At 69.7% G+C, this 41,734-nt stretch carries 43 protein-coding genes (1 of these 43 running past the window's edge); 25 read left to right on the top strand and 18 right to left on the bottom strand.

All coding sequences use genetic code 11. The annotated features are described in order from the left end of the window. From AC1RN0_RS15260 to AC1RN0_RS15210, 11 genes are all read left to right on the top strand, one after another. Positions 1 to 868 (top strand): flagellar hook-length control protein FliK (locus tag AC1RN0_RS15260; RefSeq protein WP_492788308.1); only part of this gene is annotated, 868 nt, incomplete at its 5' end. 9 nt (positions 869 to 877) lie between these two features. After that, positions 878 to 1,555 (top strand): flagellar hook assembly protein FlgD, encoded by a 678-nt coding sequence (locus AC1RN0_RS15255; RefSeq protein ID WP_492788307.1) that lies wholly within the window; start codon positions 878 to 880, stop codon positions 1,553 to 1,555. A gap of 32 nt (positions 1,556 to 1,587) precedes the next feature. Next, entirely contained in the window at positions 1,588 to 2,994 is a 1,407-nt protein-coding gene (locus AC1RN0_RS15250; RefSeq protein WP_492788306.1) for a flagellar hook-basal body complex protein, read from the top strand. A gap of 165 nt (positions 2,995 to 3,159) precedes the next feature. Next, a complete protein-coding gene (gene sciP, locus AC1RN0_RS15245) occupies positions 3,160 to 3,441 on the top strand; it encodes a CtrA inhibitor SciP (RefSeq protein ID WP_492788305.1) in 282 nt (93 codons plus the stop codon). 193 nt (positions 3,442 to 3,634) lie between these two features. After that, on the top strand, positions 3,635 to 5,296 hold the full coding sequence (fliF, locus tag AC1RN0_RS15240; protein WP_492788304.1) for a flagellar basal-body MS-ring/collar protein FliF: 1,662 nt from the start codon (positions 3,635 to 3,637) through the stop codon (positions 5,294 to 5,296). Continuing rightward, a complete protein-coding gene (fliG, locus tag AC1RN0_RS15235) occupies positions 5,293 to 6,324 on the top strand; it encodes a flagellar motor switch protein FliG (RefSeq protein ID WP_492788303.1) in 1,032 nt (343 codons plus the stop codon). The genes fliF and fliG overlap by 4 nt, the downstream gene beginning before the upstream one ends. Beyond that, positions 6,324 to 6,983, top strand: a complete 660-nt coding sequence (locus AC1RN0_RS15230) for a FliH/SctL family protein (RefSeq protein ID WP_492788302.1) — start codon at positions 6,324 to 6,326, stop codon at positions 6,981 to 6,983. Before fliG ends, AC1RN0_RS15230 begins: the two co-directional genes overlap by 1 nt. Then, positions 6,976 to 7,317, top strand: a complete 342-nt coding sequence (gene fliN / locus AC1RN0_RS15225) for a flagellar motor switch protein FliN (protein ID WP_492788301.1) — start codon at positions 6,976 to 6,978, stop codon at positions 7,315 to 7,317. The genes AC1RN0_RS15230 and fliN overlap by 8 nt, the downstream gene beginning before the upstream one ends. Positions 7,318 to 7,346: 29 nt before the next feature. Beyond that, positions 7,347 to 8,717 carry a sigma-54-dependent transcriptional regulator FlbD gene (gene flbD / locus AC1RN0_RS15220; protein ID WP_492788300.1) on the top strand — a complete coding sequence of 457 codons (1,371 nt, stop codon included), beginning with the start codon at positions 7,347 to 7,349 and terminating at the stop codon, positions 8,715 to 8,717. Positions 8,718 to 8,743: 26 nt separating this feature from the next. Further along, on the top strand, positions 8,744 to 10,837 hold the full coding sequence (flhA, locus tag AC1RN0_RS15215) for a flagellar biosynthesis protein FlhA (protein WP_492788299.1): 2,094 nt from the start codon (positions 8,744 to 8,746) through the stop codon (positions 10,835 to 10,837). Positions 10,838 to 10,987: 150 nt separating this feature from the next. Continuing rightward, complete coding sequence (locus AC1RN0_RS15210) at positions 10,988 to 11,326, top strand: hypothetical protein (protein WP_492788298.1); 339 nt, start codon at positions 10,988 to 10,990, stop codon at positions 11,324 to 11,326. 39 nt (positions 11,327 to 11,365) lie between these two features. Here AC1RN0_RS15210 and AC1RN0_RS15205 read toward each other — a convergent pair whose 3' ends face one another. Then, entirely contained in the window at positions 11,366 to 12,181 is an 816-nt protein-coding gene (locus AC1RN0_RS15205) for a crotonase/enoyl-CoA hydratase family protein (protein ID WP_492788297.1), read from the bottom strand. A gap of 142 nt (positions 12,182 to 12,323) precedes the next feature. Here AC1RN0_RS15205 and AC1RN0_RS15200 point away from each other — a divergent pair, with 142 nt between their 5' ends. Further along, entirely contained in the window at positions 12,324 to 12,773 is a 450-nt protein-coding gene (locus AC1RN0_RS15200) for a hypothetical protein (RefSeq protein WP_492788296.1), read from the top strand. A 125-nt stretch (positions 12,774 to 12,898) separates the two neighbouring features. Beyond that, positions 12,899 to 13,288 carry a DUF4282 domain-containing protein gene (locus AC1RN0_RS15195; RefSeq protein WP_492788295.1) on the top strand — a complete coding sequence of 130 codons (390 nt, stop codon included), beginning with the start codon at positions 12,899 to 12,901 and terminating at the stop codon, positions 13,286 to 13,288. Here the strand turns inward: AC1RN0_RS15195 and AC1RN0_RS15190 are convergent. The 7 genes from AC1RN0_RS15190 to AC1RN0_RS15160 form a co-directional block, all read right to left on the bottom strand. Beyond that, complete coding sequence (locus tag AC1RN0_RS15190; protein WP_492788315.1) at positions 13,263 to 14,204, bottom strand: endo-1,4-beta-xylanase; 942 nt, start codon at positions 14,202 to 14,204, stop codon at positions 13,263 to 13,265. The two genes, AC1RN0_RS15195 and AC1RN0_RS15190, sit on opposite strands and share 26 nt — an antisense overlap. 215 nt (positions 14,205 to 14,419) lie before the next feature. After that, positions 14,420 to 14,830 (bottom strand): flagellar export protein FliJ, encoded by a 411-nt coding sequence (locus tag AC1RN0_RS15185; RefSeq protein WP_492788294.1) that lies wholly within the window; start codon positions 14,828 to 14,830, stop codon positions 14,420 to 14,422. After that, on the bottom strand, positions 14,830 to 16,161 hold the full coding sequence (fliI, locus tag AC1RN0_RS15180; protein ID WP_492788293.1) for a flagellar protein export ATPase FliI: 1,332 nt from the start codon (positions 16,159 to 16,161) through the stop codon (positions 14,830 to 14,832). The genes AC1RN0_RS15185 and fliI overlap by 1 nt, the downstream gene beginning before the upstream one ends. Before the next feature lie 80 nt (positions 16,162 to 16,241). Next, the gene (locus AC1RN0_RS15175; RefSeq protein WP_492788292.1) at positions 16,242 to 16,643 is read right to left on the bottom strand and encodes a hypothetical protein; all 402 of its coding nucleotides are present in this window, start codon (positions 16,641 to 16,643) and stop codon (positions 16,242 to 16,244) included. A gap of 46 nt (positions 16,644 to 16,689) precedes the next feature. Further along, positions 16,690 to 16,872: a hypothetical protein gene (locus tag AC1RN0_RS15170; protein WP_492788291.1), complete on the bottom strand. Its 183-nt coding sequence runs from the start codon at positions 16,870 to 16,872 to the stop codon at positions 16,690 to 16,692. Between the two features lie 11 nt (positions 16,873 to 16,883). Continuing rightward, positions 16,884 to 17,213: an ArsR/SmtB family transcription factor gene (locus AC1RN0_RS15165; protein ID WP_492788290.1), complete on the bottom strand. Its 330-nt coding sequence runs from the start codon at positions 17,211 to 17,213 to the stop codon at positions 16,884 to 16,886. Positions 17,214 to 17,285: 72 nt separating this feature from the next. Next, on the bottom strand, positions 17,286 to 17,669 hold the full coding sequence (locus AC1RN0_RS15160; protein WP_492788289.1) for a GFA family protein: 384 nt from the start codon (positions 17,667 to 17,669) through the stop codon (positions 17,286 to 17,288). A gap of 125 nt (positions 17,670 to 17,794) precedes the next feature. Between AC1RN0_RS15160 and AC1RN0_RS15155 the strand changes: the two genes are divergently transcribed. After that, a complete protein-coding gene (locus AC1RN0_RS15155) occupies positions 17,795 to 18,829 on the top strand; it encodes a MerR family transcriptional regulator (protein ID WP_492788288.1) in 1,035 nt (344 codons plus the stop codon). Between the two features lie 3 nt (positions 18,830 to 18,832). Here AC1RN0_RS15155 and AC1RN0_RS15150 read toward each other — a convergent pair whose 3' ends face one another. Together AC1RN0_RS15150 and AC1RN0_RS15145 are read right to left on the bottom strand one after the other, a co-directional pair. Then, positions 18,833 to 19,324 carry a winged helix-turn-helix transcriptional regulator gene (locus AC1RN0_RS15150; RefSeq protein ID WP_492788287.1) on the bottom strand — a complete coding sequence of 164 codons (492 nt, stop codon included), beginning with the start codon at positions 19,322 to 19,324 and terminating at the stop codon, positions 18,833 to 18,835. Positions 19,325 to 19,487: 163 nt separating this feature from the next. After that, positions 19,488 to 20,660 (bottom strand): hypothetical protein, encoded by a 1,173-nt coding sequence (locus AC1RN0_RS15145; protein WP_492788286.1) that lies wholly within the window; start codon positions 20,658 to 20,660, stop codon positions 19,488 to 19,490. 125 nt (positions 20,661 to 20,785) lie between these two features. Here AC1RN0_RS15145 and AC1RN0_RS15140 point away from each other — a divergent pair, with 125 nt between their 5' ends. Then, positions 20,786 to 21,973 carry an acetyl-CoA C-acyltransferase gene (locus AC1RN0_RS15140; protein WP_492788314.1) on the top strand — a complete coding sequence of 396 codons (1,188 nt, stop codon included), beginning with the start codon at positions 20,786 to 20,788 and terminating at the stop codon, positions 21,971 to 21,973. Positions 21,974 to 22,129: 156 nt separating this feature from the next. Here AC1RN0_RS15140 and AC1RN0_RS15135 read toward each other — a convergent pair whose 3' ends face one another. Beyond that, positions 22,130 to 22,678 (bottom strand): DUF3617 domain-containing protein, encoded by a 549-nt coding sequence (locus tag AC1RN0_RS15135; protein WP_492788285.1) that lies wholly within the window; start codon positions 22,676 to 22,678, stop codon positions 22,130 to 22,132. Positions 22,679 to 22,754: 76 nt separating this feature from the next. Here AC1RN0_RS15135 and AC1RN0_RS15130 point away from each other — a divergent pair, with 76 nt between their 5' ends. The 7 genes from AC1RN0_RS15130 to AC1RN0_RS15100 all read left to right on the top strand — a co-directional run bounded on the left by AC1RN0_RS15130 (position 22,755) and on the right by AC1RN0_RS15100 (position 29,340). Then, on the top strand, positions 22,755 to 23,027 hold the full coding sequence (locus tag AC1RN0_RS15130) for a GNAT family N-acetyltransferase (RefSeq protein WP_492788284.1): 273 nt from the start codon (positions 22,755 to 22,757) through the stop codon (positions 23,025 to 23,027). Between the two features lie 55 nt (positions 23,028 to 23,082). After that, complete coding sequence (locus AC1RN0_RS15125) at positions 23,083 to 23,565, top strand: hypothetical protein (protein ID WP_492788283.1); 483 nt, start codon at positions 23,083 to 23,085, stop codon at positions 23,563 to 23,565. Between the two features lie 93 nt (positions 23,566 to 23,658). Beyond that, complete coding sequence (locus AC1RN0_RS15120; protein ID WP_492788282.1) at positions 23,659 to 24,936, top strand: aminotransferase class III-fold pyridoxal phosphate-dependent enzyme; 1,278 nt, start codon at positions 23,659 to 23,661, stop codon at positions 24,934 to 24,936. Positions 24,937 to 24,955: 19 nt separating this feature from the next. After that, complete coding sequence (locus AC1RN0_RS15115) at positions 24,956 to 26,383, top strand: amidase (protein WP_492788281.1); 1,428 nt, start codon at positions 24,956 to 24,958, stop codon at positions 26,381 to 26,383. 158 nt (positions 26,384 to 26,541) lie between these two features. Beyond that, a complete protein-coding gene (locus AC1RN0_RS15110) occupies positions 26,542 to 27,504 on the top strand; it encodes a quinone oxidoreductase family protein (protein ID WP_492788280.1) in 963 nt (320 codons plus the stop codon). Between the two features lie 199 nt (positions 27,505 to 27,703). Then, the gene (locus AC1RN0_RS15105; RefSeq protein WP_492788279.1) at positions 27,704 to 28,705 is read left to right on the top strand and encodes an LLM class flavin-dependent oxidoreductase; all 1,002 of its coding nucleotides are present in this window, start codon (positions 27,704 to 27,706) and stop codon (positions 28,703 to 28,705) included. A 197-nt stretch (positions 28,706 to 28,902) separates the two neighbouring features. After that, positions 28,903 to 29,340 (top strand): hypothetical protein, encoded by a 438-nt coding sequence (locus tag AC1RN0_RS15100; protein ID WP_492788278.1) that lies wholly within the window; start codon positions 28,903 to 28,905, stop codon positions 29,338 to 29,340. Positions 29,341 to 29,427: 87 nt separating this feature from the next. Here AC1RN0_RS15100 and AC1RN0_RS15095 read toward each other — a convergent pair whose 3' ends face one another. Beyond that, entirely contained in the window at positions 29,428 to 30,801 is a 1,374-nt protein-coding gene (locus AC1RN0_RS15095) for an MATE family efflux transporter (protein WP_492788313.1), read from the bottom strand. Positions 30,802 to 31,174: 373 nt separating this feature from the next. On the opposite strand from AC1RN0_RS15095, the gene AC1RN0_RS15090 reads away from it, so the two are divergent. Beyond that, positions 31,175 to 31,597, top strand: coding sequence for an OsmC family protein (locus AC1RN0_RS15090; RefSeq protein ID WP_492788277.1), 423 nt, complete (start codon positions 31,175 to 31,177; stop codon positions 31,595 to 31,597). Positions 31,598 to 31,687: 90 nt separating this feature from the next. Here the strand turns inward: AC1RN0_RS15090 and AC1RN0_RS15085 are convergent, their stop codons facing one another. From AC1RN0_RS15085 to AC1RN0_RS15065, 5 genes are all read right to left on the bottom strand, one after another. Continuing rightward, positions 31,688 to 32,941: a cytochrome P450 gene (locus AC1RN0_RS15085; RefSeq protein ID WP_492788276.1), complete on the bottom strand. Its 1,254-nt coding sequence runs from the start codon at positions 32,939 to 32,941 to the stop codon at positions 31,688 to 31,690. A 91-nt stretch (positions 32,942 to 33,032) separates the two neighbouring features. Continuing rightward, on the bottom strand, positions 33,033 to 34,079 hold the full coding sequence (locus tag AC1RN0_RS15080) for a L,D-transpeptidase family protein (RefSeq protein ID WP_492788275.1): 1,047 nt from the start codon (positions 34,077 to 34,079) through the stop codon (positions 33,033 to 33,035). Between the two features lie 23 nt (positions 34,080 to 34,102). After that, a complete protein-coding gene (locus AC1RN0_RS15075) occupies positions 34,103 to 35,056 on the bottom strand; it encodes a D-alanyl-D-alanine carboxypeptidase family protein (RefSeq protein WP_492788274.1) in 954 nt (317 codons plus the stop codon). A 228-nt stretch (positions 35,057 to 35,284) separates the two neighbouring features. Continuing rightward, entirely contained in the window at positions 35,285 to 36,844 is a 1,560-nt protein-coding gene (locus tag AC1RN0_RS15070) for a class I adenylate-forming enzyme family protein (protein WP_492788273.1), read from the bottom strand. A 110-nt stretch (positions 36,845 to 36,954) separates the two neighbouring features. After that, positions 36,955 to 39,021 (bottom strand): 3-hydroxyacyl-CoA dehydrogenase NAD-binding domain-containing protein, encoded by a 2,067-nt coding sequence (locus AC1RN0_RS15065; RefSeq protein ID WP_492788272.1) that lies wholly within the window; start codon positions 39,019 to 39,021, stop codon positions 36,955 to 36,957. A 98-nt stretch (positions 39,022 to 39,119) separates the two neighbouring features. Between AC1RN0_RS15065 and AC1RN0_RS15060 the strand changes: the two genes are divergently transcribed. Beyond that, the gene (locus AC1RN0_RS15060) at positions 39,120 to 40,307 is read left to right on the top strand and encodes an acyl-CoA dehydrogenase family protein (RefSeq protein ID WP_492788271.1); all 1,188 of its coding nucleotides are present in this window, start codon (positions 39,120 to 39,122) and stop codon (positions 40,305 to 40,307) included. Between the two features lie 274 nt (positions 40,308 to 40,581). On the opposite strand, the gene AC1RN0_RS15055 is transcribed toward AC1RN0_RS15060, so the two are convergent. Next, positions 40,582 to 41,226: a hypothetical protein gene (locus AC1RN0_RS15055; RefSeq protein ID WP_492788270.1), complete on the bottom strand. Its 645-nt coding sequence runs from the start codon at positions 41,224 to 41,226 to the stop codon at positions 40,582 to 40,584. A 135-nt stretch (positions 41,227 to 41,361) separates the two neighbouring features. On the opposite strand from AC1RN0_RS15055, the gene AC1RN0_RS15050 reads away from it, so the two are divergent. Then, positions 41,362 to 41,734, top strand: the start of a protein-coding gene (locus AC1RN0_RS15050) for an NADP-dependent oxidoreductase (RefSeq protein ID WP_492788269.1). 653 nt of this gene lie beyond the right edge of the window; only the first 373 of its 1,026 coding nucleotides appear in the window; its start codon is at positions 41,362 to 41,364; its stop codon lies off the right edge, out of view.

Raw genomic sequence — 41,734 nt, 5'->3', positions numbered from 1 at the left:
GGCCCGGGCCGCCGCGCCGCCCGCGCCCCCGGTCGCGTCCGCTTCCGAATCCGCCGCCGTCGTGGCCGCCGCCGCCGAGCCGGTCGACGTCCCCGCCCAGGCCGAGGCGCCCCGTCCGGCTCCGACCCTCGGCGACATCCGCCGCGCCGCCGTCGCCCGCGGTGATCGCCGCGCGGCGCCGCCCGTCGGCGCCTCGGCGCTCGCCCTGGCCGGCGGGACGCCGGTCGAGCAGGCGGCGCTGGCCGCCCTCGACACGACGACGACCGCTGACGCCGGGGATGCGACGCCGCCCGCCGAGCCCGAGGTCGTGGCCGCCGACGCCGCCGAGACGGCCGACGCGCAGCAACCGAACCTGCCCGGCGAGGCCCGCGCCGCCCAGGCCCAGACTTCCGTCGCCGGGATCAGCGTCGCCGCTCCGCGCGGCTCGCCGGAGACGGTGGCGAAGCTGGCCGCCGACATCATCCGCAAGCTGGACGGCCAGAGCACCCGTTTCGACCTCGAGCTGAACCCGCACGGGCTGGGCAAGGTCGACGTCGCCATCGAGATCGACCGGGCCGGCAGGCTGACCGCCGCCATGACCTTCGACACCGCCCAGTCGGCCGCCGACCTGCGCGGCCGCTCGGCCGAGCTGCGCCAGGCGCTCGAACAGGCCGGCTTCAGCGTGTCCGACGGCGGCCTGACCTTCGACACCGCGAGCCAGAATTCCGGCTTCGGCGGCCGTGACACGGCGCAGCAGCAACAGCAGGACCGCGCCTGGAACGGCCGGGCCTTCCAGCGCGCCCAGAGCGGCGCCGACGCGGCGGACCTCGCCGGCGTCTCCCCCAATCCCGCGAGCTGGACCCGGTCCGGCGTCGATATCCGGATCTAGGCCCAGACCATGACCAGCACCATCGACCCCACAGCCACCTCCGCCGGAGCGTCCGTCTCCGACAAGCTCAACAGCTCGCGCAGCCGGCTGGCCGACAGCGAACAGACCTTCCTGTCGCTGTTGACCACGCAGCTGAAGAACCAGGATCCGCTGTCGCCGCTCGATTCCAACCAGTTCACCGCGCAGATCGTGCAGATGACCGGGGTCGAGCAGCAGCTGATGACCAACGACCTGCTCAAGATGCTGGTCGGCATGAGCGACGGCGGCCTGTCCGGCTCGGTCAACCTGATCGGCAAGACGGTCACGGCGGCCACGGACCAGGCGACCATCACCGACGGCAAGGCCAGCTGGAACTACGACCTCGATCGCAACGCCTCGAGCGTGAAGTACGAGGTCGTCAACGCCCAGGGCACGACGGTCTGGAGCCGGACCGACGCCAGCGTCGCCGGCGGCGCCCACACGCTTGACTGGGACGGCGTCACCACCGCCGGCCAGCATCTGCCGGACGGCGGCCCCTACACCCTCAAGATCACCGCCACCGGCTCGGGCGGCGAAGCCATCAACGCCTCCAGCCACATCACCGGCGTCGCCACCGCGGTCCAGACCGTCAACGGCGAGACGGTCGTGTCCGTCGGCAAACTCAAGATCCCCGTGTCTTCGATCACCGGCGTGGCCTCCACCACGTGATCCAGGTCCGTCATCAGGAAGGATAACCTCCCATGAGTATCAACAGCGCCATGCTCGCCGGCGTGACCGGCCTGGTCTCGAACTCGTCCGCCCTCGCGGCGATTTCGGACAACATCGCGAACGTGAACACGGTCGGCTACAAGCGCAGCCAGGCCAACTTCCAGACGCTGGTGACCAACCGCGGCGCGAGCGCCTCGTACGCCGCGGGCGGCGTCACGGCCCAGACCCGCCGGTTCATCACCACCCAGGGGCTGCCCACCCAGACGACGTCGAGCACCGACCTGTCGATCTCGGGCCAGGGCTTCTTCACGGTGACCGAGAAGGCCGAGGGGCTGCAGGCGTCCGACGTCCGTTCGTTCACCCGCGCCGGCTCCTTCCAGCTCGACAGCCTGGGCTACCTGAAGAACGACGCCGGCCTGTATCTGCAGGGCTGGCTGGTCGACGATCTCGGCGCCATCACCCCCGACCCGTCGGACATCACCCGGCTGAAGTCGATCAACGTCTCCTCGGTCGGCGGCGCCGCCGAACAGACGACCCGCGCCACGGTCAACGCCAACCTGAAGTCCAGCCAGGCGCTGTCGGCCGACGTCGGCGTGTACAACGCCGCGACCAACTCGATGGCCATGTACGATCCGGACGCCGGCACGGGCGTGCGGCCTGACTTCTCGATCCAGGTGCCCGTCTCGGACTCCAAGGGCGGCAAGCGGACGGTCCAGGTCGACTTCCTCAAGAGCGCCAACCCCAACGAGTGGTACGCCGAGATCCGCGCGGTCCCGGCCAGCGACGTCGTGACCGGCGCCGGCCTGACCAACGGCCAGCTGGCCACCGGCAAGGTGGTGTTCACGCCGGACGGCCGCCTCGACACCGCCGCCACCACCCTGTTCCCCGACCCGAGCAACCCGGTCCTGTCGTTCGCCGCCTCGGCCGACGCGGCGCCAGCGGCCGGTGAGTTCAAGTGGGCGACGGGCCTCGGCGTCGGCGCCCAGGACATCCGCCTGGATCTCGGCGGCGCGGCCGGCGGCCTGACCCAGTTCGACAGCGAGTCGCTCGTGCAGTCGGTCGCCACCAACGGCACCGCCTTCGGCAACCTGACCAACATCGAGATCGACGAGCGCGGCTTTGTCACCGCCATCTTCGACAACGGCATCTCGCGCCAGATCGCCCAGGTCGCCATCGCCACCTTCCCGAACGCCGACGGCCTGACGCCGGTCAGTGGAAACGCTTACCGGGTCAGCCAGGAGAGCGGCACCTACAACTTCAAGACCCCGGGCGCGGGCGGCGCGGGCTTCATCTCGCCCTCGACGCTCGAAGCCTCGACGGTCGACCTCTCCAGTGAGTTCACCGGGCTGATCACCACGCAACGGGCCTACTCGGCGTCGTCGAAGATCATCACGACGGCGGATCAGATGTTGGAAGAGCTTCTGAACATCAAGAGATAATCTTGAAGTTTAGCTTGCTTTAATTTGGGTGTTTCAAGATGAAACACGGATGTTAACTTGGGGGCGATAGTGGTTACCTGCATTTTTACTATCGCGATTCATCCACCGTTATCGCCAGTGGCGTACGGTTCTCCTCAACAGTGATGGTGAGAGAGGCCTAGAGCCATGCTTCAACAACAGCGTGTTAATAACAGGGGCGAGAAGTACGTGATCGGTCCCACGGGTGCGCCGTTGACGCTGTCCGACCTGCCGCCCGCCAATACCGAGCGCTGGGTCATCCGGCGCAAGGCGGAGGTGGTCGCGGCGGTGCGCGGAGGTCTGCTCAGCCTTGATGAAGCCTGTGATCGCTACAGGCTCACCAACGAAGAGTTCCTGACCTGGCAGAAATCGATCGACCGGCACGGCCTCGCGGGGCTCCGGACGACCCGACTGCAACAGTATCGCTGAGCCGCTCCGCCCCCCAGCTTTCGGCTCGCGACAGGCGGCCGCGTTCCGAAAGGGGCGCGGCCGTCGCCCGTTTGGGGCGCGTGGGTCGGAACTTAAGGACCCGTTTACCACGCACCCGGTAATTCCTGCCTAGCGGCCCGGTCCTGTCGGCGCCGTTGGTCCAATGCGTAGGGGCGTCCGGGTGGAACAGTTCATGAGCGCCTTGCGCGGGTTCGGCTTCGGCCGGCTCGCGGCGCTGGCCGGGATCGGGGTCGGCATCGCCGCCGCCCTCGTGGCCCTGACGATGAACATCGGGACCGAGCCCAAGGCGCTGCTCTATTCGAACCTCGACCTCAAGGAGGCCTCGGCCGTCGTCCAGGCCCTGCAGGCCGCCAACATCAAGTACGAGGCCGAGGGTGACGGCTCGACCATCATGGTGCCCCGCGACCAGGTCGCCTCGGCCCGCCTGATGATCGCCAGCAAGGGCCTCGTGAGCTCGGGCTCCATCGGCTACGAGATCTTCGACCAGAGCTCGGCCCTCGGTCAGACCGACTTCGTCCAGCAGCTCAATCGCCAGCGGGCCCTCGAGGGCGAGCTGGCCCGCACCATCCGCGGTCTCGACGGCGTCACCTCCGTGCGGGTGCACCTCAACCTGCCCCGCCGCCAGCTGTTCGAGGAAGAGGCCGAGCCGCCCTCGGCCTCGGTGATGATCGGCATTGCCGGCCGCACCCCCGGCGACGAGCAGGTCCAGGCGGTCCAGAACCTGGTCGCCGGCGCCGTGCCGGGCCTGAAGGCCGAGCAGGTCTCGGTCATCGACCAGCACAACAAGGTCCTTTCCGTCGCCGGCGGCTCGTCGGTGGCCGGCAAGATGGCCGACGATCGCAAGTCCGAGGTCGAGCGCCGCATGGCCGCCCGCATCAAGGAGCTGGTCGAGGGCGTCGTCGGCCCGGGCCGCGCCCGCGTCGAGGTCACCGCCGACATCGACATGGCCCGGGTGACCGAACAGAAGGAAACCTTCGACCCCGACGGCCAGGTCGTCCGCTCCGAACAGACCGGCGAGGAGAACGCCACCGAGAACCAGCCCGACGGGGCCAACACGGTCTCGGCCACGGGCAACATTCCCGGCGCCGGCACGGGCGCGGGCTCCACCACCAATTCCTCGCGCACCGGCCGCACGGACTCCACGACCAACTACGAGATCAGCAAGACCGTCACGACCGAGGTCCGCGAGCCGGGCACGGTGAAGAAGATTTCGGTGGCCGTCGCGGTCGACGGAAACACCGCCGTCGGCAAGGACGGCAAGCTCGGCGCCTATACCCCGCGCACCGAGGCGGAGATGCAGCGGCTCGACGAACTGGTGAAGGCGGCGGTCGGCTTCGACGCCGAACGCGGCGACCAGGTGCGCGTGACCAACGTCAAGTTCGCCCGCGAGGCCATGGACGAGGGCGGCGCGACGGCCAAGGCCGGCTTGCTCAGCGGGTTCGACAAGAACGACGTCATGCGGGCCATCGAACTGGGCGTGCTGGCCATCCTCGGCATCCTGCTGATGCTGTTCGGCGTCCGCCCCCTGCTCAAGAGCCTGACCGGCGGCGGCGGCGCGGGCGGCACGCTGCCGGCCCTGTCGGGCGCGGCCGGCGGACAGTTCGCCACACGCCTGGTCTCGACCCCCGACGGCGGCACGATGCAGATCGCCGTCGACGCCAAGACCGGCGAGCCGCTGGCCCTGCCGGGCCCGGACATGGACCAGCGCATCGACATCGCGCGCATCGAGGGGCAGGTCCGCGCTTCCTCGGTCAAGCGCGTGGCGGACTTCGTCGACACCCATCCCGACGAGTCCGTCTCGATCCTTCGCTCCTGGCTGCATGAAACCGCATGAGTGTGAAAGGCAAATCCAAGGCGGTCACCGAGACGGCGCGCCTGAACGGCCCTGAAAAGGCGGCCATCGTCCTGCTGTCGCTGGGCGAGGACCACACCGCCATCTGGGAAGCGCTCGACGAGGAGGAGATCAAGGAGATCTCCCAGGCCATGGCCACCCTCGGCACGGTCTCGGCTTCGGTGGTCGAGGAGCTGCTGGTCGAGTTCGTCTCCGGCATGTCGTCCAGCGGCGCGATCATGGGCAGCTTCGAACAGACCCAGCGTCTGCTCGGCGCCTTCATGGCCCCGGAGAAGGTCGACTCCCTGATGGAGGAGATCCGCGGCCCGGCCGGTCGCACCATGTGGGACAAGCTGGGCAACGTGAACGAGGCGGTGCTCGCCAACTATCTGAAGAACGAATACCCGCAGACCGTCGCGGTCGTGCTGTCCAAGATCAAGGCCGAGCACGCTGCCCGGGTGCTGGGCGCCCTGCCGGAGGACTTCGCCCTGGAGTGCGTCCAGCGCATGCTGCGCATGGAGCCGGTGCAGCGCGAGATCCTCGACAAGATCGAGCAGACCCTGCGGACCGAATTCATGTCGAACCTGGCGCGCACCTCCAAGCGCGACAGCCACGAGATGATGGCCGACATCTTCAACAACTTTGATCGTCAGACCGAGGCGCGTTTCATCGCCGCCCTGGAGGAGCGCAACCGCGAGAGCGCCGAGCGCATCCGGGCCCTGATGTTCGTCTTCGAGGACCTCAACAAGCTCGACCCAGGCGGCGTGCAGACGCTGCTGCGCGCGGTCGAGAAGGACCAGCTCGGCCTGGCGCTCAAGGGCGCCTCGGACGCCCTGCGCGAGATGTTCTTCTCCAACATGTCCGAACGCGCCAGCAAGATCATGCGCGAGGACATGGAGAGCATGGGCCCGGTCCGCCTGCGCGACGTCGACCAGGCGCAGATGGCGATGGTCCAGGCCGCCAAGGACCTCGCCGCCAAGGGCGAGATCATGCTGGCCGGCGCCGGCGGCGATGATGAGCTGATCTACTGATGACCCATCCCGCTCACAAACCCTTCGCCTTCGACACCGTGTTCGACGATCTCGGCGCGGTGGCCTACCGGCCGCCGGTGCAGAAGCGCTCGTGGACCCCCGACGAGGTCGAGCAGATCCGCGCGGCCGCCTTCGCCGAGGGCGAACGGTCCGCCGTGGCCCGCGCCGAAGCCGAGGCCGCCGACGCCCTGGCCGACATCGCCCGCGCCGCGCGCTCGGCGATGACCACCCTGGCCGGGGTGGCGCACGCGCACCGCGTCGGCTCGGCCGAACTGGCCCTGGCCGCCGCACGGCGTATCGCCGACGCGGCCCTGACCCGCTTTCCCGACGCCCCGGTCTCGGCGGCGCTCGAGGCCCTGTCCCGGGAAGTCGAGGCCCAGCCGCGGCTGACCGTGCGCGTCGCCGCCGGGCTCGAGGCCCGCGTCCAGGCGTCGCTCGACGAAACCGCCGCCGCCATCGGGTTCCAGGGCCAGATCACGGCCCGCGCCGACACCGCCCTGCCGCTCGCCGCCTTCGTCCTCGACTGGGGCGACGGAAAGGCGGCCTTCGATCCGCTCGCCGCCGCCGACCGTGTCGCGGAGGCCCTCGACGCGGCCCTCGCCGCCGAGGGTCTGCACGCCGAACCCCTGATCCCCGCCAGCGAGGCCGACCATGGCTGAAGACACCAATCTCGCGCTTGACGAGTTCTCCGCCGACGAGGCCCTGGCCTCCGAAATGCACGTCGACGCGACCGACAAGACCGCCGCCGACCTGGCGCCGGTGTTCGACGTGCCGGTCAACATCTCGGCGGTGCTGGGGCGGGCCAACCTCTCGGTCGCCCAGCTGCTGCAGCTGGGCCAGGGCAGCGTCCTCGAGCTCGACCGCAAGGTCGGCGAGGCCATCGACATCTATGTGAACAACCGCCTGGTCGCCCGCGGCGAGGTCGTCGTCGTCGACGACCGCCTCGGCGTGACCATGACGGAAATCATCAAGGACGGCGACTCGGCCGCCTGATCGGCGACGGGACGTAAAGGAGAGTACCCATGCGACTTCTGGTCGTCGGACGTTTGAACGGGCAGCTGGCCCTCGCCGTGAAGATGGCGATGTCGGCGGGCGCCAAGGTGGCCCACGTGGAGACGGTGGAAGCCGCGACCCAGGCCCTGCGGGCCGGCCAGGGCGCCGACCTGCTGATGGTCGACTACGACCTGGACATCGCCGGACTGATCGCCGCCAACGAGGCCGAGCGCATCCGGGTGCCGGTCGTCGCCTGCGGCGTCGGCTCCGACGCCCGGAAAGCCGGCGACGCGATCCGCGCGGGAGCCAAGGAGTTCATTCCGCTGCCGGCGGAAGCCGACCTGATCGCCGCGGTGCTCGCGGCCATCGGCGACGACGCCCGGCCGATGATCGCCCGCGACCCGATCATGGAAGTGGTCATCAAGCTGGCTGACCAAATCGCCCCGTCCGACGCCTCGATCCTGATCACCGGCGAAAGCGGCGTCGGCAAGGAGGTGATGGCCCGCTACGTCCACACCAAGTCGCGCCGGGCCAACAAGCCGTTCATCAGCGTCAACTGCGCCGCCATTCCCGAAAACCTGCTCGAAAGCGAACTGTTCGGCCACGAGAAGGGCGCGTTTACCGGCGCCGTGGCCCGCCGCATCGGCAAGTTCGAGGAAGCCAGCGGCGGCACGCTGCTGCTCGACGAAATCAGCGAGATGGACGGCCGGCTGCAGGCCAAGCTGCTGCGCGCCCTGCAGGAGCGCGAGATCGACCGCGTCGGCGGCGGCAAGCCGGTCAAGGTGGACATCCGCGTCATCGCCACCTCCAACCGCGACCTGGCCCAGGCCGTGCGCGAAGGGACGTTCCGCGAAGACCTTCTCTACCGCCTCAATGTCGTGAACCTCCGCCTGCCGCCGCTGCGCGAGCGGCCCGGCGACATCGTCGCCCTGTCGGATCACTTCGTGAAGAAGTACGCCGCGGCCAACGGCATCCCCGAGCGGCCGCTGTCGGCCGAGGCCCGCCGCCGCCTGGTCGGCCATCGCTGGCCGGGCAACGTGCGGGAACTGGAAAACGCCATGCACCGCGCGGTGCTGCTGTCGACCGGCCCGGAGATCGAGGAGTTCGCCGTCCGCCTGCCCGACGGCCAGCCGATGTCGCCCGCGCCCGACGTGGCGGTCGCCCGCACGGCCTCGATGGCCGCCGACGCGATCAGCCGCGCCTTCGTCGGCCAGACGGTCGCCCAGGTCGAGCAGCAGCTGATCCTCGACACCCTCGGCCACTGCCTCGGCAACCGCACCCATGCGGCCAACATCCTCGGCATCTCGATCCGCACCCTGCGCAACAAGCTGAAGGAGTATTCCGAGGCCGGCGTGACGGTCCCGGCGCCCCAGGCCGGCCTGGGAGCGCACGCGGCCTAGGGCGTCAGCCCTAGGTCCGACCCAGCATGGCGGACATCGGACTTTCAGGACTGGCAGCTTCCAAGCCCTCGGCGGGACGCCTCTGGGGCTGGCTGGTGCGCGGCGAGGTCGGCCTGGCGGTCGGCGTCATCGGCATCATCATCCTGCTGATCCTGCCGATCCCGGCGTTCATGCTGGACATCCTGCTGTCGCTGTCGATCACCAGCGCCGTGCTGATCCTGATGACGGCTCTGCTGATCAAAAAGCCCCTGGAATTCACCGCCTTCCCGACGGTGCTGCTGGTCACGACCCTGTTCCGGCTGGGCCTCAACCTCGCCTCGACGCGCCTGATCCTGAGCCACGGACACGAGGGCGCCCACGGCGCCGGCCAGATCATCAAGGCCTTCGGCGAGCTGATGATGGGCGGCAACTACATCATCGGGGTGATCGTCTTCGCCATCCTGGTGATCGTGAACTTCGTCGTCGTCACCAAGGGTTCGGGCCGCATCGCCGAAGTCGCGGCCCGTTTCACCCTCGACTCCATGCCCGGCAAGCAGATGGCCATCGACGCCGATCTGTCCTCCGGCCTGATCGACCAGGACGAGGCCAAGAAGCGCCGCAAGGAGCTGGAATCCGAGTCGACCTTCTTCGGGGCCATGGACGGCGCCAGCAAGTTCGTCCGCGGCGACGCGGTCGCCGGCCTGATCATCGTCGCCATCAACATCGTCGGCGGCTTCCTGATCGGGGTCATCCAGCACCACATCCCGGCCGGCCAGGCGGCGACCACCTACACCCTGATGACCATCGGCGACGGCCTCGTCAGCCAGGTGCCGGCGCTGGTCATCTCGATCGCCGCGGGCTTCCTGGTGTCCAAGGCCGGCGTCGAGGGCTCGGCCAACGCCGCCCTGGTCACCCAGCTGGCGATGAACCCGATCAGCCTGGGCATGGTCTCGGCCTCGGCCGGCATCATCGCCCTGATCCCGGCGATGCCGAAGATCCCGTTCCTGATCCTCGCCCTCGGCGCCGGCTTCCTCGCCTATCGCCGGACGCTCAAGGCGAACGAACCGGAAATCGTCATCGAACAGGCCGCGCCCGTCGAACAGGAAGAGGAGCCGATCTCCAATTCGCTGGCCATCGACGATGTGAAGATCGAGCTCGGCTACGGCCTGCTGGCGCTGATCAACGACCTCGACGGCCGCAAGCTGACCGACCAGATCCGCGCCCTGCGCAAGACGCTGGCGGCCGACTACGGCTTCGTCATGCCGCCCGTGCGGATCCTCGACAACATGCGCCTGCCCACCCAGGGCTACGCCATCCGCATCAAGGAGATGGAGTGCGGCGCGGGCGAGGTGCGCATCGGCTCGCTGATGGCCATGGATCCGCGCGGCGGCCAGGTCGAGCTGCCCGGCGATCACGTGCGCGAGCCGGCCTTCGGCCTGCCGGCCACCTGGATCGACGAGACCCTCAAGGAAGAGGCGACCTTCCGCGGCTACACCATCGTCGACCCGGCCACGGTGCTGACCACCCACCTGACCGAGATTCTCAAGGACAACATGTCCGACCTGCTGTCGTTCGCCGAGGTGCAGAAGCTGCTCAAGGACCTCGGGCCGGAGCAGAAGAAGCTGGCCGACGACGTGGTCCCGGCCATCGTCACCGGCACCAGCCTGCAGCGCGTGCTGCAGGCGCTGCTGCGCGAGCGCGTCTCGATCCGCGACCTGCCGACCATTCTCGAAGGCGTCGCCGAGGCCGCGCCGCACACCGCCTCGATCACCCAGCTGGTGGAGGCCGTGCGCTCACGCCTCGGCCGCCAGCTGTGCTGGGCCAACCGCGGCGACGACGGCGCCCTGCCGATCGTCACCCTGTCGCCGGACTGGGAAGTCGCCTTCAGCGAGGCGCTCGTGGGCCAGGGCGAGGACAAGCAGCTGGCCATGGCCCCGAGCAAGCTGCAGGAGTTCATCCGCGGCGTCCGCGAGGCCTTCGAGCGCGCGGCGCTGGCCGGCGACAGCCCCGTGCTTCTGACCAGCCCGCAGATCCGCCCGTTCGTCCGTTCGATCATCGAGCGCTTCCGCGGCCAGACCGTGGTGATGAGCCAGAACGAGGTCCATCCGCGGGCCAAGCTGAAGACGGTCGGGCAGGTGTAGGGAGGGCGCAGGGCGCAGGGCGTTGGGCGTGGTTCGACTTTGCCCGCCGACGATGCCGCGCCTCCCGTTTGCTACTCCCTACTCCCTACTCCCTACTCCCCAAACGCCGATATCCGGGCCATCCTCCCTCCACAAAGGGGAGGACACCACATGAACCGCAAGGCGCTTATCAACGCGACCGTCGTCGGCACGGTGCTGCAACTCATCATGGTTCTGGCCGGACACTGGGTCCCGGCCGTGGCCAATCTGTTCGCCATCGTTGGCATTCTGATCTCGCTGGTCGCCGGTCTGCTCTACGCCCGGGCGGCGAAGGGCTCCTGGAGCGACAGCACGCTCGGCGGCGTCATCGCAGGGGCGCTCTGCGCCCTGCTGGGCATCGCGGTATCCTGCCTGCTGGGCGACGTTCCGCCGGCCATCCTGGCGATCGGCACGCTCAGCTCGGCCGCCGGCGGCGCGATCGGCGGCGCGATCGGGAAGCTGCTGAAGTAGCCGGAGGGACGGACACCCTTCGGTGTCCGTCCCGACCGGTCACGCCTCCGCGAACACCGCCGCGCGCTTCTGCATCGTCGCCATGACCGCCTCGATCTGGTTCGGCGAGCCGATCAGGGCGCCCTGTTCCTTCGACTCGGCGAGCAGCACGGCGTGCTGGTCGGCGCCGGAGGCGGCCAGGTCGATCAGCCGCTTGTCGCCGCGGATGGCGTGCGGGTTCTTGCCGGCGATCTCATGAGCCAGGGCCAGGGCCTCGGCGCGCGGATCGGCGCAGACGCGGGTGGCGAAGCCGTAGCCGACGGCTTCCTCGCCGCTGAACTGGCGGCCCGAATAGGTCAGCTCGCGAATGACGTCGTCGCGGGCCAGATGGCGCATCAGCACCAGCCCGGCCATGTCGGGCACCAGGCCCCACTTGATCTCCATGATCGACATCTTCGCGTCGGCGGTGACGTAGCGAATGTCGGCGCCGAGGGCGACCTGGAAGCCGCCGCCGAAGGCCACGCCGTGGATGGCGGCGATCACCGGCACCGGGACCTCGCGCCAGACCATGGCCGCCTGCTGGGCGCGGTTGGCGCCGCCGGGCGTGCGGCTGGTGTTGACCAGGCCGTCGCCGCCCTTGCGCTCGCCCGAGGCCATCTTGCCGAAGTTGCCCATGTCCAGCCCGGCGCAGAAGGCGCGGCCGTCGCCCGACAGCACCACGGCGCGGACGCCGGCCTCGGTCTTGAGCCGCTCGCCGGTGGAGACGAGCGCGTCGAACATGGCGTCGTCCAGGGCGTTCATCTTGTCGGTGCGGATGAGCCGCACGTCGGCCACGCCGCCCTCGATGGTCACGGAAATCCGGTCCTGCGTGCTCATGGCGAGCGTCTCCCTGTCTGGTTTTGCGTGACCGTATCGGGCGCGCGGCGCTCCCCGCAAGCCGTCACCCGACGGAACCCGGGGCGCTGTCAGGCGGTTATTGCAGCCTGAGGGGGCGGGGAAAGTCACGGAGTTTGACCTCATGCCCTACAAGACCGTCCTGTCCGGCCTCGGCGCCATCGGCGCGCTGGTGATCGCCGGAACCGCCCAGGCCCAGACTGTCGACCTCGCCGGCAAGGCCGCCGTAACACCGCCGGCCGCGCCCGCCATGCCCGCCACGCCCGCCCTTCCGGCGATGCCGCCGAAGGCCGCCATGCCGCCGGCCGCCACGACCGCCGGCGCGGACGTCAGCGCGACCGCCAACGCCGCCGCCAGCTTCCCGATCGGCACGGTCGTGCGCGATTCGGCCGGCGTCCAGATCGGGACCGTCATGGACCCGAAGGAGGGCATGGCCACGGAAGGCCGCGTCGCCATCCGCACCGGCAGCGGCTTCATCACGGTGCCGGCCGCCAGCCTGCGGCTGGACGGCGGCGTGGCCGTCAGCAGCCAGACGGCCGCCGACGTCGGGGCCGGCGCGAAGCCTCCGCAGTAGCGCACACGACCGGGTCCTGACGGATTCGCGTCGTCGGGACCCTTCGTCGCCATTGCCCCGCGCCCCGCGCGCCGATAGAGATGCGGCCGTGAGGGCGGCGCCAGGGCCGCCGGGGAAGCTTGCGCATGGCTCCGGCCAGACCGAAGAAGAGACAAGGCTCCACCAGCACCCTGCTCTGGGATCTGCTGACCTTTGACCGCCTGATGACGGGCCCGGTGATCCATCTGATCTACTGGGCGGGCCTCGGCGTGATCATCATCGGCATCTTCGGCGCCATCGGCGCCGCTGTCGGCGTGGCGCTGCAGGACACCAACATCATCGGCAAGCTGCTGGCCCTGCCGGTGGCCATCGCCGGCGTGCTCGTCGGCCTGGCGCTCAGCCTGCTGTGGCGTTCGTTCTGCGAGTTCTACGTGGCCATTTTCCGCATCGCCGACGACCTGCGCGCCCTGCGCCACGCCAGCGACGCCGACCACGTGCTGAAAAAGCCGGTCAGCCCGCCGACCCTGGACGTCTGAGCGCGTTCACCACCGCGCTGAACGCCGGCTTGGGCCGTCCCGCGTCATCGAACAGCAGCGGTCTGTCCGACGCATTTTCCCGCTTCAGCCAGCTGTCCCGGTCGCGCAGGCCCCAGACGGTGAAGGCGAACTGCTGCCGCTCGGGCAGGGCGGCGTAGGCCTCCACGGCCTCGGCGTACAGGCGCGCCTGCCGCTGCTCGGCCTCGGGCCGTGACGCCAGCATTCCGCCCTGGACCACCGACACATCCATCTCCGACAGGTGGATCGGCAGCCCGAAGCCGGCCAGCTGCTTCAGCGTGGCGGTGATCGCGCCGGACGGCAGCTCCGACCAGCAATGCGTCTGGCAGCCGATGCCGCCGAGCGGCACGCCGTCCTTCAGCAGCTGCTCGATCAGCCGCAGGTAGGCGCGCAGCTTCGCCGGCCGGCTTTCCAGGTGGTAGTCATTGACGAACAGCACCGCCGCCGGATCGGCGGCCCGGGCGGCCTCGAACGCCACCCTGAAGTGGCCGGTCTGGCCGAGCCTGCGGGTCCACAGGCTCTCCCGCAGGCCCTCGCCGTTCTCCATCACCGGCTCGTTGACCACGTCCCAGCCCGTGGCGATGCCGCGATAGCGGCTGACCATGGCGGTGACGTAGTTGCGCAGGGCCGCCTCGAACGACTGCCGCGACTCATCGAGCCGCAGAAAGCCTTCGGGCTCGTTGGCGTACCAGACCAGGGTATGGCCGAAGAGCTTCAGGCCGCGCCGCTGGGCGAAGCCGGCGATGGCGTCGGCGCGGTCGAAGCGAAACGCGCCGTCCGGCTGGACGACGTATTCCATCTTCATCTCCCACTCGGCGGTGATCTGGGAGAAGTGCCGGGCGACGAGGTCGCCGTAGGCCGGATCGGTCAGTTCGGCCGCCCGCACGGCCGTGCCGATGCGAAACGGGGCCAGCGACTTGAGGGGCGGCTCAGGAACCGGCTGCGCTGTCGCCGGTTCGCGGCCACAGGCGGCGAGGGCCAGGCCGGACGCGAGGACCAGGCGGCGGGAGAGGGGGGCGAGCGCAGGGGCATGCGCAGGGGACAGTTTAACCTGTCCCTTGGGACAGGTTAAACTGTCCCCGCTTCCGCCTTCCCCGCTTTCGCGCGGCCGTCTCACCGCCCGACGGCTCTGCGCAGCCCCAGTTCGTCGAGGGCGGCGGTTTCGCGGCGGCCGGCTTCCTTGCGGGCGGCCTGGCGCGTGGCTTCGGCGACGTGTTCGTACTTCTTCAGCGCCTCGAAGGCTTCGCTCAGCGCGTCGCGGGCGCCGGCCTCTTCAAGGGCGATCGTGTCCAGCGCGGCCTGGGCGGCGGCTTTTCGCTGCCTGAGCCCCTCGCGGAAGCCGGCCATGTACCAGCCGGCCTCGGCGTCGGCGCGGGCGTTCTGCAGTTCGGACTCGCCCTCGGCTTCCAGCACCGCCAGCCGCATCTCGACGGCCGTGCGCCGGTCGACGATCTCGGCCAGCCGCTTCTGCAGGCTCTCGACCTCGAAGGTCGAGATGCGGATCAGGGAGCCCATGGCCTTCATCAGGCGCTACCGAGAATCTGGTCGAGGCCGGCGAAGGCGTCGTCGAGGCTGGTGACCTCGTCCTTGTCCTGGCTCAGGAAGGCCTCGAGATCGGGGTTCAGGGCGATGGCCCGGTCGACCTGGGCGTCGGCGCCGGGACGATAGGCGCCGATGCGGATCAGCTCCTCCATGTTCGCCCACGCCGCCAGCGTCTGGCGGGCGTTGGAGACGATCTGGCGTTCGTGGGGCAACTGGCAGCCGGGCATGGTCCGACTTATGGACTTGAGGACGTTAATGGCGGGGAAGCGTCCGCGCTCGGCGATCGCCCTTTCCATCACGATATGGCCATCGAGAATGCCGCGCACGGCGTCGGCGATCGGCTCGTTGTGGTCGTCCCCGTCCACCAGCACGGTGAACAGGCCGGTGATCGGGCCCGCCGTCGAGCCGTCCGGCCGGATCGGACCGGGTCCGGCCCGCTCCAGCAGCTTGGGCAGCTCGGTGAACACGGTGGGCGTATAGCCCTTGGTCGTCGGCGGCTCGCCGGCGGCCAGGCCGATCTCGCGCTGGGCCATGGCGAAGCGGGTCACCGAGTCCATCAGGCACAGCACTTCCAGGTCCTGGTCGCGCATCGCCTCGGCCACGGCCAGGGTCATGTAGGCGGCCTGCCGCCGCTTGAGCGCCGGCTCGTCGGAAGTGGCCACGACGACGACGGCGCGCTTGAGTCCCTCCTCGCCGAGCGTCTCCTCGATGAACTCGCGCACCTCGCGGCCCCGTTCGCCGATCAGCCCGACCACGACCGCGTCGCAGTCGGCCTGGCGAGCCAGCATCGACAGCAGCACCGACTTGCCGACACCCGAGCCGGCGAAGATGCCCAGGCGCTGGCCGCGGCAGGTGGTGGTGAAGACGTTCATCGACCGTACGCCGAGGTCCAGCCGCTCGCCGACCCGGCCGCGGGCATGGGCCGGCGGCGGCGGCGCGCGCAGGCTGTAGGGCGACGCGCCCTGCGGCAGGGGACCCTTGCCGTCGATGGGGTTGCCGAAGGCGTCGATGATCCGGCCGAGCCAGGCCTTGTGCGGACGGACCATGCCGCCGTCCGGCTGGATGCGGATCTCGGCTCCGGGCGCGATGCCCTCGACGGGCCCGAACGGCATCAGCAGGGCGCGGGTCTCGCGGAAGCCGACCACCTCGGCGGCGAGGGAGGGCGCGTTGCGGCGCTCGATCTCGGCCCGGGCCCCGACGGCCAGATGGGTCAGCCCGCCGCGCGCCTCGATCAGCAGCCCGTTCACCGCCGCCACGCGGCAGGAGACGGACAGCGGCTCGATACGCTCGACGGCGGCGATCAGACTGCGCAACGCGATGGCCCCGGATAACCCAGCGGCCATCATGGCAAGGTTGCTTTAACCATAAATGAAAGGTGCGTGTCCCCGGTCCGCTACCGCCACCGATCGCCCGGCGCCGCGACGTAGGTCTGCCACACGTACCGCCACGGGATGACGATCGGGAAGATCACCCCCATGCCGCAGGCCAGCAGGGTCTCGGCCGTGCCGGCGCTCATCCCGCCGGCCCGCCAGGCGGGGATGCCGACGAGCGCCAGCCACAGGCCCTTCCAGATCATCTCGAACATCAGCAGCGGGAGCATCTTCAGCGGATGGCGCAGGCCGAGCAGCGCCAGCAGCGAGACGGCCGCCAGCACGCACTGGACCACGCCGTACATCAGCGGCCAGGGCGTCTCGTGGTGGAAGATGCCCGGCCAGATGGTCAGGCCGAGCCCGACCGACATCAGCAGATAGGCCGCCCTGAGGGCATAGAGGCGCAACAGCGGGACCTGGGTCATGCCGGGATTTCCTTGCAGAGATGGGAGAGGGAGTGGGGGCGGGCGGTTAGCCGACGTCCCTGAGGATCTTCTCGATCGCGGCGAGGCGCGTCTCGATGGCGGCGAGGGCGGCGTCACTGACCAGCCGGGCTTTCGCCTGCTGGACCTGGGCGTAGTAGCGCATGCCGAAGATCGCCAGCAAGGTTACGAGCGGCAGGCAGATGGTCGTCAGGTAGAGGGTGGCGGACATGGGCTTGGCCTTTACGTGTCGAGCTTGCTTGAGAGGGTGCGCGCCGCGTCGCCGATGGCGTCGGGCGTGAGGTGAAGGGCGAAATCGGCGACCTCGAAGTAGTTGAGCGCCTTGCCGTCGGCGGACAGTTCCAGCTGGCTGGTCACCAGACCGGCGTCCTCGAGTTTCTGCAGATGCAGGTGCAGCAGCGGGCGGCTGATGCCGAGCTCCCGCGCCAGCGCGCTGATGTAGTTGCGGCCGCCGTCCCGCAGGGCCGCGATGATCCGCAGCCGATGCGGACTGGCCAGCGCCGCCAGCATGGCCAGCAGCTGATCTCCCGTCGGTGGCGCGTTCGATTTCATGTGTCAGAAATATCTGACGCATGTCAGGGAGTCAAGCGCCGGGGACATGTACCGCCGGTACGTGTCGCCAGACTACTGCGGGTTCTGCGGCAGGCCGTCGGCGATGTCGTAGTAGTCGCCCTTGTCGGCGACGAAGATGTGCTTGCCCATCCGCGCGCCGGTCGGTGCGTCGAAGGCGCCCATGGCGATGGCGATCCACGGGTGGCGGACCGGCTTCCAGAACAGCGCCGAGCCGCAGGTCGCGCAGAAACCGCGCCGCACCTTCTCCGAGGACTGGAACCAGGTCACCCGCTCCGCGCCCTGGATCGTCACCGACGATTCCGGCAGGTCGGTCGAGGCCCAGAAGTGGCCGGACGTCTTGCGGCACAGGGTGCAGTGGCAGGCGTCCGGCGCGGACAGTTCGCCCTCGACCGTGAAGCGGACCGCGCCGCAGAGACAGGATCCTGCGTGCATCATGCGATCTCCCGGACAGTATCGGTGTGAAACAGGCTGGCAGATGTCGTCCGGCCGATCCAGCCGCTTGACCCGGCCCCCGGGGCTGCCTCGATAACACCGCCGGTTCGTCATCAGCGAGGTCAGTCATGACTGCTTTCCCCCGGTTCCTGAGTCCCGCCGAAGCCGCCCGTCGGCTCGGCGTTTCCGCCAAGGCCCTGCGCCTCTACGAGCGGCGTGGGCTGGTTGCGCCGGGGCGGACGCCGGCCGGCTGGCGCGCCTACGGTCCCGACGACATGGCGCGCGCCGGCGATATCGCGGCGTTGCGCGGGCTGGGTCTCAGCCTCGAGCAGGTGGCGCGCGTCATCGGCGGCGATCCCACGGGACTGGAGCCCGCCCTGGCCTCGCATCAGGCCGTGCTGGAGCGGCGCTTTCGCGACATGATCGGATCACTTGAGGCGATCCGCGCGGTGCGCGACCAACTGGCGCGCGGAAATGCGCCCACCCTCCGCGATCTGGCCGGACTGTCGGGCGCGCCCGGCGTTGCGGTGGCGGCGTTCGACCTGCCCTGGCCGTGGGGTGGCGAGCGGTTCGAACTGCGCGACCTCCGGCCTCTGACCTACATTGTCGGGCCGCTCGGCAGCGGCAAGACGCGGCTGGCGCGGGCCATCGCCGCAGCCCTTCCCGACGCGGAGTTCTTCGGTCTGGACCGGCTGGACGACAGCGCCGCAGCGGCGCGTGCGCGGCTGGAGGCGGATCCGGCGCTGCAGGCGCGGGTCAGTCGGGCCCTGACCTGGATGATCGAGGATGGCGCGTCAGCTTGCGACGCCCTGACCGCCCTGCTTGTGACGCTGGAAGCCGACTCAGCGGGCGCGGTGGTGGTCGACATGATTGAGCAGGGGCTCGACCCGGCGACGCAGGAAGCCGTGATCGCCTGGCTTCGGCGGCGCGGCCGGACCGGCCGGCCGCTGTTCCTGATGACCCGTTCGTCATCGATCCTCGACCTGGCGGCTGTCGGTCCGGATGAGGCGGTTTTGTTCTGTCCGGCCAATCACAGTCCGCCGATGGTCGTGGCCGCACATGTCGGCGCGGCGGGCTACGAGGCCGTCGAGACCTGCCTGGGGACGCCCGAGGTCCGGGCCAGAACGGAAGGGGTCATCGCCTGGCGGCCGACGACGGCCTGAGCCTCAGGCGGGGTCCGACTTGGCCAGCGCCTCGCCGACCGTCAGGGCGCCTTCGGTCTGCTCCGACCGACGCAGGTCGCCGGGGATCAGGGCCTCGTTGCAGTGCTCGCAGACCAGCTTCGCGGTGAAGGCGTGGCCGCAGTGGTCATGGATGAACTGCACCGGCGGGTTGTCGCCGTAGACGTGGCGGTTGCCCCAGTCGAGCATGGTCAGCAGCACCGGCTGCAGGGCGCGGCCCTTCTCGGTCAGCACGTATTCCTGGCGGGGCGGGCGCTCGGAATAGCGTCGGGGCTCCAGCACGCCGTGGGCGACCAGGCTCTTCAGCCGGGCGGCCAGCACGTTTCGGGCGACGCCCAGGTGATCCTGCCATTTCTCGAACCGGCGCACGCCACGAAACGCGTCGCGCAGGATCAGCAGCGTCCACGGATCGCCGACGACCTCAAGGGTGGCGGCGATGCCGCAGCTCTGGTGCGAATAGTCTGCTGTACGGCCCATGAGCGCAATTTGCGGTTTCCGTTAGGGGAAAGCAAGAGGGTTGTCTTTCGGGACGAACCTGAGTAAGTTGTTTTTAGCAACGCATTTCCTGTTTTGCTCAACTCGGGACGGCGTCAACGGACCCCGACGTCGTCCCGTCTTTTTCCGGATCCCTCAGCGACGGCTACGGCTCCTTCGGCGCCGCCGCATCGGCTGCGGCCTTGTCGGCGGCGGCTTTCACGCGAGCGGCGCGGGCCGCCTCGGCGTCGGCGATGGCCTTGGCGCGGCGGGCGTCGACAGCGGCCTGCGCCGTCTTGCGCCGCTCGGCGACGGAGGCTTCCTGGGCCGGGGTGAGGCCCTTGGGCGTCGGCCCGGCGACCGGCGGACGCGAGACCGGGGCGGGCGCCGCGACCGGCGGCGTCGGAGTTTGCGGCGGGCGCAGCCTGGCGGCGGCGGCGTCGCGGCGGGCCTTCAGTTCGGCCTCGCGATTGAGCCGCGCGGCCCGGCGCGCCGCTTCATGTTCCCGCTCCAGAGTCGCCGCGTCGGGCGCGGTCGGCTTGGCCACGGGGGCCGTGGGCGGGGTCGCGACCGGGGGGCGACCGTCCGGCCCGCGATCGGGCCGCCCGGGGCGGTCAGGACGATCCGGACGCGTATCCCGCGCGGGCGGAACCGGCGCGGGCGGCGTGACGATCACCGGCGGCGGCGTCTGGCCGGCGGGCCGCTCCGGCCGGCGCGGGCGATCCTGGCGGGCTTGCCAGTCTCGCCATTGCTGGCTGTCGAGCCGGCGGCGATCGCGCTCGTCGGCCTGCAGGGCCGCGCGGCGCAGGGCCTGGGACCGGGCCAGATAGCGGCCGGCCTCGTCGGCGCGGGCCCGGGTGGCCTCGCGGTCCAGCGCCCGGCGCTGGCGCACGTCATAGACCGTCACCAGCGAGCCGTCGTCGTAGCCGTAACCGTAGTAGAGGTCCTGGACGTAGTAGGGCCGGTCCTGGCCGGCCCGGTAGTAGTAGGAGCGCTCCCCGCCGCCGGCGAGCCGTTCGACCACCCGCCGGACCATCTCGCCGTCGAGCCAGACCGCCGGGGCCTCGTCGCCGTAGTCATAGGCGTAGGACGGCGGCCGTTCGTCATAGTAGCGGTCATCGGCCTCGGCCTGGGTCCAGTAGTCGTCGGCGCGCTCGCGCGGCGCGGCCACGACCCGGGCCGGCGGCGCGGGCGGCAGCGCCTGCGGCGTGGCGGGCGCGAGGGCGACGGGTTCGGGCGCCGCCGCCTCGATCGGCGCGGGAGGCGTGTCGGGCTTGCGGTCACAGGCTCCGAGCAGGGCGGCGAGGGCGACGCCGGCGAACAGAACGCGACAGGTCATGGGGCAGTCCTTCAGGCTGGGGCCCGCCGGTCGACGGGCGCCATTCCACTGCCCAACGCGCGGACAGGCTTGCGGGGGGCGCCCGGAACGCTCAAATCAGCCCCGTCTGCTTTCGGAGAGTCCTGATCATGTCCGCCGATCCCGTCGTCATCGTCTCCTTCGCCCGCACGCCGATGGGCGGCTTCCAGGGCGCGCTCACCGGCGTGAAAGCCACCGAACTGGGCGCGACCGCCGTGCGCGCCGCGGTGGAGCGGGCCGGGGTCGATCCGGCGAGGATCGAGCAGATCATCATGGGCTGCGTGCTGCCGGCGGGCCTGGGCCAGGCGCCGGCCCGTCAGGCGGGTCTGGGGGCGGGCCTGTCGCTCGGCGTGGCGGCGACCACGGTCAACAAGATGTGCGGCAGCGGCATGCAGGCGGCCATCATGGCCCACGACGCCCTGGCGGCCGGCTCGGTCGACCTGGTCGTCGCCGGCGGCATGGAGAGCATGACCGGCGCGCCCTACCTGATGGCCAAGCACCGCGGCGGCGCCCGCATCGGCCACGATGTGATCAGCGACAGCATGTACCTCGACGGCCTCGAGGACGCCTATGAGCCGGGCCGGCTGATGGGCTCGTTCGCCGAGGACAGCGCCCGGGCCTACCAGTTCACCCGCGAGGACCAGGACGCCTACGCCATCGAGAGCCTGGGCCGCGCCCGCGCCGCGACCGAGACCGGCGCCTTCGCCGCCGAGATCACCCCGGTGACGGTCAGGACCCGCAAGGGCGAGGAAACGGTCAGCCAGGACGAGCAGCCGCTGAAGGCCGACCCGTCGAAGATCCCGGGCCTCAAGCCGGCGTTCGCCAAGGACGGCACGATCACCGCCGCCAACGCCAGTTCGATCAGCGACGGCGCCGCCGCCCTGGTGATGACCCGCGAGAGCGTGGCCAGGGCGCTCGGCCTGCCGATCGTCGCCCGCGTCGTGGCCCACGCCGCCCACGCCCATGAGCCCGGCCTGTTCACCACCGCGCCCGTGCCGGCGATGCAGAAGGCGCTGAAGAAGGCCGGCTGGACGGCCGAGGACGTCGACCTGTGGGAGGTCAACGAGGCCTTCGCCGTGGTGGCCATGATCGCCATGCGCGAGCTGGGCATCGATCACGCGAAGCTGAACGTCAACGGCGGCGCCACGGCGCTGGGCCACCCGATCGGCGCCTCCGGCGCGCGCATCCTGACCACCCTGCTGTCGGCGCTCCAGGCCCGCGGCGGCAAGCGCGGCATGGCCAGCCTCTGCATCGGCGGCGGCGAGGCCACGGCGATGGCGGTGGAACTGGTGTGAGGGGACAGGGACCAGGGGTTAGGGATTAGGGATTAGGGATTAGGGGGGCGGCACGTCCGCGCTAAACTAGCCCCTAGCCCCTAGCCCCTAGCCCCTAGCCCCTAGCCCCTAGCCCCTAGCCCCTAGCCCCTAGCCCCTAGCCCCCAATCCCAATCCCTAGCCCGGCGCCCGTCCGCCCGGCATGACCATCGTCCGGCCGTTGACGGTGATCTGCTTGTCGCCGGGGCTCATGCCGGCCGGGCAGGCGCCCATGTATTTCGCGTCGATGACCTGCCTGTGGGTGAAGCTCTGGCCGTCGCGGCTGCCGGTGACGTCCGACTCCATGCGATAGGCGCTGTTGAAGTCGCCCGTGACCGTGCCCTTGCTGGTCATGTGCATGCCCTCGGTGGTGCAGTCGAGTTCGAACGCCACGCCGCCCGGGATCCGTTTCCACGTGCTCTTGGTGCAGTTGCGGCGGTCCATGCTCTGGCCGAGCGCGGCGGCGTCATTCTGGGTCGCGTCATCGATGCAGGAACTGGCCTTCATCGGCGCATCGCCCACGGAGATCTCCCACAGGCCGGCTTTCAGGTGCGGGGCGGCTTCGACGCCCGGCGGGACCGGCGGCCTGGCGGCCACGGCGGCGGGCGCCGGACCGGCCTTGTCGGCCGGCTTGCCGCAGGCGGTGAGGGCGAGGGCGGCGAAACAGACGCCGGCGACGATGCGCATCGGTGGACTCCCTGTCTATATTCGAACGACGATATCGGGGAACACAACGCCGCGCGAGACGTCTATGATCCAGAGCATGTCAGAGATCACCGACAATACCGCCGCGGGCCGCTTCGAACTCGTCGAACAGGGCCTGACCGCCTACGCCGACTACCGGATGACCCCGGGGCGGATGATCATCGACTATGTCTTCTCGCCGCCGGCGCTGCGCGGCGCGGGAACGGCGGGCCGGCTGATGCAGGGCGTGGTGGCGCAGGCCCGGGCGCGCTCGGTGAAGATTACCCCCCTTTGCGGTTATGCGGCGGCCTGGCTCAAGCGCCATCCTGAGACCGCTGATCTGCTGGCCTGACGGCGAACGCTGTTCTAGGCTGGCGACCGGGACACTCGTGAACAGGAACCACGACATGCTGAAATCCCTCGCCATGGTCAGCGCGCTGGCGCTGGCGCTTTCGGCCCCCGGCGCGGCGTTCGCGCAGAGCGGCCTGTTGTCGGACTGGGGTCCGTCCGACATGAAGGCGGCCATCGTCGCCGCCGGCTCGACGGTGACGAAGGAGGGCGTGCTCGACAGCGGCTCGCCCTATGTCGGCGCCCAGTCATCGAACGGGATGAAGTACGTCATCTACGGCACCGTCTGCAGCGGCACGCCCAAGCGTTGCCAGGGCGCCAACCTGTCGGCCAGCTTCACGCTCGATTCCGACTCCGAGGTCGACAAGCGCGAGAAGGAAATCGACCGCTCGGCGGTCAGCGTGCGCAACGCCGGCGACAATTCGCTGGAAGTGTCGCGCTACATCATCTTCGACAACGGCATCAGCCGCGCCAACCTGGCGACCAACATCGAGGTTTTCGTCGAGGTGGCCGAGGAAATCTGGAACGGCGGCGGCAAGTAGGCCTGCCCGACATTCACCCGATCAGGCCGCGGGGGCGACTCCGCGGCCTTTTCGTTGCTAGGCTCCTGGCCGGACATCGACCGGGAGAAGACGATGACGGCCAGCGGCTCCAACAGCGTTGATCGCGACCTCCGCCGCCGGGCCGAGGCGGTCATTCCCGGCGGCATGTACGGCCACCAGTCGGTGGGCCTGCTGCCGGAGGACTATCCGCAGTTCTTCCGGTCGGGCGACGGGGCGTACATCACCGACGCCGACGGCCGGCGCTACCTCGACCTGATGTGCGCCTACGGGCCCAACCTGTTCGGCTACGCCAACCCGGAGATCGATGCGGCCTATGTGCGCCAGCTCGGACAGGGCGACGCCCTGACCGGCCCCACAGGCCTGATGGTCGAGCTGGCCGAGGCCTTCGTGGCCCTGGTCAGCCACGCCGACTGGGCGATGTTCTGCAAGAACGGCACGGACGCCACCACCATGGCGATGATGACCGCCCGCCAGCACACCGGGCGCAAGACGCTGGTGCTGGCGCGGGGCGCCTATCACGGGGCCGCGCCCTGGTGCACGCCGCGGCCCGCCGGCACCACGGCCGAGGACAAGGCCAACCAGATCTTCTGCAGCTACAACGACATCGCCAGCCTGGAGGCCGCGGTGGCCAAGGCCGGCGACGACCTGGCGGCCATCTTCGCCGCGCCGTTCCGCCATGACGCCTTCATCGACCAGGCCGCGCCCGATCCCGCCTACGCCCGCCGCGCCCGCGAACTGGCCGACCAGACCGGCGCCCTGCTGATCGTCGATGATGTCCGCGCAGGCCTGCGCCTCGCCCGCGACTGCAGCTGGTCGACGATCGGCGTCCAGCCGGACCTCTCGACCTGGGGCAAGTGCATCGCCAACGGCCACCCGATCTCGGCCCTGCTCGGCAATGACAAGGCGCGCAAGGCGGCGGCCTCTATCTATGTCACCGGCTCCTTCTGGTACGCCGGGGCGGCGATGGCGGCGGGTCTGGCGACCCTGCGCCTGGTGCGCGAGACGGACTACCTCGAGCGGATCACGGCGCTGGGCGAGACCCTGCGCACGGGCCTCGCCGAGCGCGCGGCCGCCGCCGGCTTCGGCTTCCGCCAGACCGGGCCGGGCGTCATGCCGCTGTTCCTGTTCGACGACGACCCCGACCTGCGCAAGGGCTTCTGCTGGTCCAGCGCCATGCTGGCCAGGGGCGTCTACGTCCATCCGTGGCACAATATGTTCCTCTGCGCGGCGATGACCGACGCCGACATCCAGTTCGCCCTCGACGCGGCCGAACAAGCGTTTCAAACTCTGAAATCGCAGGCGCACGACCTGCCGCCGGTGGAGAAGCTCGCCTTCCACTCCGCGCGATAGAAGATCACGGGAGAGACAGATGGCGTTCGCCGAATACGCGGACCACGACGGCCTCGGGCTGGCCGCGCTGGTGAAGAAGGGCGAGGTCTCGCCGGCCGAGCTGGTCGAGGCGGCCATCGAGCGGATCGAGCGCCATAACCCGACCCTCAACGCCGTGGTGCACAAGGCCTATGACGAGGCGCGCAAGGTCGCCGCCGGGCCGCTGCCGGAGGGGCCGTTCCAGGGCGTGCCGTTCCTGATCAAGGACCTCGGGGCCCAGGTGAAGGGCTGGCCGCGCAGCTCCGGCTCCAACTTCGCCCAGGTCGCCGCCGACGCGGCCGACAGCGAGCTGGTCCGGCGCTACCGCAACAGCGGCGTCGTCCTGCTGGGCAAGACCAACACGCCGGAGTTCGGCATCCCGGGCGTCACCCAGTCCGAGCGGCTGGGCCCCTGCGGCAATCCGTGGAACCCCGAGCACATCAGCGGCGGCTCGTCCGGCGGCGCGGCCAGCGCCACGGCATCCGGCATGGTCCCCCTGGCCCACGCCAGCGATGGGCTGGGCTCGATTCGCATCCCGGCCGCCAACTGCGGCCTGGTCGGGATGAAGATCACCCGCGACCGCACGCCGATCTGCGAGGTCACCGACGGCGCCGTCGGCTTCTCGGTCCACCACGTGGTCAGCCGCACGGTGCGCGACAGCGCCGCGATGCTCGACGCCACCGACGGCCCGCAGCCGGGCGACCCCTTCACCCATCCGAAGAAGGAGCGGCCCTTCCTTGAGGAGGTCAGCCGCAGTCCGGGCAAGCTGAAGATCGCCTGGTCCACCGAGACCCCGAGTGGCCGGCCAATGGGCGACGAGATGATCGCCGCGACGCAGAAGACGGTCGAGACGCTGAAGGCGCTCGGTCACGAGGTCTTCGAAATGGGCCTCGGCATCGACTACCGCCTGCTCTATCGCGCCCAGGGCCTGGTCTCGGCCTCCAACTTCGCCGCCTCGATCATGCGCTGGGTCGAGCGGCTCGGCCGCGAGCCGGAGCCGGGCGAACTGGGACCCCTGGCCCAGCGCGGCTACGACGGCGGTCGCCGCGTCAGCGGCCAGCAGGCGCTGTGGGGCTGGCAGACCCTGCGGCTGATCAACATCCAGATCCTCGAACGCTTCCAGGCGTTCGACGTCTTCCTGACCCCGACGATGAGCTATCCGTCGCCGCGCATCGACTGGCTCGATCCGCTGACGGTGGACGTGAAGGAATTCGACAAGCGCCAGGCGGCGACCTACGGCACCACCCCGCCGTTCAACTTCACCGGCCAGCCCAGCCTGTCGCTGCCGCTCTGGCAGAGCGAGGACAACCTGCCGCTCGGCATGATGTTCACCGGCCGCTTCGGCGACGAGGCGACGCTCTATCGCCTCGCCGGCCAGCTGGAGAAGGAAATCCCCTGGATCGGCCGCAAGCCGCCGGTGTGGGGGTAGCCTGCAAAGCGGCCTCGCGTCCTTCGAGACGCGATCCTGAGGGATTGCTCCTCAGGATGACGAAGAGGGTCGGGCTGCAAAATTGTTCGTCATGGTGAGGAGCGAGGCATCAGCCGAGCGTCTCGAACCACGCACGATATCAACGCTTCGGAGTCCCCATGAAAGCTGCCGTCTACTACGAGAACGGATCCCCCGACGTCCTGAAGTACGAGGACGTTCCCGACCCTGTCTGCCATCCCAAGGGCGTCATCATCCGCGTGCTGGCGGTCAGCATCGAGGGCGGTGACACCCTGAACCGCTGGCGCGGCCCGCTGGTCACCAGGCCGCACATCGTCGGCTACCAGGCGTCCGGCGAGATCGTCGAGGTCGGGTCCGAGGTCACCCATCTGCGCGTCGGCCAGAAGGTCGCCACCGTCGACGGCTTCGGCAGCCACGCCGAGCTGCGGCCGGTGCCGGCGCGCAACTGCTGGCCGATCCCGGGCGGCCTCGACCCGCGCCACGCCGCCGTCATCCCGGTGGCCTTCGGCACGGCGCACGACTGTCTGTTCGAGTTCGGCCGCCTGAAGGCCGGCGAGACGGTGCTGGTCCAGGCCGGCGCCTCCGGCGTGGGGCTGGCGGCCATCCAGCTGGCCAAGCGGGCCGGGGCGACGGTGCTGGCCACCGCCTCCAGCGACGCGCGGCTGGAGAAGCTCAAGGCCTACGGCCTCGACCACGGCATCAACTACACGAAGGACGCCGTGCCCGAGGCGGTGATGAAGATCACCGACAAGAAGGGCGTGAACCTGGTGGTCGACAGCGTCGGCGGCCCGACCCTGCAGGGCTCGATCCTGTCGCTCGGCTATCGCGGCCGCGTCTCGATGGTCGGCAACGCCGGCCGCGAGCCGATGACCGTCGACGTCAGCAGCCTGATGGGCGGCAACCGCTCGCTCAGCGGCGTCTTCCTCGGCGCCGAGATCATGACCGACCGCGCCCACGACATGATCCAGGGCCTGATCGAGGACGCGGCGCGGGGCGACATCAAGGTCGTCATCGACCGCGAGTTCCCGCTGTCGGAAGCGGCGGCCGCGCATGCCTACATCGAGAGCCGGCAGGCGGTCGGCCGGGTGCTGCTGATTCCGTAAGACTCCTTCCTCTCCGTGAAGCGGGGAGGGGGACCCTGCGGAGCAGGGTGGAGGGGCAGCGCCGGTCTCTCCGGAGGGACCGGAATTCAGGACTGGACCGCCGCCCTCCGCGCTGCCCCCTCCACCACGCTTTGCGTGGTCCCCCTCCCCATTTCATGGGGAGGATTGGTTCGCGCCAAGTCCGTCCTATATGGAAACCATGACCCCTCTTTCCGTACTCGACCTCGCCCCCGTCGTTCAGGGCTCCACCGTGCAGCAGGCGCTGCACAACAGCCGTGACCTCGCGCAGCATGCCGAGCGCTGGGGCTACAATCGCTTCTGGCTGGCCGAGCACCACAACATGCGCGGCATCGCCAGCGCGGCGACCAGCGTGCTGATCGCCCATGTGGCCGAGGGCACCTCGACGATCCGCGTCGGCTCGGGCGGGATCATGTTGCCCAACCATGCGCCGCTGCAGATCGCCGAGCAGTTCGGCACGCTCGCGGCGCTGTACGGCCCGCGCATCGATCTGGGCCTCGGCCGCGCGCCGGGGACGGACCAGATCACCGCCCGCGCCCTGCGCCGGACCATGGTCGGCGACGTCGACCGCTTCCCGCAGGATGTCGTCGAGCTGATGCGCTACTTCCAGCCGGCCCAGCCCGGCCAGGCGGTCGTCGCGACGCCCGGCGAGGGGCTCGATGTCCCCGTCTGGATCCTCGGTTCAAGCCAGTTCGGCGCCCATCTGGCCGCCGCGCTCGGCCTGCCCTACGCCTTCGCCAGCCACTTCGCGCCGCAGGAGATGGAGGCCGCCGTGGCCGCCTATCGCGCCCGGTTCGAGCCCTCGGCCCAGCTCGACAAGCCCTATGTCATGCTGGCGCTGAACGTCTTCGCCGCCGACACGGACGAGGAAGCGAAGCTGCTGTTCACCTCGCTGCAGCAGGCCTTCGTCAACCTCGCCACCGGCATGCCCGGCCGCCTGCCGCCACCGATGGAGGGCTACGAGGCGCGACTTCCGGCCGACGCCAAGGCGCGGCTCGCGTCCGCCCTGCGCTGCTCGGTGGTCGGATCGCGCGAGACCGTGCGCAAGGGCCTGGCCGAATTCATCGAACGGACCGGCGCCGACGAGCTGATCGTCACCGGCCAGATCCACGACCATGCGGCCCGGCTGCGGTCGTTCGAGATCACGGCGGAGGCGAACCGGGAGTTGGCGGCGGCGGCCTGATGGTTTAGACGCCCCACCCATGGCCCGCACCGCCCGCACCGCCGCGCAGCAACAACGTCGGATTTTTCCGGCGGCGTTTGCGCATGCGGTGCGGTGATCGGGCCCCGATCCACCTTCCACCCCATCGACCCACACCCGCCGGCGTCCCCGGCGGGTTTGTCGTTCCGGGGCGCCGGCTTCCATGACAGGAGCCGCTGATGACCACCCCCTTCACGTCTGACGCCGAGATCATCGCCATCGGCGAGGGCCTCGTCGCCCGCACCCTGCCCAAGCCGGCCTGGACCCACGCGGCGCATTTCGCCGCCGCCGTCTGGCTGATCGCCGGCCAGTCGACGCTCGATCCGGAGCGCGACATGCCCGGTCTGATCCGCGCCTACAACGTCGCCACCGGCGGAGTGAACTCCGACGCCGAGGGCTATCACGAGACCATCACCCAGGCCTCCCTGCGGGCGACGCGGGCGTTCCTGGCGAGCCTGCCGGAGGAAACGCCGCTGTTCGAGGCCTGCAATCGCCTGATGGCGACGGACCTCGGTCGGCCCGGCTGGCTGCTGACCTGGTGGACCCGCGAGCGGCTGTTTTCGGTCGAGGCGCGGCGGGCTTGGGTCGACCCGGACCTGCGGCCGCTGCCGTTCTGACGCGAGACGGGGACATGTACCGCAGGTACGTGTCCCCTAATCCAGCAGCTCGTTTGGGGGACACGTACCGAAGGCGGTACATGTCCCCTACGTCCGCGTGATCCGCGCGAACCGGCCGACCATCGCCACCGCGGCGACAGCCAGACCCACCGCCAGGCCGATCCAGATGCCCAGGCCCTGCATCTTCAGCACCACGCCGAGGATGATGCAGACCGGGGCCCCGACCAGCCAGTAGCTGACCCCGGCGAGGATCATCGGCATGCGGGCGTCCTTCAGCCCGCGCAGCGCCTGGGCGCCGACGACCTGGAGGGCGTCGAACACCTGGAACGCCGCGGCGACCATCAGGAACTGGGTGGCCAGGATCACCACCTGGTCGTCGCCCGCCCGGCCGCTGCCAAGGTACAGGCCCGCGATCTGCGGGCCGAACAGCAGCATGGCCACGGCCACGACCCCGATGAAGCCGACCGCCAGCGCCATGGCCGTGACGCCGGCCCGGCGCGCGCCTGCCATGTCGTCGCGACCGGCGGCCAGCCCGACCCGCACGGTCGAGGCCATCCCGATGCCCAGGGGCACCATGAAGGTGATCGAGGCGAAGTTCAGCGCGATCTGGTGCGCCGCCACGGCGACCGCGCCGAACGTGCCCATGACCAGGGTCATGGTGTTGAACAGCATGGCCTCGAAGATCATCGTCATGCTGATCGGCATGCCCAGCCGGATCAGCTCCTTGACCCGCACGGGCACGGGCCGGTGCGCGCGGCGAAAGATGCGGTAGGCGCGCAGGGCGGGCGTCAGCCAGATGACCACGACCATCGCCGAGAACTCGAAGATGGCCGAGATCGCGGTCGCCAGGCCCGAGCCGAGCAGGCCGAGCTTCGGCAGGCCGAAGTGGCCGAAGATCAGGCCCCAGCCGAGCAGGCCGTTGACGACGATCGCCGCCAGCATGACCCACAGGGCCGCCGCCGGCCGGCCGAGCGCCGCGGTGAAGCTGCGCAGCGCCTGGTAGCCCAGCGCGAACGGCAGGCCGATGGCCAGCATCGAGACGAACACCCCGGCGTCGCGCGCCAGCTGCGGATCCTGGCCCAGGTGCGACAGGATCCAGCGGGCGTTGAGCATCACCAGCATCAGCGGCAGGGCCGCCAGCATGGTCACCCACAGCCCCATGCGCACGGTGGCGCGCACGTGCCGGCGGTCGCGCGGGCTGGCGCCGAGGATCTGGGCGACCACCGGCGAAACGGCCATGCCCGGGCCGCTGCCGATCAGCCAGGCGAAATAGAACACGGTGTTGCCGATCGCCGCGGCGGCCAGGGCCTCGCGGCTCAGCCGGCCCAGCAGCACGACGTCGGTGGTCATGATGGCCATCTGCGCCAGCTGCGAGCCGGCCATCGGGGCGGCCAGCAGCAGCAGCGCGCGGGCTTCGATGAGCCACGGCGTTCTTCGCAGGGCGGGCGATTGTGCGGTCATGTCGGTCACGGTCGGAGACTTTCAGAGATAAGCCCGAACCCGATCGATGCTGGATGACGGATATAAAAAATCCCCCCAGAGCGGTCGGGCTCGGGAGGGACGGGGCGCTGGATCGTGGTGTGATCTAGGCGGCGTAATCCTCGCGAGCAGACGCGGTGCAACCCACGCCCTCGGGCGTGGAGTGGGCCGGTCGAAGGGTCATGCATTTGGACGACTGCATGGTTGCCTGCTCGCGATTCGACGGGCCCCATGCCCATCCGGTGCGCACTCGTTACCCGTGTAACGATGTCGCGTCAAATCCGGCGCCGCCGCGGCGGCAACCCATCGCCGCGCCGGACGCTTCAACCCCGAACCTCGAAACGGGAGACAGTCCATGATCCGCAAGGCGACCGCACACTGGCAGGGCACGGGCCGCGACGGCTCCGGCGACCTGACCACAGGCTCCGGCGTTCTGTCCGCCGCGCCCTACGGCTTCAAGACCCGCTTCGAGAACCAGCCCGGGACCAATCCGGAGGAACTGATCGCCGCCGCCCACGCCGGCTGCTTCACCATGGCCCTGGCTTTCCAGCTGCAGACGGCCGGCTTCACGCCCGAGAGCCTGACCACCGAGGCGGCCGTGTCGCTGGACTCGCAGGACGGCGGCTTCACCATCACGAAGTCGGCGCTGACCCTGACGGCGAAGGTGCCGGGCCTCGATCAGGCGAAGTTCGACGAACTGGCCAGCGTCGCCGAGAAAAACTGCCCGGTGTCCAGGCTGCTGAAGGCCGAGATCACCCTGGACGCGACGCTGGTCTGACCCGCGCGCCTTGCACAGGATGCTCCCCCTCCGTCTCGGCTTCGCCGATCCCCCTCCCCCGGTGGGGGAGGATCTGGGGTGCGCGCCCGGCTACACCCGGGCCGGGATGACCACCGGCAGGTGCTCGTAGCCCTTCACGAACGACGAGGCCACGCGCGTCGGCTCGCCGGTCACCTGGATGTCGGGGAAGCGCTTGAGGATCTCTTCCCAGATGATCCGCAGCTGCAGCTCCGCCAGCCGGTTGCCGACGCAGCGGTGGATACCGAAGCCGAACGACAGGTGCTGGCGCGGCCGGGCCCGGTCGATGATGTAGGCGTTGGGGTTCTCGATGACCTCGTCATCGCGGTTGCCCGAGACGTACCACATCAGGACCTTGTCGCCCTTTTTGATCTTCTGGCCGTTCAGCTCCACGTCCTGCAGCGCGCGACGGCGCATGTAGGCCAGCGGCGTCTGCCAGCGAATGGTCTCCGAGACCATCGACGGGATCAGGTCCGGATTGGCGCGCAGCTTGGCGTACTGGTCGCGGTTCTGGTTCAGGGCCAGCACGCTGCCGGTCATGGTGTTGCGGGTCGTGTCGTTGCCGCCGACGATCAGCAGCAGCAGGTTCCCCAGGTACTCCATGCGGTCCATGTTCCGCGTGGATTCCCCGTGCGCCAGCATCGAGATCAGGTCGTTCTTCGGCGGGGCGTTGACCCGCTCGTTCCACAGGCGGGTGAAGTACTCGACGCATTCGAACAGGGTCGCGCGGCGATGGTCCTCGCCCTTGTAGAACGGGCTGAACTTGCTCGCCGTGGCCGTGTCGGACCAGTAGGTCAGCTTGCGCCGGTCCTCCCACGGGAAGTCGAACAGCGTGGCCAGGGTCATGGTCGTCAGCTCGATCGAGACCTTGTCGACCCAGTCGATCTCCTCGCCGACGGGAAGCTCGTCGAGGATCTTGGCCGCCCGCTCGCGGATGATCGGCTCGAGGTACTGCAGGTTGCCCGGCGAGACGACCGGGCTGACCGTCTTGCGCTGCACGTCGTGCTTGGGCGGGTCCATGGCGATGAACATCGGCAGGCGGAAGTCGTCCGACCCCTCGGCCAGGGTGATGCCGCCCTCGGACGAGAACACCTGGTGGTTGGTGTCGACGGCCATGATGTCGTTGTACTTCGTCACCGACCAGTAGGGTCCGAACTCGTGTTCGGCCTGGTAGTGGACCGGCGCTTCCTTCCGCAGCCGCTCGAAGTACGGCCACATCGTATCGCTCTGGAACAGCAGCGGGTCGGCGACCTTGATCTCCGACAGCGGCATGCTCCAGGCATGCTCGGCGGCGGTCTGCTTCAGATCCACGGATCCGTCGCTCATGGTCGTTCTCCCCGTCACATTCGTTTTCGCGACTGTGACCCGTCCCGGCCGTCAGGGCCAGTGTCGCGGGGGCGCAAAACGGGGAACGGCGTCAGCCGGCGAACTCGACGACCACCCCCGGCTTGACCGCCGCCGCCAGTTGCTGCGCGTCCCAGTTGGTCAGGCGCACGCAGCCGTGGCTGAAGGTCTTGCCGATGTCCTTGGGCTCGTCAGACCCGTGGATGCCGAAGGTGTCCTTCGAAAGGTCGATCCACACGAGGCCCACGGGACTGTTGGGCCCGGCCGGGATGGTCACCTTCTTTTTCGACGTCCCGAAGGTCAGCCGCTTGGGGTCGAAGGTGTAGGTCGGGTTCGGCGCGACGGCGCGGACGGTCATGGTCCCGCTCGGCGCCGGGCGATCCTCGCTGCCGATACTGGCCGGGTAGAAGGCCAGCAGCCGGCCGTCGGCGGCGTAGGCCTTCACGGCCCGCTCGGTCTTGTCGACGACGATGCGCGTCACCGGCGCGGCCAGCGCCTGGACCCGCACCGCCGGCACGGCGATGGTGGTCCCGGCCTTCGTCAGGTCGGCGCCCGGGTTCAGCGCCTGCAGCACCGCCGGCGTGGTGTGGAATTTCTCCGACAGCAGTTCGGCCGGGCCGGAATAGGCCAGCCTGGCCAGCTTGCTGCGCGCCTCGAGGTCGGCGGGCATGTCCGGCACGAAGGGCCCGGCCACGTCTTCGGCGGTGATGACATAGTCGGTCAGGGCCGGGGCGGCGTCGGCCGCGGTCAGCCGGGCGAACACCTCCTGGTCCAGCAGGCCGTCGGCCGGCAGGCCCTGGGCCGTCTCAAAGGCGGCGATCGCCTGCCGCACGTTCTCGCCGGACAGGCCGTCGATCACGCCGGGCGAGAAGTCGGCGCGGTCGAGCAGCACCTGGGCGCGCATCACCACCGGATCGGCCGCCGTCGACGCCGGCGCCGGCGTTGTTCCGGCCACGGCGGGGGCCGGCGTGAACACGGCGCTGTCGATGGTCGCCCGGCTCAGGGCCGGCGGGGTGACGATCGCGGCGGCGGGCACGTCATGGCCCGGCTTGGGATCGGCCCCGTCGCCGCAGGCGGCGAGGGACAGCAGCAGGGCGGCGGAAAGCGGAACGCGGATCACGGGACATCTCCTGTCGGGAGACCTTAAGCGCGCGTCGCGCCCCGCTGTTCCGGCGGCGACCATTCCCAGTGCCACGGCTCGTAGACGTAATTGACGAAACCGTAGCGTCCGGCGTTGCGCACCAGCCAGCGATAGGCGGGCGTCTGCGACTGGGCCAGGCGGTTGGCGTTGTCGGTCGAGTCGACCCGCCCGCCGGGGCCCGCGCCGACGACGATGTCGAACGCCAGCCCCGTCCGGTGGGCCGAGCAGGGCGCCCGGCCGACGTTGTCGCAGCCGCCGTTCAGCAGGCAGGTGACGTCGTTCTCGATCGGGCTGCGATAGGCCGAGAAGATCCGCAGCGCCTGCCGGTCGCGGGCGATCGCCGGATCGGCGGCGCGGGCGTCGGCGACCATATGACGGAAGGCGGCCAGGGCGTCGGCGCGCGCCTGCATCGGCCGGTCGCCATAGGCCTCCTCCGGCCGGAGGGGTGTCAGCGCCTCGATCGGCGGGGCAGGCGGACAGCCGCCGTTGCGGCTCAGCACCACGAACGGCCGTTGCAGGTGCCAGCGCACCTTCATGATGTTGAACGTCTCTGGATCGAGCACTCCGGTCGGCGACCGGCCATGCGCCCGCTGCCAGCCGGCCAGGGCGTTGGCGAAGCCGGGACTGTCGAAGGCGCAGGTCGAGGCGATCTCGACGGCGATGCGCGGGGCGTAGATGCGCCAGCCGGTCTCCGGCGGGCCGTAGGGCGTCCAGGCCAGGCCGTCGAGGTCGGCGGCGTTGCGCGCGGCAGCGGCCTCGAACGCCGGGGCGTCGTTACAGGCCTCGGGCGGTGGGTCGCCCCAGGCCCGACTGTCGCTGACCGGCAGGGCGTCTGGGGAGGACGAGACAGATGTGACCGCGCTGGTCAGATGCGCGCCCGAAGGTCTCGGCGCGAACCAGGCCACGCCCAGCATCGCCACCGCCCAGACCACCACCGCCCAGAAAATCACCCTCATCCCGCCACCCTGCGCCCGAACTCACCGGGAAGGAACGCGCGAACGGGGATTCAGGGACCAACGGTTGGCCACCTACACCATTCCGCTCATCCCGGCGAAGGCCGGGACCCAGGTGTTTTTGAAACGTCCGCTCGCCTGTCGGGCAAAGCGATGCCTTGCCTGAACGAAGGCCGAAGCTTGAAAAAGCCTGGGTCCCGGCCTTCGCCGGGATGAGCGGAGAGGGAGGGGCTATTTCCCCGCCACGTAGGCGTCGCGCAGTTCGCGCTTGAGGACCTTGCCGATGTGGCTGCGCGGCAGGACGTCGATCAGCACCAGGTCCGAGACCCGCTGGGTCTTGCCGACCTTGGCGTTGGTGAAGGTCTTGATCTCGTCGGCCGTGGCGGTCGCGCCGGCCTTGAGCGCGACGAAGGCCACCGGCGTCTCGCCCCAGGCGTCCGACGGCGCGGCGATCACGGCGGCCTCGGCCACGGCCGGATGCTGCACGATCACCGACTCCAGATCGCTCGGATAGACGTTGAAGCCGCCCGAGATGATCATGTCCTTGCGCCGGTCCATCAGCGTCAGGAAGCCGTCCTCGTCGAGCCGGCCGACGTCGCCGGTGCGGATGTAGACCTCGCCGGTCTTCGGGTCGGTCCACTGGGCCTCGGCCGTCTTGCCCGGCTGGTTGTGGTAGCCGCTCATGGTCGCGGGCGAGCGGCCGACGATCTCGCCGACCTCGTTGGGGCCGACCTCGTTGCCCTCCTCGTCGATCATCTTGATGATCGCGCCGGGGCTGACCTGGCCGACGGTGTGCAGCTTGTCCGGATAGAGATGGGCCTGCAGCATGAAGCCGCCGCCGCCCTCGGTCATGCCGTAGTATTCGATCAGCCCGCCCGGCCAGCGCTCCAGCGCCTGCTTCTTCAGCTCGGCGGAGAAGGGCGCGCTGGTGGCGAACTTCATCACGAAGCTCGACAGGTCGTAGCTGTCGAAGTCGGGATGCTCCAGCAGCCGGCGGTACTGCACCGGCACCAGCATGGCGTGGGTCACGCGGTGTTTCTGGGCGGCCGTCAGCCATTTCACCACGTCGAACTTGGCCAGCATGACCACCGTGCCGCCGCCCGCCAGCGCCGGGAAGAAATGCACCAGGGTGGTGTTGGAATAAAGCGGCGTGGAGATGAACGCGACGGCGTCCGGGCCGAAGCCGACGCCGTCCTCGCGCGGGGCCAGGTGGCGCCAGCGCATGCCGTGGCTCTGGACGATGCCCTTGGGCGTGCCCGTCGTGCCCGACGAATAGATGATGTTGAACGGGTCCTTCTTCTCCAGCGTCACCGGCGCGGGCTTCGCGCCCGCCGGCGGCAGCCAGTCGGCGAAGGCCTGGCCGACGTCGGAGCCGTCCAGCGCCACCTGCTTCGTCTTCACCTGGGCCAGCGCCGCGCCCATTTCGGCGGCGACGCCCTTGTCGAGGAAGAACAGGCTGGCCCCGGAGTCGTTGACCATCGCCACGATCTGCTCGGGCGTGGATGAGGGGGCGATCGGCGCCACCGCCGCGCCGGCCCGCAGGCCGCCGAGGTAGAGGGCCGCGTACTCGATCGAGGTCGTGGCGCAGACCGACAGGGCCTGGCCCTTCCGCACGCCGTCCCGCTGCAGCCCGGCCGCGACGCGATCCATCATCACGTCCAGCTCGCCCCAGGTCATCGACCGGTCGTCCTGGATCAGCGCGGCCTTGTCCGGATGCGCCGCGGCGTTGAGGCGGAGAATGTCCGGAACCGTGCCGAAGTCGGCGGTGATCATCTGGGCGAGGGTAGTCATCGCTGGCGATCCAGGGGCTAGGGATTAGGGGCTAGGGACTAGAAACAGAAAAAGGGGCCGGGGCGGAGATGCAGCGCACCTCTAACCCCTAGCCCCTATCCCCTATTCCCTCACTTCAGGTCCTTGAAGCCCTTGCCTTCGGCGGCCAGCTTCTCGAGCAGGGCCGACGGCTTGAAGAAGTCGCCGTGCTGCGCTTCGTAGGCCTTGAGGCGCTCGACGACCTTGGCCAGGCCGAGGCTGTCGGCGTAGTGCATCGGGCCGCCGCGATAGACGGGCCAGCCGTAGCCGTTGACCCACACGGTATCGACGTCCGAAGCGCGGATGGCCTTGCCCTCTTCGAGGATCTTCGCGCCCTCGTTGATCATCGGCAGGATGGTCCGCTCGAGGATCTCGGCGTCGTCGATATCCCGGGCGTTGACGCCCGACCTGGCGGCGAAGTCGCGGATGATCTGCTCGGTGACGGCCGACGGCTTGGCGTTGCGCTTCTCGTCGTAGTCATAGTAGCCGGCGCCGGTCTTCTGGCCGCGGCGGTCCATCTCGCAGAGCACGTCGCGGATCGTCTCGCCCTTCGACGTCTCCTTGTTCCAGCCGATATCCAGGCCGGCCAGGTCGCTCATGGCGAACGGACCCATCGGGAAGCCGAAGTCGTACAGCACGCGGTCCACATCCCAGGGCATGGCGCCCTCGGCGACCAGCTGCTGGGCCTGACGCTGGCGCATGGCCAGCATGCGGTTGCCGACGAAGCCGTTGCAGACGCCGACCAGCACCGCGACCTTGCCGATGGTCTTGGCCAGCTTCATCGAGGTGGCGATGACCGGCTTGGAGGTCTTGTCGCCGCGGACGATCTCCAGCAGGCGCATGACGTTGGCCGGCGAGAAGAAGTGCAGGCCGATGACGCTTTCGGGGCGGCTGGTGACCGCGGCGATCTCGTCGACGTTCAGGAACGAGGTGTTGGTGGCGAGGATCGCGCCGGGCTTGGCGATCTTGTCGAGCTTGCCGAAGACATCCTTCTTGATGTCCATGTTCTCGAACACGGCCTCGATGATCAGGTCGCAGTCGGCCAGGGCGGCCATGTCCAGCGAGCCGGTCAGCAGGCCCATGCGGGTCTCGACGGCCTCAAGGGTCAGGCGACCCTTGGCGGCGGTGTTCTCGTAGTTCTTGCGGATGACGCCGAGGCCGCGGTCGAGGGCCTCCTGCTTCATCTCGACGATGGTCACCGGCAGGCCGGCGTTGAGGAAGTTCATGGCGATGCCGCCGCCCATGGTGCCGGCGCCGATCACGCCGACCTTCTTGACCGGCAGGATCTCGGTGTCGTCCGGAACGTCGGGGATCTTGTTGGCGGCGCGCTCGGCGAAGAACACATAGCGCTGCGCGGCCGACTGCGGGCCCGTCATCAGCTCCATGAACAGGGTCCGTTCGACCTTCAGGCCTTCCTCGAAGGGCAGCAGCGAGGCCTCGACGCACTTGATGTTGGCTTCCGGCGCCATGAAGCCGCGGAACTTGCGGGCGTTGGCCTTGCGGAAGTTGGCGAACACCTCCGGCGAGCCGCCCGCGACCTCGCGGTCGCGCACCTTCTTCAGCGGCATCTTCTCGTCGAGCACCTTGCGGGCGAAGGCGACGGCGCCCTCGAGCAGCTTGCCTTCCTCGGCCAGGCTGTCGACCAGACCCATGGCCAGGCATTCCTTGGCCGGCACGTGCGCGCCGCTGGTCATCATCTCCAGGGCCTTCTCGGCGCCGACGATGCGCGGCAGGCGCTGGGTGCCGCCGGCGCCCGGCAGCAGGCCGAGGTTCACTTCCGGCAGGCCGCACTTGGCCGAGGGCACGGCCACGCGATAGTGGGCGGTCAGGGCCACTTCCAGGCCGCCGCCGAGCGCCGTGCCGTGGATCGCCGCGATCACCGCCTTGGGCGAGTTTTCCATCATGTTCTGGACGTCGAACAGGCTGGCGCCCTTCGAGGCCCCGCCGAACTCGCTGATGTCAGCGCCGGCGATGAAGGTGCGGCCCGCGCAGATCAGCACGATGGCCTTCACCGAGTCGTCGGCGATGGCGGCCTTGAACCCCTCATAGAGCCCGTCGCGGACGTTCGCCGACAGGGCGTTCACCGGCGGCGAGTTCAGCGTGACGATGGCGATATCGCCATCCTGGGTCAGTTCGGTGACGGAATTAATTGCGGCCATGACGCCTCACCCCTATCGTTGACTTTGAAACGCTTGTTTGAGCGCAAACTGCCGAGCCGGACCGCGAGAGTCCAGCGCGCAACACGGGGAGATGACCGATGGATCTCGATTTCCTGCCTGAGCACGCCGAATTCCGGAAGGAAGTCCGCGACTGGATCGAAGCCAACTACCCGGCCGAGACCCGCCGCAAGCAGGAAGCCGGCGAGCACCTCGGCAAGGAAGACATCCTGGCCTGGCACCGCACCCTGCACAAAAAGGGCTGGCTGACGCCGTCCTGGCCGGTCGAGTACGGCGGCACGGGCTGGGATTCGGTGCGCAAGTACATCTTCAGCGAGGAGCTCGCCCGGGCCCAGACCAGCCAGACCAGCTTCGGTCTCGGAATGATCGGACCGGTGCTCTACACCTTCGCCACGCCCGAGCAGAAAGAGAAGTTCCTGCCCGGCACCATGAACGGCGACATCTGGTGGTGCCAGGGCTACTCCGAGCCCGGCGCCGGCTCCGACCTCGCGGGCCTCTCGACCCGCGCCGTGCGCGACGGCGACCACTACATCGTCAACGGCCAGAAGACCTGGACCACCCAGGGCCACTTCGCCGACTGGGGCTTCTTCCTCGTCCGCACCGATCCCGACGCCAAGAAGCAGGAGGGCATCTCCTTCCTGCTGATCGACATGAAGAGCCCGGGCATCACCGTGCGCCCGATCATCACCATCGAGGGCGGCCACGAGGTCAACGACGTGTTCCTCGACAACGTCCGCGTGCCCGTCGCCAACCTGATCGGCGAGGAGAACAAGGGCTGGACGGTGGCCAAGTACCTGCTCGGGCACGAGCGCACCGGCATCGCCGGCGTCGCGCGCTCCAAGCGCGGTATCGAGCGCCTGCGCGAACTGGCCGCCGTCGAGCTGGCCGATGACGCCGAGCCGCTGATCAACGACAGCGACTTCCGCCGCAAGGTGGCCGAGCTGGAGGTCGACCTGGCCGCGCTGGAATACACCGAGCTGCGCAGCCTGGCCTCCGAAAGCAAGGGCAAGGGCCCCGGCCCGGAAGCCTCGCTCTTGAAGGTCAAGGGCACCGAGGTGGGCCAGCGGCTGACCGAGCTGACGCTGGAGGCGGCCGCCCACTACGGCGCGCCCTACCGCGGCGGCATGGGCGGCAACATCGGTCCGATCGGCCCCGACTACGCCGGCAAGGCCGCCCCGACCTACTTCAACATGCGCAAGACCTCGATCTTCGGCGGCTCCAACGAGATCCAGCGCAACATCATCGCCAAGGCCGTGCTGGGGTTGTGACACCTTTCCTCTCCCGCGAGGGAGAGGGGGACCAGCCGGAGGCTGGTGGAGAGGGATGCGCCGTTGCTTGCCGGATTGTCCGGATCGGCGACGTAAGGCCATCCACCACCGGTGCTTCCCTCTCCACCATGCTTCGCATGGTCCCCCTCCCCCTCGCGGGGGAGGACGGCTTGGGAGGCGGAACACCCGCCGAACAAAACTCAACAGGTAGCGGTCGGGCGATGTTCCACCGCTACCCCTTCGGGTTGGTGATTCGTTCTCATCCGGGCCGGCGTCAGCCGAACAGACCGCGGATCCAGCCGGTGATCGCGGCCCAGAGTCCCGCCAGCCAGGCCAGCAGGCCGCCGCCCTTCGCGTCCTTCTCCGGGACGAACCAGCTCGGCGCGGCGGGCGGAGCGCAGTTCATGTTCATGCCGGCGCCCTTGAGGTAGCCGCGGCGAATCTTGCCGGCGTTGATCGCCTCGGCCACGCGCCTGTCGCGCCGTTCAGCCCCCGAGAGCTTGCGCACCCAGCCGCGGAACGGCAGCAGGCTTCGTGTCCTGTCGCCGACCGCGCCGACCGCCGCATCGCCGGCCGCCTGTTTGAGCTTCTGCGTCCTTGTCCGCCGGTCGGGCGGCGGCGGCTCGTCGAGGTCCGGCCCCAGCGCCTCATCCAGCCGGCCGACCTCGCCGGCGATGGCTTCGCAGCGGGTCAGGCCGTCCATCGCGTAGGGCGCGGCGACGGCGCGCTTCAGCACGTCGGGAATGCGCGTGTGCTTCAGGTTCAGGTCGTCGAGCGGAGCGGTCACGGCGTCGCGCAGATCCGGGCGGTCCTGGGTCTCGCCCCGGTCCCGGCGCGCATCCGGCCGCGCGCCGTCCTGCGCCAGCGCGGGCCCGGCGAGGAGGAGGCTCAGGGCGACGATCAGGCTCAGGCTGCGCATGGATCCTGCATAGTCGATTCAACCGCGCGGCGGAATTGCGGCCGCCGGTCGCGACCCCGCCGGAACGCCTTCCCCCCGCGCCATGTAACTGCGTAATCTGACCGTCAGACCGGGAGCCACCCGGCGGGAGGACGCATGACAGGAACAACCCGCCGCTGGGTGCTGGCGCGGCACGTCGAGGGCGCACCGACGCCGGACGATTTCAGACTGGAGGCGCTGCCACTGCCCGAGCTGGCCGACGGCCGGTTCCTGTCCCGCGTGATTCTCAGTTCGGTCGATCCGGGCACCCGCTCGCGCCTGTCCGGCGGCGACAGCTACGCCGGGGCGATGAAGATCGGCGAGGGCATCGACGGCTTCTGCGTCGCGCAGGTCATCGAGAGCAAGCATCCGAACTTCGCCGTCGGCGACCTGATCGCGGCCGGCGGCGGCTGGCGCGAGCATTTCGTCTCCGACGGCCGGGGCTTCATCCAGAAGATCACCGACCGGCGCGTGCCGCTCGGCTGCTGGA

Source organism: Caulobacter sp. GW821-FHT12F03, assembly GCF_058806855.1.
The sequence above is the reverse complement of the archived record's forward strand: the minus strand, read 5'-3'. Positions and strand labels throughout refer to the sequence as shown.

What these genes read in the sequence shown, in the direction of transcription:
- AC1RN0_RS15115 (WP_492788281.1), top strand. Translation starts at nt 24,956, where the DNA reads ATGGCGTTCGCCGAATACGCGGACCACGACGGCCTCGGGCTGGCCGCG.
- fliG (WP_492788303.1), top strand. Translation starts at nt 5,293, where the DNA reads ATGAGTGTGAAAGGCAAATCCAAGGCGGTCACCGAGACGGCGCGCCTG.
- AC1RN0_RS15250 (WP_492788306.1), top strand. Translation starts at nt 1,588, where the DNA reads ATGAGTATCAACAGCGCCATGCTCGCCGGCGTGACCGGCCTGGTCTCG.
- AC1RN0_RS15065 (WP_492788272.1), bottom strand. Translation starts at nt 39,021, where the DNA reads ATGGCCGCAATTAATTCCGTCACCGAACTGACCCAGGATGGCGATATC.
- AC1RN0_RS15085 (WP_492788276.1), bottom strand. Translation starts at nt 32,941, where the DNA reads ATGAGCGACGGATCCGTGGATCTGAAGCAGACCGCCGCCGAGCATGCC.
- AC1RN0_RS15210 (WP_492788298.1), top strand. Translation starts at nt 10,988, where the DNA reads ATGAACCGCAAGGCGCTTATCAACGCGACCGTCGTCGGCACGGTGCTG.
- AC1RN0_RS15120 (WP_492788282.1), top strand. Translation starts at nt 23,659, where the DNA reads ATGACGGCCAGCGGCTCCAACAGCGTTGATCGCGACCTCCGCCGCCGG.
- AC1RN0_RS15170 (WP_492788291.1), bottom strand. Translation starts at nt 16,872, where the DNA reads ATGTCCGCCACCCTCTACCTGACGACCATCTGCCTGCCGCTCGTAACC.
- AC1RN0_RS15060 (WP_492788271.1), top strand. Translation starts at nt 39,120, where the DNA reads ATGGATCTCGATTTCCTGCCTGAGCACGCCGAATTCCGGAAGGAAGTC.
- AC1RN0_RS15135 (WP_492788285.1), bottom strand. Translation starts at nt 22,678, where the DNA reads ATGCGCATCGTCGCCGGCGTCTGTTTCGCCGCCCTCGCCCTCACCGCC.
- fliF (WP_492788304.1), top strand. Translation starts at nt 3,635, where the DNA reads ATGAGCGCCTTGCGCGGGTTCGGCTTCGGCCGGCTCGCGGCGCTGGCC.
- AC1RN0_RS15165 (WP_492788290.1), bottom strand. Translation starts at nt 17,213, where the DNA reads ATGAAATCGAACGCGCCACCGACGGGAGATCAGCTGCTGGCCATGCTG.
- AC1RN0_RS15175 (WP_492788292.1), bottom strand. Translation starts at nt 16,643, where the DNA reads ATGACCCAGGTCCCGCTGTTGCGCCTCTATGCCCTCAGGGCGGCCTAT.
- AC1RN0_RS15255 (WP_492788307.1), top strand. Translation starts at nt 878, where the DNA reads ATGACCAGCACCATCGACCCCACAGCCACCTCCGCCGGAGCGTCCGTC.
- AC1RN0_RS15160 (WP_492788289.1), bottom strand. Translation starts at nt 17,669, where the DNA reads ATGATGCACGCAGGATCCTGTCTCTGCGGCGCGGTCCGCTTCACGGTC.
- flbD (WP_492788300.1), top strand. Translation starts at nt 7,347, where the DNA reads ATGCGACTTCTGGTCGTCGGACGTTTGAACGGGCAGCTGGCCCTCGCC.
- AC1RN0_RS15105 (WP_492788279.1), top strand. Translation starts at nt 27,704, where the DNA reads ATGACCCCTCTTTCCGTACTCGACCTCGCCCCCGTCGTTCAGGGCTCC.
- AC1RN0_RS15145 (WP_492788286.1), bottom strand. Translation starts at nt 20,660, where the DNA reads ATGACCTGTCGCGTTCTGTTCGCCGGCGTCGCCCTCGCCGCCCTGCTC.
- AC1RN0_RS15090 (WP_492788277.1), top strand. Translation starts at nt 31,175, where the DNA reads ATGATCCGCAAGGCGACCGCACACTGGCAGGGCACGGGCCGCGACGGC.
- AC1RN0_RS15155 (WP_492788288.1), top strand. Translation starts at nt 17,795, where the DNA reads ATGACTGCTTTCCCCCGGTTCCTGAGTCCCGCCGAAGCCGCCCGTCGG.
- AC1RN0_RS15055 (WP_492788270.1), bottom strand. Translation starts at nt 41,226, where the DNA reads ATGCGCAGCCTGAGCCTGATCGTCGCCCTGAGCCTCCTCCTCGCCGGG.
- AC1RN0_RS15185 (WP_492788294.1), bottom strand. Translation starts at nt 14,830, where the DNA reads ATGAAGGCCATGGGCTCCCTGATCCGCATCTCGACCTTCGAGGTCGAG.
- AC1RN0_RS15205 (WP_492788297.1), bottom strand. Translation starts at nt 12,181, where the DNA reads ATGAGCACGCAGGACCGGATTTCCGTGACCATCGAGGGCGGCGTGGCC.
- fliN (WP_492788301.1), top strand. Translation starts at nt 6,976, where the DNA reads ATGGCTGAAGACACCAATCTCGCGCTTGACGAGTTCTCCGCCGACGAG.
- AC1RN0_RS15125 (WP_492788283.1), top strand. Translation starts at nt 23,083, where the DNA reads ATGCTGAAATCCCTCGCCATGGTCAGCGCGCTGGCGCTGGCGCTTTCG.
- AC1RN0_RS15230 (WP_492788302.1), top strand. Translation starts at nt 6,324, where the DNA reads ATGACCCATCCCGCTCACAAACCCTTCGCCTTCGACACCGTGTTCGAC.
- AC1RN0_RS15195 (WP_492788295.1), top strand. Translation starts at nt 12,899, where the DNA reads ATGGCTCCGGCCAGACCGAAGAAGAGACAAGGCTCCACCAGCACCCTG.
- AC1RN0_RS15130 (WP_492788284.1), top strand. Translation starts at nt 22,755, where the DNA reads ATGTCAGAGATCACCGACAATACCGCCGCGGGCCGCTTCGAACTCGTC.
- AC1RN0_RS15100 (WP_492788278.1), top strand. Translation starts at nt 28,903, where the DNA reads ATGACCACCCCCTTCACGTCTGACGCCGAGATCATCGCCATCGGCGAG.
- AC1RN0_RS15110 (WP_492788280.1), top strand. Translation starts at nt 26,542, where the DNA reads ATGAAAGCTGCCGTCTACTACGAGAACGGATCCCCCGACGTCCTGAAG.
- sciP (WP_492788305.1), top strand. Translation starts at nt 3,160, where the DNA reads ATGCTTCAACAACAGCGTGTTAATAACAGGGGCGAGAAGTACGTGATC.
- AC1RN0_RS15200 (WP_492788296.1), top strand. Translation starts at nt 12,324, where the DNA reads ATGCCCTACAAGACCGTCCTGTCCGGCCTCGGCGCCATCGGCGCGCTG.
- AC1RN0_RS15075 (WP_492788274.1), bottom strand. Translation starts at nt 35,056, where the DNA reads ATGAGGGTGATTTTCTGGGCGGTGGTGGTCTGGGCGGTGGCGATGCTG.
- AC1RN0_RS15070 (WP_492788273.1), bottom strand. Translation starts at nt 36,844, where the DNA reads ATGACTACCCTCGCCCAGATGATCACCGCCGACTTCGGCACGGTTCCG.
- AC1RN0_RS15095 (WP_492788313.1), bottom strand. Translation starts at nt 30,801, where the DNA reads ATGACCGCACAATCGCCCGCCCTGCGAAGAACGCCGTGGCTCATCGAA.
- AC1RN0_RS15150 (WP_492788287.1), bottom strand. Translation starts at nt 19,324, where the DNA reads ATGGGCCGTACAGCAGACTATTCGCACCAGAGCTGCGGCATCGCCGCC.
- flhA (WP_492788299.1), top strand. Translation starts at nt 8,744, where the DNA reads ATGGCGGACATCGGACTTTCAGGACTGGCAGCTTCCAAGCCCTCGGCG.